Consider the following 46195-nt stretch of genomic DNA (forward strand, 5'->3'; position numbering starts at 1 on the left):
GGGGCGCTCACCACCGGGCGGCTCGCCGGGCCCATGGGGGCGGCTGGACCAGGGCGCTGGGCCACCGGAGCGGGGCCCAGGGGCTTCCCGGCAGGCGGTGCCGAGGGGCGTCCGGGCGCAGGTGCCCCAGGCTTGCCAACAACGGGTGCGACGGGTTTGCCAGGTACGGGAGCCACAGGCTTGCCCGGAACGGGTGCCCCAGGCCTGGCGATGACCGGAGCGCCACCCACTGGCGCGCCACCTGGGCGGGGGGCGACCGGAGCGGCCGGCACACCGGGACGACTGGGGCCTGCGACCGGACCCGCACCGGGGGGCAAGGGGCGCGGACCCGCGCCTTGGCCCGGGATCGGTGCCCGGGGCATGTTCGGAGCGGGAGGAAGGTTGGGTCTCGGGGCCAGATTCGGCGCAGGCGGTGTGCTGGCGGCAGGGGCGGATGATGGAGCCGGTGCCGGAGTTGCGGCTGAGGGAGTGGGGACGCCCGAGGGGACTGGAACTGCTACAGGTGCAGGTGCAGCCTCGGCCAATGCAACTGGCTTGACCTCAGCGTCCGTCGCCGGAGATTTTTCAGCCGCAGGCGTCGGCACTGGCAGCGCGCCTGTGGGGGCGGAGCTTGGCAGCGGGATGAGCTGGGTGGAGCGGTGCCCGCCCTCCAGCTTCTCCGCATCGCGGCGTTTGTCCTCGGCAGAGGAGGTCCCTCCACGGGCCTCGCGCTCCCCACCGGGCAGTCTGGTATCGCGGAAGCGGGCTTCCAGGTGGCCGAAGTTCACCTTGTCCCCGGGCTTCAGGTGAGCCCGTTCCACCCGTTCGTCGTTGACGAACGTGCCGTTGGAGGAATTCAGGTCCACCACTTCATAGAAACCGTCAGGCTGCCTGAGCAGTTCCGCGTGGAAGCTGGAGATCCCGTCGTTTTCGATCAGGATTTCGTTTCGGGCATTGCGCCCAAGGCTGAGCCGATCTTCGACCAGGTCGAAAATGAACTCGTTTCCGTTGTTGAGATTAAACGCCAGATAGGGCATGGGACACTGGGCTGTGCGAAGAAGCCCATTTTAGGTTGCGAGCTTGCGTAACGAAGGAAAACCAGCGGTGAGTCACCGGGTGACTCATTGAAAATGATCGTCACTCCGACTGCCAGAAAAATGAAATTTGGCTTTAATAAAATCTCCATTTCAGGCCGGGTTTCGGGCCTGCTCCTGCTAATCGTCACCACCGTGCTCGCCCTTCCGGCGGAGGCGCAGAATCTCTCCGGGCCTCAACTGGAGCGCATCGGGCGCCGGATCTGGCAGAATGAATGCGCCGGGACAGTCGAAGGCCTCACGAGCTGGAACAAGGGCGAATACTTCGCCTCCCTCGGCATCGGTCACTTCATCTGGTACCCCGCCGGTGTGCAGGGCCCGTTTGAGGAGAGCTTCCCGCCGCTGGTCCGCTGGCTCCAGCAGACCGGGGCTCCCGTGCCGCCGTGGCTGCTAAAGACCCCCGACTGCCCGTGGACCTCCCGCGAATCCTTTGAGGCGGATCGCAACTCCCCCCGGCAGAAGGAGTTGCGCACCCTGCTGGCCCGCACCGTGGCCCAGCAGACGCAGTTCATCATCCACCGGCTGGCTGCGGCCACACCCAAGTTCAAGGCCGCTGCCGGGAAGGCGGCATCCCACGTGGAGCGGAACCTGGCGCTGCTCCAGCAGTCCGCCGCGGGCAATTTCGCCCTCATTGATTACGTCAATTTCAAAGGGGAAGGCCTCAATCCCAAGGAGCGCTACAACGGCCAGGGCTGGGGCCTCCTCCAGGTGCTGATCGAGATGCGGCCGACGGATGCTGCCGGGGCGCCGGCCGCGTTCTCAGAGGCGTCCAAGCGTGTCCTCACCCGCCGCGTCCAGAACGCCCCGGCTGATCGCAAAGAGCAGCGCTGGCTGGAAGGTTGGAAGAACCGCTGCGAGGGCTACAAGTCCGCTTGAGGCGAAATCGTCTCCGAATCCCCCATGGCATCGTGCTTGACTCCCCGAATGCTCTGACCTAAACACTCCGCCCCATGGCCGAACAAACGACCCTCATCCTTCTCAAGCCCGACTGTGTCTCCAAAAATCTCTGTGGCGAAGTGCTCAAGCGCTTTGAAGGAGCCGGTTTCCAGATCCGCGGCCTGAAAATGCTCCAGCTGGACGACGCTGTCCTCGCTGAGCACTACTCCCACATCGCATCCAAGCCCTTCTTCCCGGATGTGGCCGCCTTCATGAAGCAGACGCCCGTGGTGGCAGTCGCGCTCAAGGGCGAAAACGTGATCGACACCGTGCGCACCCTGCTGGGGCCTACGGATTCCAGCAAGGCTGACAAAGGCACCATCCGCGGCGACTTCGGTGGCGACATGATGGTGAACGTGGCTCACGCCTCCGATTCCCCTGAAGCCGCAGCCGCTGAGCTGAAGCGTTTCTTCAAGGACGGCGAAGTGTTCAGCTTCTAAGCCTCCCAGATCGCAAAGCGATTTCCTTTACGGGCGGATGGCGTGAGCCATCCGCCCGTTGTTTTTTTAGTTAAAGGGTGGACTGGCTGAGCCTCGCGCAGCCGGCTGAGGTCAAGCGACTTCGTTCAGGCTGAGGTATTCCCGATTCCGCTCATCCACCTGCTGGTTCAGGGTGCAGTAGTCCCAGGCGTACCCGATGCCCACCAGGCCGCCGGTCAGCGCCCAGATGATGCCGGTGACCCACTTGCCCATGTAGAAGCGGTGGATGCCAAAGATGCCCAGAAAGGTCTGGAGCACCCACGCCACCGAGTAGTCGATGGGGCCGGAGGTGAATTTCAGGTCGGCCTCCCGGTCCATCTTGGGGATCAGGAACAGGTCAACGATCCAGCCGACGAGGAAGAGGCCGAAGGTCAGCATCCAGATGATGCCGCTCACCCGTCGCCCATAATAGAAGCGGTGTGCGCCAAAGAAGCCAAAGATCCATAGGAGGTAGCCGATGGTTTTGCTGTGTGTACTGGAGGTATTGTTCATTGAGGGGTTTGCAGCGGTTGCTGCACGGCAAGTTTAGTGCACCAGGGGGATGAACCCAACCGAAACTGGACAAGATCGAACACGACAGAAAATTCACCTTGCAATCTTGAGAGGAGAGCGTATCCCTACCTGTCTGGCACATAAGGGCGTATTTGACTCGGCCCGCCAGGGATTTTTTCTTCAGCATGTCGTCCAACATTTCGTTTCGCCGCAGCCTCATCCGTTTTGTACAGGATGTGAAAGAGTTGTCGGCTCGCGTATGTTAAGTGTGTCCCGTATGGTACCCACTGCGTTCATGCCCGTATGCTTTGGCATCCATGTTGGATGTCTTTTTGCCATTAACTCACCGGAGGTGCGTCATCAACCCTAGCTTCAATAACAGACCACGACCAGGCTTCAACCGTGGAGGCCGGTTCCAGGATCAAACCCGCGTCAACGACCGTATTCGGTCTCCGAAAGTCCGTGTCATCGATGGTGCCACGAACCAGCAGCTCGGCGTTCTGCCGACAGGTCAAGCAGTCCGCATGGCCAAGGAGCGCGGGATGGATCTCGTGGAAATCTCCGCTTCCGCCGATCCCCCGGTCTGCAAGATCGTGGACTACGGCAAGTACAAGTACGAGCAGGAGAAGAAGAAGAAGGAGTCCGCCAAGGCCCAGAAGGGTGGCAAGCTGAAGGAACTCAAGTTCCGCGTCGGCATCGATCCGCACGACTACCTCATCAAGATCGCCCACGGGGAGGAATTCCTGTCCGAAGGCAACAAGGTCCGTGTCCAGCTCCAGTTCAAAGGTCGCCAGATGGCGCACCAGGAAATCGGTTTCAAGCTCGCCAAGCGCATCCGTGAGGATCTCCTGACGATGGGCCACGTGGACCAGGACCCGAAGATGGCCGGTCGTAACATCAACATGCAGATCTCCCCGTTGCCCGAAAAGCAGCGCCAGCGGAAGTTCGCCAACTTCAAGCACGGGAAGTTCCTTGACCCTGAGGAAGAGGACAACACCCATGAGGAGCACCATGAAGATGACCACCATGATGAGGTGGAGGGCTCCAATGGCGACGCTCCTACGGGCGAAGCTCCTGCTCCCGCTCCCGCGCCTGCACCCAAGCAGAACGGTACCAAGGCGAAGCCTCGTCTGGTGATCGATCCGTCCAACGTGGATTCGGCCTAGTCTTGAACAGAACCCAGTGGAGCCAGCCAGCATGAGCGGAAGCCCAAAGCATCGGCTGCTCCTTTTTGATATCGACGGCACCCTGCTCGACACCGGTGGGGCAGGTGCCGGAGCCCTGCTGGACGCTGCCGAGGAAGTCCTCGGCGTCCTGCGGGAAGATCTCCCGCCTCTGGATCTGGCGGGCGCGACTGATGGCGGCGTGATCCGCAAGCTCTTCGCAGATGCGGGCCAGCCCTTGCAGCCTGATCGCGCGGAGGCCTATTACGCCTCCTACCTCGGGCACCTGCAGCGCCGGGTGCGGCATGACGAATTTGCTGGGCGACTGCTCGGCGGGGTGGTGGACCTGCTCGCCCAGGTGGGCCAGGAAGATCGCTTCTCCGTCGGACTGCTCACGGGCAACATCCGCCGCGGCGCCGTCATCAAGCTGGAGCGCTTCGGTATTCACGGACATTTCCTGGACGGCGGCTTCGGCGATGATGGTGAGGATCGCAACCACCTCGGTCCCGTGGCGGTGCGCCGCATGGCCCAGGCCACGCAGCGGCACTTTACCCCGGAGCAGGTCATCGTGATCGGGGACACACCCCGTGATGTGGCCTGTGCCCATGCCATGGGGGCCAGATGCCTGGCCGTGGCCACGGGCAAGTTTGATCATCCCTCCCTGCAGTCCCTCGGGGCCTGGCGGGTCGAGGAAAATCTGCACGATGCGGCCCGCTTGATTGAGGCGTTCGCCGCCTGATCCTCTGCCTCCGGCCGGGTGATTCGAGGGCATGAAAAATCCCGGGCCCTTTCGCGCCCGGGATTCTAGGTAATAGCTCGGCAGTCTGGCTTGCAGCTGCCGCGTCAGGCTGATCAGGGCAGCGGGCGCACCCAGTAGTTGCGCACGCGCACCGGGGGATCGTTCTTGTGATCCTGGAGACGCACGGGAGCTTTCTCGGGGAAGTCGCCGTCGTAGTTGGTGATGTTCTTGTGCTTGGTCGGGCCCATGATCTTCGTGTGCACCTGCACGCACACGCCGTTCACGAAGGTCGTCACATAGGCGGGCTCCACCACTTTGCCATCCTTCAGCTTCGGTGCGGTGAAGATGATGTCATAGGTCTGCCATTCGCCAGCAGGGCGCACGGCGTTCACCAGCGGCGGCGTCTGACCGTAGATGCAGCCCGTTACGCCATCGGCATAGGTGGGGTTGTTGTAGCAATCCAGCATCTGGCTCTCATAGCGATCCATGAAGAACACGCCGGCGTTGCCCTTCTTCTGGGAGTTGCCCTTGGTCTCCGGAGCGCTCATCCACTCGATGTGGAGCTGGCAGCTCGCAAACTGTTCCTTGGTCCAGCAGTCGCCGCCGGCAATCAGGAGTTCACCATTCTCGACCTTCCATGGGCAGGGTTTGCCATCCTTGCTCACCAGGGCGTCTGTGCTGCCGCCATCAAAGATCACCACGGCATCGGCCGGGGCGCTGGCATTCGTCTTCCCAGGAGCCACCACGGGCGGGGCGGGGCGCTTGATGTCATGCACGCGCCATTCGGTGCCAGGAATGATTGGCGTGTCTTCGTAGCCGATCGGGGAGGGCTTGTCTTCGCCATGGCAGGCTGCGGCAAAGACCGCGAGAAGGGTGAGAGCTGGTAGTTTCTTCATGTGTCAGTGAGGGATGGATCAACAAGGAGGTCTTCGTAGATAGAGAGTCACGCAATGGTGACGCGGGATCTTAAAGATAATCGTAAAATGTTGCAGTTTCCCCTTGCAACAAGCGGATAATGAACGACTCTATAAATCCAATCGCGGGGTGGAGCAGCCCGGTAGCTCGTCAGGCTCATAACCTGAAGGTCACAGGTTCAAATCCTGTCCCCGCAACCAATTTCAGAGAGGCCTTACAGTGAAAGCTGTAAGGCCTTTTTGATGGAGTGATGGAGTGATGGAGTGATCCTCGCCGGCGACTGATGTCGTTTGCCCATCGGCCGCACAGCAGATTTAACAATCTGGGTAAACTCATCGAACCGAATGATGAAGAAGTCCCCTGGCCCATCGTGTTCTCCATCCTCACCGTGGTGCGCTTCTGCACCCAGCCATCGGAGCTGAGCATTGAGACGGTGAGAGGTGGGATGCGGCTCAAGGGGCGTGATTTCGCTTAAAAGCAATACACCAATCCCTGTGCGAACCTCTTCCAAAAAAACGGAGTCCGTATCGCCCTGTTCCTGCTTTGCCAATCCTTCGTGCCTTTGTGCCTTCGTGTGAGAAAATACCTTCTCCACTACGCTGAGCTTCCCCACCGGCAGGATGCCGGTAACACGCACAGGCGGGACGCCCGTGTCACTCCGCCCCAGACCGCCATCCACTCGAGCGCAGCGCCTCAACCAGGCGAAGCCGTCTCAACCAGCAGCCGCCCCGGCGGCAGCGTCTCAACTCCCCAGCCCTACGGGCCTCACTTGTTCCGCGCTCGTGAGCGTCATCACACTGCCGTCCTCGCGCTGCACCACCAGATGCCCTTCCGCATTCAGCGTGGCGGCGACGCCGCGGACTTCGGTGCCGTCCACCATGGCCGTCAGCTTCTTCCCCAGCAGCCAGCTGCGTTGGCGGACTTCATCCACCACCTGCGGATAATGCTCGTCATAGCGGGAGAGCAGGTGGTCCAGGTGCTTCAGCAAGGAGATGGCGATGGTGTTCCGATCCAGCGGCGTGCTGCTGCCTGTGGCCAGGCGGATCGACGTGGCTTGCTGGCTGAGCTCGGGTGGGTACGTGGTGGTGTTCACGTTCAGACCGATGCCCAGCACCATGTAGGCGCTGCCACCACCGGTGAAGGTCTCGGCCAGGATGCCGGCCACCTTGCGGTCGTTCAGATACACATCATTCGGCCACTTGATGGCCGGCTGCAGGTTGAGCTGGGGATTGAACGACTCGATCGCCCGGCAGATGGCCAGTGCGGCGAAGGTGGTGGTGCGAGGCCAGAGGTCCATCTTCACCTCCGGACGGAGCAACACGGAGAGCAGCAGATCCTGCCCGGGCGGGGAGCTCCAGCGGTTTTCCCGTCTGCCGCGGCCGGCCGTTTGTTCCTCGGCCAGCACCACCAGCCCGTGGGGATACCCGGCGCTGCCCAGGTCCCGCACATGGTCACTGGTGGAAGGCAGGGTTTCATGAACCTGTACTTCCGTGCCGAGCGCATGACCGGCCAGAGCGGTGGTCAGGCGGCGGGGCTGGAGGGCGGTGTACTCGGGGGCGAGGGACACGGGACGGGAAGGCTGAATTGGATGATGAAATAGGAACCAAGAACCAAAACGGGCGGGCGGCATCAACGCCACCCGCCCGATCATGATTCAACCCGCTGTGCGCGGCACCTGTTTTTTACTTTTTGGCGAAATGCTTTTCAATCGCCTTCACCAGGCCGGGGATGCTGTGCTCCTTGGCCTCGATGTCGATCCGCACGCCGTGCTTGCGCAGGGTGTCGGAGGTGATGGGGCCGATGCTGGCCACCTTGATGCCCTCTGGCAGCGGCACCTTGAGTTCAAGGAAATGCTCCACGGTGGAGCTGCTGGTGAAGGTGATGACATCCGCGCCTTCCTCCTTGAACTGGGTGATGGACTCGTGATCGGCGTCCTCCGGCACGGTGCGGTAGGCGATGGCCTCGTCCAGGATCGCGCCCAGGCCCACGAGCTCGTTGCCCAGGACCTCGCGGGTGCTCTCCGCTTTCACCCAGAGCACCGTCTGGTTCTCCACGCTCTGTTCCTTGAAGGCCTTGATCAGCCCCTCAGCCACGAACTTCTCCGGCATGAGGTCCACCGCCAGGTGGTAGGCCTTCACGCGCTCGGCCGTGCCGGGCCCGATGGCCGCGATCTTGGCTGCGCCGATGCTGCGGGCGTCATCATAGAGCTTGTAGAACATTTCAAAGAACCGGTCCACCCCGTTCGGGCTGGTGAAGACGATCCACTCATACGTGTGAGAGTCCATCACGAGCTGGCCGAAGGCCTTCAGGTCCTCCGGCGGCTCGATCTTGATGGTGGGGATCTCCAGCACGCTCGCGCCCAGCAGGCTGAGTTGCTTGGTCAGGCCGCCGGCCTGCTGACGCGTGCGGGTGACCACGATGCGCTTGCCAAAGAGCGGCCGTTTCTCGAACCAGTTCAGCTTGTCGCGCTCCAGCACCACGGTGCCGATCACGCACACAGCGGGGGCCTTGAACCCGGTCTCCTGCACAATGCCGGCGATGGTCTCCAGCGTGCCCTCGATGGTGCGCTGGCGGCCCGTGGTGGCCCAGCGGGTGAGCGCAATCGGCGTGTTCGGCTTGGCACCGTTCTCGATGAGTTTCTTGGTGATCTCCTCGATCCGCTCCACGCCCATGAGCATGACCTTCGTGCCATCGGCCTGCGCGATCTTCGCGTAGTCCAGCGAGCTCTCCGGCTTGGTGGGATCCTCATGTCCCGTGAAAATGGTGAGCTGGGAGCAATGAGAGCGATGCGTGACCGGGATGCCCGCATAGGCCGGACCGGCGATGGCGGAGGTGATGCCAGGCACGATCTCAAACGCGATGCCCGCGTCCACTAGCTCGCCTGCCTCTTCCGCCCCGCGACCGAAGAGCACGGGATCGCCGCCCTTCAGACGGGTGACGATCTTGCCCGCACGGGCCTTCTCCACGATGAGCTTGTTGATGCCTTCCTGCGTGAGGGTGTGGTCCTTGGCCTTCTTCCCCACGTAGATCTTCTCCGCATCCGGCCGGGCGTAGCGGAGGAACTCCACGTTGCTCAGGTAGTCATACACCACCACGTCTGCCATCTCGATGCATTCCTTCCCGCGGATCGTGAGCAGGCCCGGATCACCGGGGCCGGCGCCCACGAGGTAACAGATGCCGGTGGAGGAGGACTTGGAGGCAGCAGGCATGATCGATGAAAAAGGGAGGCAGCAGGAAATAACGGAATCGAAATCGGACTCGAAAAGGGAAAACGAACAGGCAGACAGGTCAGAGCGCGGTGACCAGCGCGGCCACTTCAGCGGCCAGTCCCTTGGGCGAGTGATAGGGCTCGGTGGAGGTCACCTCCTTGGGCGGGCGGCTCGGATCGGTCTCGTCAAAGACGCGCACCTTCATCTGCAGCACTCCGTTTTCGAGGAAGGTGTGCGCGCCGATCGGTGTCTGGCAGCCGGCCTTGAGGATGTGGAGGAACTCCCGCTCTGCGGTGACACGGGCGTAGGTCTCCTCGTGATTGATCGCCTTCAGGAACTCCAGGGTGTGGGCGTCATCCACGCGGGCCTCGATGCCGATGGCCCCCTGGCCAGCGGCGGGGAGGAACTCCTCACAGTTAAGGATCACCGCATGCAGCGGCTGGCCGTCCACCACCACGTGCTCGCCATCCAGCAGGGACAGGCGCTCCAGCCCGGCGCGGGCCAGCAGGATGGCATCCAGATCAGAGGGGACAAAGAGCTTGCGGATGCGCGTGGGCACATTCCCGCGGATCTCCACACACTCCACACCCGGGTTCAGCCACTGGAGCTGGCGGATGCGGCGCACGCTGCTGGTGCCCACCTTGGCCCCAGCCGGCAGAGTCGCCAGGGTGTAACCCTCGCGGGAGATGAGCACGTCCTCGATGGGGGCACGCGGCAGCACGCCCGCGATGAAGAATTTCGCGTCCAGCACCGTTGGCACGTCCTTCAGGCTGTGCACGGCGATGTCGATCTCGCCACTGGCCAGGGCGATTTCGAGCTCCTTCGTGAAGATGCCTTTGTCCAGGCGGTCGCCATCGGTGAACTCGGAGAAGCGCAGGTCAGGGCGCTTGTCACCCGTGGTGGCGATGACCTTGCGCTCCACACGCAGGTAGGGGTGGGCGGCGTGCAGCGCGGCCTCGACCATCTCCGCCTGGCGGAGGGCGAGTTCACTGCCGCGGGTGCCCAGTCGGATGGTGTCGGTGAATTGGGAGATCAAGGCGGGCGAAAGGGGAAACGGGTTACGAATTGCGGGGCGTGAGCGGGAGGACGGGATTGTCATCCTCTTCGCGCTGGAGGGCTGCCCCGGAGGCGGAATCTTCTTGATAGCCGAACTTGCGCAACTGCTCTTCGATGATTTCCTCGCACAGCGCGAGGGCGCGTTCCCGCTCGCGACGGCCTTCGTCAGCGATGGCCTGGAGCGCATCCACATCGTAGAGGTACACTTCAGAGATCTCGTTCACGCGCGGATCCACGTCGCGCGGCACGGCGATGTCGATGATGAGCAGGGAGTGGCCGTGGCGCTTGCGCATCACGGGCTCGATGAGCTCCGGCTTCACCACAAAGTGGGGCGCGCTGGTGCTGCTGATGATGATGTCGGCATCGTGAAGCGCGCCTTCCCATTCATCGAACCGCAGGGCCTGACCGCCCATCTCCTTGGCCAGCTCCACCGCGCGGTCGTAGGACCGGTTGGAGATGAAGATGCTCTTCGCCCCGCGGGAGAGCAGGCTCTGGGCGCAGGTGCGGCTCATCTCCCCGGCGCCGATCAGGAGCACGCGGCACTGGCGCAGGTCAAAGATCTTCTCCGCCAGGTCCACCGCCACGCTGCCCACGGAGGTGGAGCCGCGCTGGATGTTGGTGCCATTGCGTACCTGCTTGCCCACGCTGAAGGCGCGCTGGAAGAGCTTGTTGAGCGTGCGTCCCGTGGCCCCGGCCTTGAGCGCCACATTGTAGGCAGCCTTCACCTGGCCAAAGATTTCCGTCTCCCCCAGCACCATGGAGTCCAGCCCGCTCACCACGCGGAAGAGATGCCGCGCGGCATCGGCGTGGCTCAGCTTGTAGGTCGTGAGCGCCTCCCGCTGGGCGGGGTTGAGCTGGAAGTGGTTCACCAGATAATCATGCAGCACCGCCAGCCCCTGCTCGGGGTTGTTGTGATCGCACGAGGTGAATATCTCCACGCGGTTGCAGGTGGAGATGACCGTGCTCTCCTCGAAGCCCGGCAGGCCCTTGATCTGCTGCGCCGCCTCCGGCTGCTTGCTTTCGGCAAAGGCCAGCCGCTCACGCAACTCGATGGGAGTCGTGCGATGGTTCAGGCCGAGGCAGAGAAGCATGGAGGGCGGGGAAGGGGAAAGGGATGCTGGGGTGGCGGGAGAAGCGGGGCGTAAAAGAACGGGCGGAATGGGGCGGGCTATCGGCCGATCACCACCCAGAGCGAGAGAAAGGGGACAAAGAAGCCCAGCACGGAGAGCCAGGCCGTGTGGCGGGCGGAGAGCGTGTGCCGCCACATCAGCAGCAGGATCACGGTGTACAGGCCCAGGATGCTCCAGGAGATGGTCATCTTCACCGTGCTGATGGGCAGGTGGATCTTGAAGGTGGACATCATGGCCACGGCCAGCAGCAGCACCCCCAGCGCGACCATGCGCATGATGGCGCGTGAGAGGTGGTGAATGGGCGGGAGCTGGCGGAACAGGGCGTGAATGCGGTGCTTCTTCAGCAGATGATCCTGCAGGAGGAACATCACGCCCGTGATGCAGGCCAGAGCGAAGGCGGCGTAGGCGATCATCGCCAGCGGGGCGTGCAGATGCTCCCATACAGACATCTTAACGTGCTTCACGGAGCCCGGGTTGTCCGGCATGAAGAGCGCCAGCGTCTGCAGGATGGCGATGAGAGGGGCGGTGAAGAGCCCCAGGAGGGAGAGCCGGTACGTGGCCCCCACCAGGAAGTAGAGGAGCACAATGCACCAGCCGATGAAGATGAAGACCTCAAACTGGCTCGTGAGCGGGCACCGGGCGTGCATCTCCCCCCGCAGGTAGAGGAAGGCGCACTGGAAGGCGAAGCCCACCGCCATGGGGAGGAACTGCCACTTGTTCTCCTGCCAGCGTCCGGCCCGCAGGGCGGCGATCGCATGCACCACGCCCGCCATGAAGGCGACGGTGGAGAGGATCAGGAGCAGGCGGGTGAGTTCCATGGGATTGGAAATGTGGACCAAACAGCGGGGAATGTCGAGCGCGGGACGGGCTTTCCGGAGAGGAAGTGGCCCTTCCGGGGTGGGGTGGGCCCACTGTCTGCTCTCCTTATTCTACGTGCTTGCCCTTGGCCCTCGCGCATGCACTTTGGCCCGCCCCTTCTGCCCCACCATGAACGAAGACTCCCTCCTCCGCCTCCAGACTGCCATTCGCGATGTGCCGGACTTCCCCAGGCCGGGGTGCTTTTTAAGGACATCACCCCTGTCCTGGCCGACGCCGAGCTCCTGAAACTGGCGGTGGACGCCATGGAAGACGTCACCTCCGGGTGGGGCACGGTGGACAAGGTGGTGGGCATCGATGCCCGCGGCTTCATCTTCGGTGCCATGCTCGCCGCCCGCCTGGGCTGCGGCTTCGTCCCCGCGCGGAAAAAGGGCAAGCTCCCCTGGAAGACCCGCACCGTGGACTACGCCCTGGAGTACGGCACCTCCTCCCTGGAGATGCATGAGGATGCCCTCCTGCCCGGAGAGCGCGTCGTGTTGGCAGATGACCTGCTGGCCACCGGTGGCACGGCCGGTGCGGCGCTGGAACTGGTGGAGGCCATGGGCGCCAGCGTGCTGGGCTCTGTGTTTTTCATTGAACTGGCCTTCCTCAGCGGGCGGGAAAAGATCGACCGCTTCGGCCCCGTGAAGTCTGTGCTCGCCTTCTGACCCTCTTACCCTTCAGACTCCGCCAGCGTAAAATTCCTCAGCCGACACATGCCCCAGCTCATCAAGAAGCTCTCCACCCGCGCCCGCGAAGCCCTCGCCAACACGACCGGCAAGTCCCGGTCCAACAGCGAGGTGCTGCGGGCCTTCAAGCGGTTCCGCAAGGTGGAGGAGGCCCGGCTGCGCATGCTGCATCGCGCCGGCGGCAGCGGCATGGAGATCTGCAGCATGCGCTCAGACCTCATCGATGCCGTGCTGAAGCACCTCTGGCAGGAGATGCTGCTGGGCGCGGACGCGGCCCTGCAGGCGAAGACGAAAATCAGCCTCGTGGCCACCGGCGGCTACGGCCGCCGCCAGATGAACCCGGGCAGCGATGTGGACCTGCTCTTCCTCCTCTCGGGCAACAGCACGCAGACCCCTCCCGGTCTGGCCCAGCTTGTTTCCTCCTTCCTCACCATGCTCTGGGACTCCGGCTTCAAGGTCGGGGACTCCTCCACCCGCAGCGTGGGGGAGAACATCAAGCAGGCGAACGCAGACAACCAGGTGAAGACCGCCCTCATCGAGGCGCGGCTCGTCTCCGGTGATCCGGAGCCCTTTGCCGAGCTGGAGCTGCGTTTCGACAAGGAGTGCATGGACGGGCGCGACATCGAGTTCCTCCAGATGCGCCAGAAGGACCTGGCCGAACGCCACGCCAAGCACGAGGACACCGCCTTCGTGCAGGAGCCCAACGTGAAAAACGGCTGCGGCGGTCTGCGCGACTACCACAACGCCCTGTGGATGTCCTACGCCAAGTACCGCACCATCGACCTGAAGGAGATCGTGAAGAAGGTGGAGTTCCCCGCCACCTCGCTCAAGGACATGGAGCGCGCCTATGACTTCATCCTCCGCGTCCGCACGGAGATGCACTACATCGAGAAGCGGGAGAGCGATGTGCTCACGCTGCGCCTCCAGGGCATCGTGGCCACGAACCTCGGCTACCGTCAGAAGAAGATCCTCAACCGCATCGAGGTCTTCATGCGGGACTACTACATGCACAGCAGCAACATGCTGCACCGCTGCAGTGAGCTGATGGACCGTTACCACCTCCAGGCGGTGGAGAACGGGAAGCCAAGCCTGGTGGCCCGCCTGCTGCGCAAGACCGTGCCCAAGGTGGAGAAGTTCGACGGCTTCGTCGCCAAGAACGACCGTCTCTACGCGGAGAGTGCGGAGATCTTCCTGGAGGATCCGCCGCGGCTCATGCGCCTCTTTGTTCACACCCAGCAGCGGCACCTGCGTCTCAGTCCGGAGTTGTTTCATCTGGTCCAGCAGAGCTGGGCGCTCATCAACATCACCTTCCGCTACAACAAGGCGGTGCGGGAGAGCTTTGAGGCCATCCTGAGCCAGCGTGGGGATGTGGCCCGCGTGCTCCGCCAGATGCACCGAGTGGGTTTCCTCGGCCGGTACATGCCGGAGTTCGGCGCGCTCACGTGTCTGGTGCAGCATGAGTTCTTCCACCGCTACACGGCGGATGAGCACACCCTGCGCACCATCGAGAAGATGGATGAGCTGGCGGATGCCACCCCGCAGAAGGGCATGGAGCTCTACAAGCACCTCTTCCGCGAGATGCAGGACCCCTCCATCATGTACATGGCCCTGCTCCTGCATGATTCCGGCCGCGCGCTGAACACCAGCACCCACACGGACGCCAGCGCTGAGCTGGCCAACCGCGTGTGCCGGCGCCTCCAGATCAAGGGCGCCCGCCGCCGGCTCCTCATGTTCCTGGTGGACCACCACCTCACGCTCTACCGCACCGCCACCACAAAGAACCTGGACGATCCCAAGGTGGTCTCCGACTTCGCGGAGGTCATGCGCAACAAGCAGAACCTGGACGCCCTGCTCGTCATGACCCTGGCCGACTCCCGCGGCACCAGTGACAAGAGCTGGAACTCCTGGAAGGAGAGTCTCATCCTCCACCTGTACCACAACACGGTTCGCTATCTCAACGATCCCTCCGATTTCATCAGCAGCATCTCCGCACCCCTGGAGGAGCTCCAGGGAGAGGTGCGCAAGAAGCTGGACTCGTACTACGAGCGCGAGATCGCCGCGCACTTCCAGCACATGCCGCGGAGTTATTTCAACTTCCGCAGCCCGGACATTATCGCGTTTCACATCGAGGCCTTCCGGGGCTTCTTCCGCACTGTGGCCAAGGGGACCTCGCAGGAGGACCTCCTCCCCGGCCTCACCTGGGTGGAGCACCCTGAACAGGGCTGCAGCGAGCTCATTGTCGTCTGCTGGGACCGCCACCTCCTCCTCGCCCGTATCGCCGGCGCCCTCGCCGCCCAGAACATCAACATTCTGAGCGCCGATCTCTATCAACGCAGTGATGATGTCGTGCTCGACGTCTTCCGCGTCTGCCGCACCGACTTCAGCCCGGTGACCAACGAGCGCACCAAGGCCCGGGTGGAATCCAGCGTGAAGACCTCCTTCGAGACCGGTGAGTTCGACTTTAGTCAGGCCATCCAGGAAAACCGCCGCTCGCTCAAAGGGCTGGAAGACGTCGCCGCCGAGGTGCCCCAGCGTGTGTACATCAACAACGATCTCACCACCGACTACAACGTCATCGAGATCCAGGCCCTGGACCGCATCGGTCTTCTGTATGACATCTTCATGGCCATCGGCCAGCTCGGCCTGAACATCTGCCACGCCCGAATCAATACCGAAAAAGGCGTCGCTCTGGATGCCATCTACGTGCAGGACAAGGCCGAACAGAAAGTCGCGGACAAAGACGTGCTGAAAGAGCTGCAATCCCAGCTGGAAGAAGCCGTGTTTTCGTTTGGAAGACAAAGCAGCAGCGGCGCGCTCGCGCTGAGACGGTAGCTCGGTAATTCGGTAAAACAGTAATTCAGTAAACCGGTAATCCAGTAAGCTGGGAGACCAGCAGAGCGCGGGAGGGGGCGCGAAACCGCCCTCCCTCCGGTGGCGCTGGCCAGTAGCGCGAGCTTCACACGCCGCGCTCCCTACACCTGGATGCGAAGCATCTTTGGAGTGCGCGCGGGAACCGCCGCTTTCGCGCCCCTGGTGATACCCTATAACCCAGGCACCCCACCTGCGCCCCTGACCTCCACTTTGCTGTCTTCCTCCCCCGCATCTCCATCCGCACTCGCCCCCGGCTGCCCTTTACCTTCCACCCCTTGACCAACAAGGTAACATCTAACGGAGAAACCTCTTTGCTCAGAACATGAAACTCCAGGCACCCATCCCTCTGTTCCGCATTTTTGACCATCAGCTCGCCCGGGCCTTCTATCTGGGCTGGCTGGGATTCAAGCTCGACTGGGAGCACCAGTTCAGCCCCAACTCTCCACGCTACCTTCAGGTCTCCCGCGACGAGCTGGTATTGCATCTCTCGGAGCACTACGGCGACTGCACCCCCGGCTCCAAGATCCTGGTCCATCTTGACGACGTGACGGCCCTTCACGCAGAACTCGCCACCCGCCCCAACCCCAACATGAACCCAGGAATCGAAATCGCCCCCTGGGGGGCCAAGGTCCTGGAAGTCATCGACCCGTTCGGGAATCGTATCTGCTTCAATCAGGCGGTGAAGGAGTGAGCGGAGAGAGTGAGCAGAGAGAGGGGGCTGGAGACTCCACCCACCTTCCCTCCTGCCTCAACTTCCCCAAAGCCGACCGTAGTTGTCGACGTGAGGAGGCACTAATTTCCTCGTCTATCACGCTGCGGCAAGAATGACGACCAAGGAGCCAACGCTCTCGCCAGAACGCTCGGGAGCGGAGCGCTTCGTAGTCGCACACCGATCGCGCTATCCCCGTCGCAGACGCTTCAGCTAGTGCCTCCTCACGTCGACAACTACAACCGCCTCTGCCTCAGCTCCGGCAGAGGGAATAACTCAATCGGCCATTGTCACCGCCGTCAGCCTGTGTGCTCGCGCGAAGCTGGACGACTCTGTTTGTAGTACAATCTAAAGATTGAACTGCGAACAGCTTCCCGCAGCCTTGGGCATCTCTTCATTATGGCCCTCTCTCCCGCCAGCAACCCGATGCCGGAGGCATCACAGCCATTAGCCGGATGGTTGAAGGAGCGTAGCGACTGATACCTCCGGAAATCTCCCCAAACGTATCCCATCCCGGAGGGATGGCAGCAAGGCCCATTCTCCCACTCCAACCCTCCAACCCTCCATCACTCCATCACTCCATCACTCCGATCCCGCTCCCCCTTCAACCAAGCACCACAAACGTCACCCCATGCCCCTCCGCCACATCCGGCACCTCCACCTTCCCCGCCAGTTTCTCAATCACACTCGCGGGCACCGGATCCTTCCTTCCAGCATTCCGCTTCAGCACATCTCTCAAATCAGCCTCCAGGTAAACGATCTCAATCCACGCGCCATACCCGGCAAACAGATCCACCCAGCGTTTCCTCAAACTCACGGTCAGGTTCGTGGCATTGAACGCAAAGTCCTCCCCGGCGCGCAGATGCTGGCGGCAACGCTCCCGCGCCTCCTGAATCACGCGTCCTTGGTTTTCGGTGGCATCCACATCCAGATCATCCCGCACCGCGTCCAGGGACACCACCGGCAGCTCCCGCCGGTTCCGCGCCAGCCAGGTGTCCTTGCCCACGCCGGGCAGGCCGCTCATCATGATCACGCGACATTTGTAATCCTCATGCGGCACATGGTGCAGATCGCCCACGGCCTCCCGAAAATACAGAAACCGCGCCTGGCATTGGCAAAAGGATAGGGCCCGTCATAGCACCCGTGCTCCACCGCCACATCGCGCCAGAGGTTCAGCATCTCCTCGGTCCGTACGGTCCCATCAGCATCGCGACCGCGGGTGTCTGCCAGGGCAAAGAGATGCAGCAGCCGGTTCTTCACCAGACACGACAAACGGATCACCTCCTGCTCGGGGTGCGCCTTCTCCAGGAGATACGGAGGCCGACCGTGATAGCGCACCAGGCGCACGATCTCCTCGCGCAGCTCCAGCGGACATCCCAGCTCCGCCAGGACGCCCCGCGCCAGGCTGGCCCCGACAATGGAATGCCTTAGCGACCGCAACCGCCCGGTTTCCGGATCCAGCGCGGTGGTGGCCGGTTTGCCTGAATCATGCAAGAGCGCGGTGAACAGCAGCTTGAGTTGGTCCTCTCGACCCAGTTCCTCGTACCCCTCCAGCTTCTCCACCTCCGCACACACCATCAGGGTATGCGTCCACACATCCCCCTCCGCATGCCAGATCGCATCCTGCTGGCACGCCCGCATGGCATCTGCCCACTCACTCCCCGCCGCCCAGCGGATGATCTCCTCATTCGAGCCCTTCGAAATGTCCTGCCAGTTTCTCATGCCCAATTTCAACTCATAACCCTTAACTCATAACATCTAACCCTGCCCCACATCACGCCCAAATATCCGCCCCGTCCGCCAACTCATTCGCCACCATCACCTGCTGCTGCCAGTGCGTGCTTTCCTTGATCTTCTCCACGAACTCCGGTCGCACGATCTTGGCCCGACCTGTGACCACGCCATCGGCCTCGGTCCGCAGATACAGACCCTCCATGCGATGATCCACACCACCCGCGCCGGGATGCACAAACTCCGAGACCCCGATCAACTCCTGCAACATTTCCTGCGTGGCAGCTCCCTCGTGCAGCACCGGCACCGTGGGGATGCCTGTGCCCTCCAGCAACTCCAGCCGCCGCTCCAGAGAGAGGAAGTGCCCGGCTTCTTTGTCATAGATGTCGAACTCAAAGAGGTAATGGGGCAGACCGCGATAGTGCACGCTGTGCCGCGCATAGAGCCACTCGCCAAAGAGGATGTACTGGTCCTCCAGCATCGTCTCCAGCACGGAGCGCTTCACGGCGGTCCATTGCTTGAAGAGATCATACTGCGGATGCATGCCCTCTGTGATCTCATGCCCGCGACATTGCAGAAACAGCTTTCCGTTGGTGAGGAAGTGGATGCCCACATTGGTGCCGTCCAGCTTCTCCTCCACAATGAGCGAGGGGTCTTTGACAAACGCCGCCGAGGCCTTGGGCCCCAGGTGCTTGTCATCGTCCGTGCCCTTTGAGCCAAAGAGATGCGGCGTGCGCGGGTACTTGATGAAGTTGTCTCGTGAAGCTCCCATGGGGCGGGGGAGTGAAGGTGGAACTATTCCTGAAGGGAAAAAGACGTGGGTTTTTTCCCGCCCGGTGAATCTGCAGAATCGCTTCCGAGCCGCACCGGGCGGGGGCGGAGAATCCTCGCGAACTCTCTCAGACTCAACTGCGCCTTTTTGCAGGGGACCTGTTAAAAAACGCAGGTGTGTCATGAAGGTGATGCTGGCATTTAGCTGACCATTTGTGTTGGATGCAGAGCATGTCAGAGATGGACACCGCTTTTTACCTTGTCACCCGGACGCTTGAGCTGAGCCCGGAGGGCGATGATCAGGTGTTGGTGGAGTTGTTGCTGGTGCCGGAGGCGGCCACCTTTGGCAACCGGGTGCGTCGTGCCCGCAGCGAGCTGCTGGATCTGGCAGGGGAAATCCTCAGCAAACATCCGCTGGATGAGCTCAACCGCCGTCTCGTGCGCAGCGAGCCCGCCCTGGCCAGGGTGGAGCTCACCGTGGAGCCTGCGCGACGCAGTGAGGCCTGGCGGGAGGGCGTTGCCATCACGCTGGAAGCCATTGTCTGGGATCAAGGCGCACATGCGGTCGCCACCGTGCCCGCCTTGAACATCGCTGTCATCGCGCCGGATCGTGAACGTCTGCCGGAGATGCTGGCAGATCACGTGCTGCTGGCCATCAAGCGGGAAGGGTTCAACCGGGATCTGCTCCAGCTCGCCCGTCTGGAACGAGGCACGCTGGAGCTCACCCGCCTGCACTGGACACCCAACCTGGGCACGGCCAAGGATCGCTGGAAACAACGCAACAAAGAGCCAGGGAAGCAAGACGCGCTCGCGCAGCTCTGCACCCGCATGGAGGGCATCTTCCAGCCCAGGGTGTTCGAGGTGCAGTCCCAGGTGGCCCAGTTGGCGCGGCTCTTGAATCTGGAGAACAAGCCCAGCATCCTGCTGGTGGGCCCCTCCGGCGTGGGCAAGACCGCGCTGGTGCAGAAGCTGGCTGCGGACCGTGGAGATCACGGGCTGGGGCAGCGTGAGTTTCATCGTACCAGCGGGGCACGTCTCATCGCCGGGGCCTGCGGCTTTGGCCAGTGGCAGTTGCGTTGTCGCGAGCTGCTCCTGCGGGCCCGGGAGCAGGGGGTGGTGCTGCACCTCGGCAGTCTCTTTGAGCTGCTCAATGTGGGCCAGAGCAGCGCGGGCAACGAGAGCATCGCCTCCTTCATCCGGCCGTACCTGGTGCGGCGGGAGGTGCAGGTCATCGCAGAGTGCACGCCGGAGCAGCTCAGCGTGGTGGAGCGCATCGACCCCCGCCTGGGCGATGCCTTCCGCATCATGAAGGTGGAGGAGCCCACGCCAGAGCGGGCCGATGCCATCCTGCTTGCGGCCTCCGTGGCCATGGCGGGTGATCGCGCGCGCTTCACCCGACCCGCCCTGCACCGCGTGGCGGCGCTGCACCGCCGGTTCATGGGCTACGCGGCCTTTCCCGGAGCACCGCTGCGCTTCATGCGGCGTCTGCATGAGAAGACGGTGGCCGACATTCTGGTGGAGGAGGCGGAGGTGTATGACGCCTTCACCAAGGAGACCGGCATGCCCCGGCGTCTGCTGGATCCCGCCCTGCCGCTGGACCTGGAGGCCGCCCGGCAGTGGTTCGAGGAAAGGGTGCAGGGTCAGCCGGACGCGGTCGCTGCCGTGGTGGCCATGATCGCCCGGCTCAAGGCGGGGCTCTCCCGGCCCGGACGTCCGCTCATGTCCCTGCTCTTCACCGGGCCTACGGGCACGGGCAAGACGGAGATGGCCAAGGCCCTGGCGGAGTTCCTCTTCCAGGCGGCGGACCGCATGATCCGGCTGGACATGAGCGAGTACAACCACCCCTGGAGCGCCCAGCGTCTGGTCAGCGGCAGTCAGGATGGGCGCGAGGGTCTGCTCACTGCGGCCGTGCGGGATCAACCCTTCAACGTGCTGCTGCTGGATGAGTTCGAGAAGGCCGACCCTGCGGTGTTTGACCTTCTGCTCCAGGTGCTGGGCGAGGCCCGCCTCACGGATGCGGCCGGTCGCACCGCGGACTTCAGCAACTGCGTGGTCATTATGACCTCGAACCTCGGTGCCCGGGAGTTCTCCCGCGGGCGGCTCGGCTTTCAGCAGGACGGGGAGACGTGGCGGAACGCGGTGGAGCACTTCACCGCGGCGGTGCAGGCTGTGCTGCGCCCGGAGATGTTCAACCGCATCGATTCCATCGTGCCCTACCGCCCGCTCTCCGAGGAGGTGGTGGAGGCGCTCACTCGCCGGGAGTTGACGGCGATCACCCAGCGTCCCGGCTTCGCGGGGCGCAAGCTGCGTCTGGAGGTCGCGGAGCCGCTCATCCAGCATCTGGCCCGGGAGGGGTATGATCCCCGCTACGGGGCGCGTCCGCTCAAGCGACGTATCGCCCAGGAGCTGTTGGCTCCACTGTCGGCGGAGCTGCCCTTCAATCTGGCACCGAAGAGTCTGGTGAAGGCGGAGCTGGGAGCGGATGGGAAGGTGAAGTTTCAGTTCACCAAGCCGCTCCAGCAGGCGGAGCATCTCTCCGGCATCCAGATGCTGCAAGAGAGGCTGGAGCACATGACGCGCATCCGGGAGTCCCTGGCCCAGCTGCGCATCTGCACCATGATGAATGCCTTGAGCGGGAACCTCCGTGTGCTGGAGGCCCGTCGTCGTCGTCTGAAGCTGAAGAGCCGCCGTCGGGGTGGGGAGGCCTGGGTGGCGCATGATCCGCGCTATGAGGCGCTCAAGGAATGTGTCACCACCGTGGACGGTGCGCACAAGACCCAGACCGAGCATGAGGAGACGCTCATCCTGGCGCTGCATCACGGCCGCCCTGCCGATGCGCCGGCGGTTGATCCCATCAAACAACACGACGTGGAGGAGCTGGCGCTGACCGCGTTGGAAATGTTCCAACCGCCCCCTGAAACACTGGTGCTGGAGTTCCGCGGGCAGCCGGGTGTGTGTCTGGTGGACTTCGTCCGCGTGTACCGCGCGCTCGCCCTGGCTGCAGGGGGCAAGGTGCAGGTGGGTTACTTTGCCAGGGAGGTGCCGGTCCGCCAGCGCGACGCCAGCGGCCTCCGTGCCTTTGTGGATGTGGATGAGAAGGACGTGCTCTGTGAATCCCTCGCCAAGGCCGATGGCGACAAGCTGAGCGCCATCGTGCTCTGGGTGACCGGGGGCCGCGCTCCCATCTACCTGAAAGGGGAGGGCGGCCTGCATCTCTCCCGCCGGAGCCGCCTGCCGGGCGACAGTGAGAACGCGAAGGGTAACTCCACGAACCAGGGGCAGCCGCCGGACTGGACCTGCCGGATCACCGTGTATGTGCCGGAACCGCCGGTGAAACAACTCAAGGACTTCCACCTCGCGCTGGATGGCCTGGTCGGCCAGCCGGATCTGGAGAGCGGCTTGATCCGCCGCCAGTATGATCCCGTGAAACAGATCGTGAAGGACGGCCCCAGTGGCGAGCGCGAGAGTGGCAAGTTTGATCCCGACTGGCTGCTGAGGGCGGCGCGTCAGCAGCTGCTGAAGGAGGCACTTTCATGAACCGCAAGCTTTCCATCCCCGTGTATGTGGACCACCACCGCGAGCCGGGCGGGCAGGCGCGCTTCCGCGTGCGGCCGCTGCTGCCGCCCCTGTGTGGCCAATGGGAGGAGACGGATCCCCAGGAGGACCGTGCGCTGAAGCGGCTGGAAGAGCGCCTGCAACGGCATCTGGCGGAGCTCGTGACCAAGCCGGATCATCGCTCCCTGCTCACCTGGAGCTTCAGTCCGGAGATAACGGGGCACTCCGTGCGCCTGCGCCTTGAACTCCGCCGTCACTCGTATGAGGCGCAGTTCTTTGTGGCTGTGTTTGATTCCGGCGATCGCCGTCTGGCCGTCCTGCCACGAGGGGAGGGGCTCACCTTCCTTTGGCCGGCGGGCACCCGGCTTGAGGATGCGTTGCAGCGGGTGCTCACCGAGAACTTCCGGAAGCTGGAGAAGGAGTCTGACGAGGTGGTGGACCTGGAGCCCTGGAGTTCCGGGAGCCAACCGCATGTCTCGCATGTGAATGTGGTGGTGCCGGGCAATCAGCGCCTGGCGGCGGAGAAGACTGGGCTCGTATCCCTGGGCCAGGAGGATCCCATGGACGGGCAGCAGGAGCTCTACCGCGTGGGGCGCAGCCTGGACCGCCAGTACCCACAGGAACTGCAGCGGGCCCTGCTGCGGGAGACGGAGGTCACCGAGCTGACCGGCTGGTTTAGCCGCAAGAGCAGCCACCTGCCCATGGTGGTGCTGGTGGGCCCTCCCAAGGTGGGCAAGACGGCTCTCATTCACGAGTGCGTGCGTCGTATCATCGAGTCGCCGCGAGTCTCCCGTCGGGGCCAGTTCTGGCACGTCTCGCCGCAACGCGTCATCAGCGGCATGTCTTACCTCGGGCAGTGGGAGGAGCGCTGGACGGTCATGCTCGCGGAGCTGCGGAAGCGCCGGCATGTGCTGGTGCTGGATGATCTGCCCGGCCTCTTTGAGGCGGGGAAGAGCTCCGGCAGCGAGCTCACTCTGGGCCATGTGCTGAAGGCCCGCCAGGAGCATGAGCCCGTCGCGATCCTCGCTGAGGCCACGCCGGAGGTCTGGGCGCGTCTGCGCGAGATGGACCGCGCGTTTGCCAGCATGTTCCATGTCATGCACGTGCGGGAGACGGATGATGAAACAACGCTCCGCATCCTGGTGCGCACCCTGCAGGCCATGCCGCCGGGGGCGAGAACGCGGTTTACCCTGGATGTGGTGCCGATGGTCATGCAGCTCCAGCAGCGCTTCGCGAGGGCGCGGGCCTTCCCCGGCAAGGCGGTGGAGATGGTGCAGGCCCTCGCCCAAGGGTTGAAATCTGCCGGTGAGAGTGTGGTGAACGGCCCGGTGGTGCTGGAGTGGTTCGCCAGCCGTCATGGCATCCGGCGGAACATGCTGGATGCCAGAGAGACGCTTGCCCCCGGCAGGCTCAGCAAGGCGTTCGCTCAGCGGATTGTCGGCCAGGAGCCGGCCATCGCCGCCATGGTGGACACGGTCCTCATGGCCAAGGCGGAGCTGCAAGACACCCGCCGGCCCATGGGGACACTGTTATTCCTGGGTCCCACCGGCACGGGCAAGACGGAGTGCGCCCGCGCGCTGGCAGACTTTGTCTTCGGCAGTGAGGAGAAGATGCTCCGCTTTGACCTGAACGAGTACTCGTCCGCAGACGCCGCCCTGCGGCTCATCGGTGGTCCGGGGCGCGGCGGCCTGCTCACCTCCCGTGTGCGTCGCCAACCCTTCAGCCTCCTCTTGTTTGATGAGGTGGAAAAGGCGCATCCTGATGTGCTGGACCTGCTCCTCCAGGTGCTGGGGGAGGGGCGTCTCACGGATGCCCAGGGGCAGACGGCGGACTTCTGCAACTGCCTCATCATCCTTACCTCGAACCTCGGTGCCGGCGTGGGCAGCCGCAGCATGGGATTCGGCGCGGCGTCGGCTGTTGCCGGCGGGGAGCACTACATTGAGGCGGCCCGCAAACACTTCCGCCCGGAGTTCTTCAACCGGCTGGATCGTATCGTGCCCTTCCACGAGCTGCGGAAGGAAGACATCCTGCATCTGGCCCGGGCCATGGCGGAAAAGGCGCTCAAGCGGCAGGGCCTGCAGGATCGTCACGTGGACGTGATGCTGCAGGAGGAGGTGCTGGCCGCACTGGCGGATCGTGGATTCGACCTGGCCTTCGGCGCGCGGGCCCTGCGTCGCGCGGTGGAAACCCATCTGGTGGAGCCGCTGGCGGTGAAGCTGCTGGACATGCCGGGGGATGGTGCGGCGCTGGTCAATGTGAAGGCCGGAGCGGATGGAACCTTGCAGTTCGACCTGAATGCCATTCGTCAGGCGGGCCAGCGGATGATCTTTCCTCTGGAAGTATCGGACGAGGTGCTGTGGTCGCTCATGGAAGAGGCCCATGAGGAACTGGATGCTGCCGATGATCGACTGGACGATTGGGAGTTCGAGGAATCGGATGGTGCAGTGAGCCCGCTGAAGAGCTGGTATTACCATCTGCGCGGGGAGATCAGTCACTTGCGTGAGCAGTTGCGCCGGGCGGAGGATTATCTGGTGGGGGAGGAGAAGGCCAGGAAACGGGCGGCCGCCGCACGGTCCAGCCATCCCGAGCCTCCGCGGAAGCGGGATGTCCTGCACATCCTGCCGGAGGAGGTGCTGGCCACGCTGCTGGATGATTTGCTGGCGAACCGCTTTGCAAGCCATGCGGTGGACGAGGTGCTGGCACAGGCCCGCCCCATGGATGAGATCCGCGGCCGTATCCTGCGTCTGCTCTGGCGGGCCCGGTATGTCAACAGCGTGTGTGATGAGAGCCAGGTGGAGCCGCAGATATGGAGATTGCGGCACCAGTCTCCGTCAGACATGTCGTGGATCTGGCTGCGCATGCCGTCGTGGCAGGAACAGGCCTTTGGCGAAAGCCTGTGGACCCAGGTAGAGGGTGATATCGAGAACGGCATTGTCAGTCTCTTCGCCCACGGAGCGGAGGCTCTCGTGAAAACGGCGCAAGGGGCGTTCGCGTCGGTCAATCACGGTCACCTGCGTGTGTTCGAGACCACAGTCACGGCTTGGCAGGGGCCAACGCCGCCGATGGACCCGGCAGTCATCCAGTGGATCGAGCTCCATGACCACATTCTCGATTTGCGGACCGGACTGCTGGTTAGGATGGATCTCCGCAACAACGCTGCGCTGGAGTTCGCCCTGGCCTACGGTGAGCCATCTGCTGCCGCCATTCCCCAAGAGAATCTCTGACATCTTCCCCCATGGCAAAATCCCAACGTCATCCTGTGGTCCTCTGGCAGACCGGCGAGCGCGCCTGGAGCGGCCGTCTTCTCAATGACACGGCCACCGACGGCACGGCCAGCGGCGTCTCGACGTCGGATGTGCTGCGCCAGCTCAAGGAGTACCTCATCGCGGTGGACCGGGACGATCTGCTTTGGCTGATCGCGCCAGATTTCCTTGAACCCGCCCTCCGCACGGTCAAGGTCGCGGCCGTGCCGGAGTACGAGTACCTCGTGGCCGGGAATGAGCAGCGGAAGCGCACGCTCCCCTGCCAGGAGCCGGTGCAACTGCGCCTGCCCTGTGTGGTGGGCCGGCGGGAGAGCGGTCTGGTCTGCGCCCTGCTGCCCACGCTGGATGTGCAGTTCGAGCTGCCCGGAGGAGACCGGATCGAGGAAATGGCGCTGCACTACGCCAGGCAGGCGCTGAAGGGACAGAACCCCGCCGATCTGCTGCGCTACCTGCCGCCCATGGACTGTCGGCTGGAGGAGATCGTGTACTCTCCGTGGCAGAAGAAGGACAGCGTCCGCGTGGAGCCTCCGGAGCACCTCGGCAAGGTGGCCGAGCACGTGGGCTCGCCCGCGATCCGGCGTCACGTGCGCACCTGGGAGCGGGAGACGGATGTCGCCCGTGTCCAGGCAAGGCTGGACCTGAGCAAGGGCAGCACCCTGCTGGTAGGTGGCCCCGGCAGCGGCAAGACGGCGGTGCTGGTGGATGCCGCGCGGAAGGTGGAGCGTGAACTCGGCCTGGGCCCGGGCGAAGCCCGCTCCCAACGTTTTTGGATCTCCAGCGGGTCGCGCCTCATCGCCGGGCAGCGCTGGCTGGGCCAGTGGCAGGAGCAGTTGGAGAAGGTGATCGCGGAGCTGCGTGCTCTGGACGGCGTGCTCTGTCTGGAGAGCCTCCAGGAGCTGTTGCGCCTGGGCGGCTCCAGCCCGGGCAGCAGCCTGGCGGCTTTCCTCGTACCGTATTTGCAAACCGGCGAGCTGCGCGTGGTGGTGGAGGCCACCCCGGAGGAGGTGGAATCCTGCGAGCGCGAGCTGCCCGCCTTTCTGGATGCCCTGGGCGTCGTGCGTCTGGAGCCGCTCGACGAGGCGCAGCAGGCCCGCATTCTCGACCAGGCCGCCCGCTCGTTCTCCGACCAGACGCAGCTCGACTTCACCGCCGATGCCGCGCGCGAGGCCGGACGGCTCTGTCGACGGTTCCAGCCCTATGCCGGATTTCCCGGAACCCCGCTCGGCTTCATGCACGAGGCGCTGAACCGGGCCCGCGAGGCCGGGGCACCCGCCGTGGATCTCACCCACATGCGCGGGCTCTTCGCCACCACCACCGGTCTGCCGGACTGGCTGTTGGATGAGAAAGCGTCTCTGGATGCCGCAGCTCTGGCGCAGTGGTTCCACGAGCGCGTCGTGGCCCAGCCCCGTGCCGTGCAGTCGGTCTGCCGCCCCCTGACCAAGTTCAAGGCTGGTCTCAACGATCCCCAGCGACCACTGGCCGTGCTGCTGTTCACCGGACCCACCGGCACCGGCAAGACCCAGCTCGCCAAGACGCTGGGGGATTACCTCTATCCCAACCGCAAGGCCGCCGACCGCATGGTGCGCCTGGACATGAGCGAGTACGCGGGCTACGACGCCGCGCGCCGCCTGCTGGGTGAAGCCGGAGGGGAGCCGTCTGATTTCATCAAACGCATGCGGCAGAATCCCTTCACCGTGCTGCTGCTGGATGAGGTGGAAAAGGCCTCCCCTGAGGTCTTCGACACCCTCATGAACGTCTTCGACGAAGGCCGTCTCACCGACACCCTCGGCCGCACCACCTGGTTCCGCAGCACCGTCATCATTATGACATCGAACCTCGGTGCCCGGAAAGGCGGCTCTCTCGGCTTCACCCCGGGCGATGCCGGAGCCTCCGCCCGCGTCGATCCCGCTGCTGCCGCCCAGTTCTTCCGCCCCGAGTTTTTCAACCGCCTGGATGAGGTGGTGGTGTTTGATCCCCTCGATCGCGACGCCGTCAAAGCCATCGCCCTGCGCGAGGTCGCCAGTCTGGAAGAGCGCGAAGGCCTTCGCGATCGCGGCATCAAGCTGCAAGTGAGCCCCACCCTCCTGGACAAAGTCTGCGAACAAGGCTTCGACCCCATCTACGGCGCCCGTCCCCTTCAACGCCGCCTGGAAGAACTCATCGTCACCCCCATCGCCCGCTGGCTCGTCGCCCACCCTGGTGCGAAAGAGGTTGTGCTCTCGGCCGATTGTGACTTGGAGGGCGGGGCCACCCGTGCGTCAGTGCGTCAAGGTGTTGACTCCTGAATCGGCATGCGAGCCCGCAGCCGGGTTGGAGTACCGGCTTCAGTCGGCTCAGTAGAAGCTGTTCGTAGTGAGACTCCCCAACCCTCCGACATCGCAAGCCCCCAGACGCGCCCTACACCCAATCGCCCCCACCACCTGGATGCGAAGCATCTTTGGAGTGCGCGCGGGAACCGCCGCTTTCGCGCTCCTTGTGATACCCTATAACCCAGCCCTTCACAAGAGTCCCTGACTTCCAACTCAGCAGCTCGGGGAGCGCACGCATCCTGCGTGCTGTTTGCGGCATCTTGCCGCGAACGTCAACCAGCGCATGACATCAGGTCCAATCGACGTGGAGGTGTTGATATAAATGGGCCGATAGAGGATGCTGTCGGCCTTCCCACCTGATCATCCTCATTGGAGGTACCCAGGGTCTCCGTCCACTTCGTGGCCTTTGCCCCTGGGCTGGGCTCTGTGGGCCTTTCTGGCCCAAACCCTCTGAGGGCACTTACTGAGGGCTGAGCCAGAGTCGGTTCCTTGGCGTCTATCCCAAACGCGCGCGATTGGTCCGTTCTCCTCACGTCGACAACCACAACCGCCTCTGCCCCCGTTCCGGCAGAGGGACTCGCTCATCCAGCCGTTGTCATCGCCATAGCCTGTGCGCTGTCGCGAACCTTGATCGCAACCCGCAACTTGCGCCCAGCAGCTCGCAACTCGATGCCGGAGGCATCACAGCCATTAGCCGGATGGTTGAAGGAGCGTAGCGATTGATACCTCCGGAAATCTCCCCAAGCGCATCCCATCCCGGAGGGATGGCAGCAAGGCCCTCTCCTCCATCACGCCACCATCCACCCACACGCCTCAGGTCTTCTGTCTACTATCTGGAAGTCTGGCGTCTTCATCCCTATACGCTCCCCACCCAACTTCAGATTCATCCCATCAGTGTTCCGTTAGTGTTCATAAGTGGTTCCTCCTTATGAATCTCCACCATCATTGACAACTTCGCATTTCATGTTATCCATTCCCATCCACGTATGAAACCCCGTGTCCTGAAAATAATTCAGTCAGCCCTGCTTCGGCAAGGGCTCGGGATGACGTGGTCATTCTCCTGAGAGAGAATTCGGACACTGTCAGATTTGGTTGCTTACCCCCGGGAGCCCTGCCGCAAGACGCGCCAGGGCCTTTTTGTCTTCAAGACACATCCACACCGTGCTTTCAGGATCCCGTGAGATGGATCCTGCCGGGGGAGCAGCGCCAACTGTCAGTGAACTCTCCTCAGTTATGAGTGCCCGTTTCAACGATCAACTTAGTGCCCAAGGCCAAAACCAAACCCGAAGCACCAACGCCACCGCCAACCAGGCCCAGGCGCTGGAGAAGCTGCGCAACATCGGCATTGCCGCGCACATCGATGCCGGCAAGACCACGCTGACTGAGCGCATCCTCCTTCACTCCGGCGCGATCCATTCGGCCGGCGAGGTGCATGATGGCAACACGACGACCGACTTCTCCGACATCGAACGCGACAAGGGTATCACCATTTCCTCTGCGGCAGTGCCCGTTCACTGGACGCCGCTCGCGGAGGGTGGAGTGACCCCGCTTCATGCGGGTGAGCGTCATCGTCTCAATGTCATCGACACCCCGGGCCATGTGGACTTCACCGCGGAGGTGGAGCGCTCCCTGCGTGTGCTGGACGGCATGATCGCCGTCTTCTGCAGCGTGGGTGGCGTGCAACCCCAGAGTGAAACCGTGTGGCGACAGGCCGACCGCTACGGCGTGCCCCGTCTCGCGTTCATCAACAAGATGGACCGCGCCGGAGCCAGCTTCGAGCGCGTGGTGCAGGAGCTTCGCGAGAAGCTCGGAGCCAACGCCTGGCCCATCGTCCTGCCCGACGGCAGCGAGTCCGAACTTCGAGGTCAGCTCGATGTGATCCATCAACGTGCCCTTGTCTCGCAACCCGGATCGCCTCCATCTCAATCGGTGGAAGCGCTCACGGAAGCCCAACAAGAACGCGTGCGGATCGCTCGTGCGAATCTCGTCGAGGCTCTCGCGAGTCTGGATGATGAGGTGGCGGCCTTGTGGCTGGAAGGTCACGAGGTGCCCTCTCTCGTCCTGCAGCAGGCGGTGCGTCGGCAGACCCTTGCCGGTCGCTTCCTGCCCGTGCTCGGTGGCAGTGCCTATCGTCATGTGGGGGTCACTTCCTTGCTGAACGCAGTGGTGGACTATCTGCCCTCCCCGGTGGACATGGCCGCGTTGCGTCCGGTGCCTGCAGAGGTGCCGGTGGCGGCGCTGGCTTTCAAGGTCGTCCGTCATCCCCAGGCAGGCCGCCTCGTGTACGTTCGCGTGTACTCCGGCAGTCTGCACAAGGGCATGGAGCTCTACAATCCCCGTACCCGCAAGACAGAACGTCTCGGCCGGTTGCTGCGTTTGTTCGCCGACCGTCGTGATGAACTGGATGCCGTGGGCGCGGGAGACATCTGTGCGGTGGTAGGCCTGCAGAGCGTGGGCACGGGGGACACCCTTTGCCTGCCCGGTGCCGGTCGCGAGATCCTTCTCGAGCCCCCGCAATTTCCTGAACCGGTGGTCAGCATGGCCATCGAGGCAGCCCATTCCAACGATCAAACCCGGCTGGCCACCGCGCTGGCCCGACTTAGCGATGAAGATCCTACTTTCCAGGTTCGCACTCATGAAGAAACCGGCCAATGTCTCATTGCCGGCATGGGTGAGCTGCACCTTGAGATCATCCGGGAGAAACTGTCCCGTGAGCACCACGTGGAAACCCGCGCGGGCGCTCCCGAGATTGCGTGTCGCGAGACGATCCAGCAGACCGCTGTGGCCGATCATGAGCTCAAAAAGCAAAATGGCGGCTCCGGCATGTATGCCCGCGTCAAACTGGCTGTCCAGCCGGTGGAGCGCGGTGCTGGGTTGTCGGTGGAAGACGCGGTCTCCGGCGGTACCATCCCGAGCAAGTTCCTCACGGCCGTCCATCGTGGTATCGCCGAGGCCGCCCGCAACGGCGTCCTCAACGGCAGCCCCGTGGTGGATGTGCAGGTGCGGATCCTGGACGGTGCCGCGCATGTGAAGGACTCCAACGAGCAGGCGTTCCGCCTCGCTGCCGGGGAGGCCTTCCGCGAAGCCCTGCGTGCCGCCCGGCCCGTGCTCCTCGAACCCGTCATGCGGGTGCAGGTGACCGTGCCGGAACAGCATCAAGGCGACATCCTGGGTGACCTCAACCGCCGCCGTGCCCGCATCACGGGCATGGAAGCCGGGACCGATGCCCAGGCCCTGGCCATCGTCACTGCCGAGGTCCCCCTCGCAGAGATGTTCGGCTACGCCGGTGCCATCCGCAGCCTGTCAAAAGGCCGCGCCTCGTACTCCATGACCCCATCAGGATACGAACCCGCCCCGGAAGGTGCGGTGAGGTGAGGTAAGCAGGTAAGTAAATAGGAAATACGAGGAACCGCTGACTGACGCTAACGAACGCTCATGGTGAAAACCTGAGGGTTCGAGGTGTTGGTCAGCGGTTCTTTTTTTGTAGCGCAGATTGGCAATCTGCTGTGCCGCCGATTGGCAATCGTCCCGGTTCGCCGAAGCAAAAGCGCTTATTCTCACACGAAGGCACAAAGGCACGAAGGACTGAATTGCTCGGATGCTCCTAAAGGAGGCGGGGGGTCCCAGCCCCGCTCAGTCACCGCACCCCTGCGCATGCAGAGTCCCTTCCATCCGCACGCGGTTCGAAACTGTTCGTAGTTCAAACTGCAGTTTGCTCATGGCGCACCACCCCTGATCGACTGAGGCAATCTGAAGTTCGAACTGCAAACAGCCCCCTCCGCACCCTGTCCCGGAGGGACACCGGACTGTAGCCGGTGGTGCCAACCACCGGATATCGAACGCAGAAGCATTTGCGTCCCGGAGGGACGCCGGACCCCGGCATCGAACACGTCACTGGGACTTCTCCCACCAGCTCTGGACCGCATGGCGGACGCGATCATATTCACCGGGCGGCAGTTCCTCAAGATGATCCGGATGATGAAATCGAAAGTTCTGGCCAGCAATCTTTGAGAGGATGATTGCGGCACAGTCCCCCACAGTAAGCATGCGATGGGAAAACCAGGAGGTGCGGCTGAAGTTGACGGAACGGGTCGGTCGTTTGTCTGCGAGCGCCTCGATGAGCATGGGAACCGCAGGTCTGCCAATCTTTACGAGACGATCCGCAGGTGAATCGTTCGGCTTGAGACTTGGCCAATTTTTCCCGATGAAGATGTCACAGGTACCCGGTTGGACGATCTGGTAGCCATTCTGATTCCTCAACCGGAAGATGTATTCCTGAACCTGGTCTTCTACTGACTTTGTTGCGAGGACATCGTCTTTCACGAAGTCATGGGTTGCATCCTCTGCTATCATTTCTTTCAAGAGGGTCGCAAGTTTGGCCGCTCTCGGGGCGTGAGGGCTGTTGGGGAACTGGCTTGCCCGCTGAAAGGCGGCGAGTACTTCCTGTCTTGATGGCAGCGCTGTTCTGCTCGGAACGTATTCGTCAATTCCTCCAGCCAGAAGGAATGCCTGCCACATCGCCAACTCCACAAACTCACGCTCCAGATACTCTCGCATGCTTTTGGCTGGCTGGGCGCGGTTGTCACGGATGAGGCCGGCCGCCGCATAGAGGCTCTGAGCCATCACGGCATCGCCTCGACGCCAACAAGCGTGGGCAAGATAAAAGGCTTCAGACTTCGGAGTTAACTCCGTCCCAAAACGAATTTTAGGCGGCGATTGGGGCGCTGAGGCCAGACTTGAAAGGTAGGAGCGGCAGAATTGGTCGAAGGGGCACGCGACGAAATTCAGCTCGTCATAGCGAGGTGAAGTGGCCGTTTCCCTCCTTGGCCTCTCTACGGGGCACAGGTAGGCGTCCAGGATCGTGAGGGTTTCGTCTCTCTGTTGCAGGACAAATGTCAGTCTCGAAGGGGTGGTAACTGCGCCTTCCGCATTGGCTCGGCGGATCTCCGCCCATACCGCATTTTTGAGGTCAGGAAATCCCAGGGTGTCAAACCACTCGAAGGACGTTCTGGCCTCTGATGAAAGTGGTGCCGGAGCAGCCATCGCGCAGATGCTTGCGCCCAGCAGGGACAGCAGAAAGACAAATGGGGATTTCATTTTTTCATGAAAGGTAACCAGGAAAATTGATGCTACGCAATCGCACCGTGGAGATCAGAGGCAGAGTATGGCGGCAACCGAGGTGATCGGTTCCCCCAGTCCCGTTCATCTCTTCCCCGTCCGCCTCTCAGCCCACTTCTTCAACCCCGCCGCCTTCTCCTCATCCCACTGCGTTGCCCCGGCCTTGGGCGTAAATGGGAAAACCTCCGGCTCGATCTTGTGCAGGGCCGAGAGGGCCACATCGCAGACGCGGGGTGATTTTGGCCATCCGGTAGAAACCATGCCGTTGATCGGCGATGGGTCATTCAAGGCGGTGATCAAAAGCTGCAACGCCGCCTCCCTGCTGCCATCATCCCGATGCACAAGAGAAGGTTCACCAGAACCAAACGCTTTATGATTCTCTGCCGCCAGCATCTTGGGCAGAGCGTCCACCACAGCAATACGCGTGCGAGCCGGCAGATCATCCCATCGCCCCTGCAACGCACGCAGCGCTCGGGAATCTCCGCAATCGGCAAGGAAGCTCGCGTAGGAACTCATCTCGGGATGCGAACGCGCACCGGCGTGAGACCCAGGTAGTTTCTCAAACTCCACGAGCGCCGTGGGCAGGGCCTCGGGATGCTGCCGGTCCCAGAGTTTCTGAATGGCCAGGAGCCTCGCCTCGGGATTGGGCGGTGTGTGCAGCATGGCTAGCAGTGTCGCATCCAATGAGGTGCTGTTCACGGCGCGAAACTCGCTCACCATGTCGTCAAGAATGCTTCGATCACGGGCGTTGCGGAGCCCGGCAATCAAGGCGGGTTCCAGCGCCTTCGGGTACTTGGCTTCCAGCACCCGCGCCAAGCCGAAAGGTGGGACGGTGCCGGACGAGAGCGCTTCCACCAGCGTTTGTTCCTCGCCTTTCGCCTGGACCTCCTGCCACCAGGCGTCGAGCAGCTTGTGGTCAATTTTGGCAGGGCTCTCTTCAAAGGTGCCCCACACAAATGGGCGAAAACTCCTCCCAGCAATTCGTTCCAGGATGAGCGTCGCGCAATCGCCGATCGTGAGTGTATGTTTGGTGAGGATGAGCTCGCGGTTCGAGTAACTTGCGCGTGTGAAGCGCGTGTCACTCAGTGCCGCGATGAGTTGTGGCACGGCCGGGACACCTGTCGCAGCAAGCCGGTTCGCCGGTGATTCGTCCCTGCTTGAAAGAGAATCAAATATGTCCGGGGCAAACGGATAGGCGGATTGATACGCCCTCTGATCCCGCAACCGGAACACCAACTCGCGCACCTGTTCCTCCATGGGCAGCTTGGCCATTTCCTCCTCAGATATCACGGGATGGCTCTTGTCCTCGGCGATCATCTGTTCCAGGAACTTTGCGGTTCTTTCTGCCTGAGGCGCTTCGTGGCAGTAAGGAAAGCGGCGGACTACTTCCATGAACGCGGCAAGGACTTCCGTCCTCGTGGGCAGGACGCGATTCTCTGGCCAGGGCTTTCCATTGCTGGTGAAAAGTCGGGCTGCCTGCCACATCGCGGCGCGCCCCATCTCCTGCTCCAGCAGATCTTGAAACTTCAGTCCTTCCGGCGGAGCCTTCCCGCCCTGACGTGTCGGTAGGTGAGATGCCTGGTCATAGAGCCCCTGGGCCAACTCCGTGTGCCCCCGCTGCCACGCCGCGTACGCCATGAAGAAGATCTGGGATCGATGCCCCAGCTTGGAGTCCTTGATGCTCCACATCGCCGGCGTGAGAGCAAACTTTTTGAGGAGGTCGAGATACTGCCGGGCGGCCCTTTCAAATTCACGGGGCTCGAAAGTGACCCGGCCTATCGGATTTGCCGGATGGAGCTGCGCCGTCATTTCTCGCAGAATCAGGTCAGCGGTCAGTACGTGAAATTGTTCCCCTTCTTGGCGGGTCACGAAACCCTGCACGGTACGATATTCGACCGGGCGGTTGCCTGTCTTCGATCCTTCACCCACCCACACCTCTGCCCATTTCGCCTCCTTGAGCTCCGGATAACCCAACGAGCTGAACCACGCAAAATCCGCCCTGGCCTCCGGAGAGAGAGGGGCCGCCGCACGCGCGGCAAGGGCCAGCGCGAACAAGAACGAGGCGATGAGGAGGGGTTTCATAGCAGCGTGGAGAATACCCCGTGCGCGGCGGAGGAGGCAAGGGGAGAGAATGGGGCAGTTCCCGATCCGGCATCCCTTCGGGACGAGACCCAAACGCCGCCAGCCTCGCATCAACGTGGCGGCGCAGATTCTTAATTTGCTGTGCCGCGATTGGCAATCGTCTCTATTTGCCCCGGAGATGGAAACGGATCAGGAAATCTCTTTCAGCGGGCAGCGTGGGTACAACTTGCAGTTCCTTTTCCAGCCGGGTCCACTTCGCGGGTTCGATGGCATCGGCAGGCATGCAGCTATCCCGTGAGAGCCCTCGCACCTGGTCGCCCGACTGCAGGGATGCTCCAAAGGTCACCTGGTCCGTCTGGGAGAGATCCCCGGGGGCGAGCACCACGTGCAGAACCACCCCGGTGAGGTCGCGGTTCCGGATGACCTCCACCACCATGCCGCCGATGCCCTGGGTATCATGAGTCAACAGATGCCTGGAAAGGGCAGTCAGGGTTTCAGGGGCGAATGAGGTTCCCTTGAGATTCTGCAGGTGCTGTGTGAAGCGGGCGGTTGCCCTTTCCTGGGCCCCGCCCGCCGAGGCTTGAGCGCCCAGTTCCACATTCACCTGGGAGATTTGCAGGGACTTCGCCGCGGGCAACACAGGCAGTCTTGCATCAGGCCCGGGGAGCACAGGCTGGCCCTGCTGGGTGCGCCAGCGGTTGATGGAGGCAAGTCGCTCTTGTTCGCGTTGTTTCCTATCTGCGCTGGCGGTGAAGGGGTGAGTTCCGGGATCAATTTGATGGAGTGCCCAGGATGCCAGATCACAAATGCGCGGATCGATGAATGCAAAGTCCCGGTAGGATCCTGAGAGGCCTTCGTCCACCGCTCTGTCGCTCAGGGCTAGAATCAGCAGTTCGGTCGCCTTCGCGCTGGCCTCTGGCGATGGTCGCACTGGTTTGGCGACGAACGAGGAATACCTGGGGTTTGCGGGAAGAAGATGGGCCATTTCGCGAACAAGATGTGATTTCTCCCGTGCATTCCGGAGGTTCCAGTTGCTGGAGAGAAGCTCAAAGGCGCGCTGCTCTCCGGTGGCAATGAGGAGTGAACCGAGTGTGCAGAGACGATTGGATTTTTCCGAATAGGGCGGATAGCCCTCCACGGCCTGCCACATTTCCATCATGGCGCGCAGCGCCTCCGGGTGCTTCCTCTCCCAGAGCACCCGCGCTGCGACGATGCGCAGGTCCATTTCTTCTCCGCTCCCCAGGAACTTGAGCAGCAGTTGCGTGGCTTCTGCGGAGGGATTCGTCTTCAAGTGTTCGGCATAGCTCTCGGTGATCCCCCTCTGTTCCGCCACCTTGGCCCCGGCCAGGACGGCGGCATCCACTGCGTCGGGGTACTTCTCCTTGAGCTTCCGGACCAGTTCCCCCGGCCAGTTCTTTCCTGAAGCGATTTCATCCGCCAGCGCTTGTTTTTCGCCTTTCTTTTGGATGACCTGCCACCAGTCCTCGGCTTCCTTGCGGACTGTGGCAATGTCCTCCGGTGTGGAGGATCGTTCTGGACTGGATCGGCGCAGGATGATGGAGTTTCCAGAGATGCGGCGCAAGATGATCGCGGCACAGTCTGCATTGGTCAGGATGTAGTGGGAGAATCGAAAATCCCGACCGTACTGCACGGAACGCGTCAGGCGCTGGTCGGCGAGGGCGGCGATGAGTTGCGGTACGGCTTCATGCCCGAGTTTCACCAGTCGGTGAGCAGTTGTTTCATGAGTGCGTTCCCCGCGGGTGGCGAAGATGTCGCAACTTCCCGGCTGGCCCATCTGAAATCCGTTTAGGTCCCGCAAGCGGAAGAGGTATTCCTCCACCTGCTTTTCAACAGGGAGCTTTGAGAGTTCGACATCGTTCACGCTGACATGGGTGGCGTCTTCGGCGATCATACCCTGCAGGACAGTCGCCAGTTCCGTTGCCCGTCCGGCGTGGCGACTGTTGGGAAACTTTGCCGCAATCTCCTGGAACGAGGAGAGCAAGGTCGTCCGCGGAACCAGCGGAACTTCTTCTCTGACAATTTGCTCAATGCCTCCCGCCTGCAGGATGGTGCGCCACATGGCCAGCTCGCCCAACTCCCGCTCCAGGTCATGGCGCAGCCCTGGCAGATCGGTCTTCTCATGTCCCTGCCGGTCCGGAAGGGAGTCTGCCGCCTCAAACAGCGCCTGCGCTCTGGCGTAGTCGCCCTTTCGCCAGCAGGCGTAGGCAAGCAGGGCCGTCTGGGCACGGCGGGAGGGCTGTGGGAAAAGGTAGGCGGTGTGGAAGGGCGGATTTGCCCCCTGCTGGATGCTGGTCAGCAGCTCATCCATGTCCTTCTCCAGAGAGCGTGGAGTGAATCCGACCCGGGCATACGAACGATCCGGCGGGGATGACGTCTGGAGGCGGGCCGTCGTTTGCGGGAGATGCAATGCGACAAAGGAAGTGTCATCATGCTCTGTGACAAAGAGCCGGTTGGTGACTGGGGTCTGGCCCGTGTACCCATCGTCCGTATAAGATCCCGTCCAGACCTCCGCCCAAATCGCCTCTTTGGGGTCGGGGTACTTGAGGGACTGATACCACTCGAAGCACTCCTTTGCCTTCGGCGAGAGGGCTGGGGTTTGGGCTTCCAGCGGGGAGAGGGCCAGGCCAGCCAGGAGAGGCAAAATCAACGACAGGTAAAGAACAGGGGATTTCATACCTGTTTGGAGAATACTCCGGGTCCTGTCGGCGATGCAAGTGCGTTGTGTCGGGGTGGGGAGGTCCCGCGATCCCGTTTTCCCTTTCGGGAAGGGATGCATGGTATGTATTGACCTCATTCAGAGACTGCAGGATCAAGCTGTCTGCCGATAGTGCTCTCTACCTAGAACCCGGAGGGTTCGGTGCAATGGTGGACCCGCATTCCGCAGCTCAAAATCCCCTTGCGTTTGTTGTGGTGTGGTGAATCTAGGAAACAAACAGATTGCGAAGCTTTTGGAAGCTGTTCGTAGTTCAAACTTTAGTTTGCCTCAGTCGATCAGGAGTGGCGCGTCCTGAGCAAACTAAAGTTTGAACTACAAACAGTTTCCCGCTGCCTGCCCCCTCACTTCGGCCGCGACTCGATCCACTTCGTCCACGCGTCTCCATCGGTGCCAAAAGACTCGCCCGTCAGGTCGATCAGCTCCGCAGCGATGAGGCGATGCAATCCGTCGTTGTTCATGTAGTCGTCCTCCACGCGGCCGAAATCCATGCGCAACATGCCGGCGAGAGCCCGCAGGGCCTCATCATTGCCGACGGAGGCAATGGCCGCGAAGCTGTGCTTGAGCGCGGAGCATGTCGCCAGATCATCTTCTTGGGGCAGCGCCCCGTCCTTCACGGTGGCCAGGAAATTGAGCAGCGGTTTGATGATCCGCGGATCCTTCGTGTCCCGGAGCGCGAAGAGGATGCTGGACTTATCCTCCCAATCGGGGTCGTCCAGCAGGCGGAGCAGCTTCGGAGCTGGCTCAGGGCCACGCCGGATGAGCTGCAGCTGCAACTTCCGCTCAGCTTCTGGCAAAAGATCGGGCAGCAGCTTCTTGAGGCCTTCCACCTGGGTCGCCGTCAGATCATCTTCCCTCCAGCCAATGCTAGACAGAGCTTCAATGCCGGGCTTCCCCAGATCCAAAATACTCTCGGTGTCACCTTCTTGAAGGAGTCGGGAAACCAACGGTATCAAGATGTAGTATCTCTCCCGTCTGAGGAGATTGGCCCAATCTTGAAGCACCTCGGGGGCGAGAGGGGCTGGGTCAGCGCACAGAGCACCGATCACTTCGAATTGCGGCTTCGGTCCATCGAATTCCGAATCCTCTGCTTTCGAGGGGGCCATCGAAAACTTTACCAGGGCCTGGCGAACCCGTGCCGAGGGCATGATGGGCAGCCACTGCAGCGCGGGGGAATAGAACAGCACCGCCGATGCAGGAGTGAATGCGCGATCGTGAGCGGGATCGGTAGATAGCGCCCAGCCCGAGACCAGCTTCTTCTTATCCTGACTCAACAGGTTCAGGAAAATATCCTCCGCCCAGGCCACCTCGGGTTTCGCGGGTTTGTCGGCCACGGGCAGGAACGGGAAGGTGAAGAGACAGTGCACTGCATCAGGGAAAAGGGGCGAGGCGGGATCGGCAACGGCCTGTCTGAGCACTTCTCGTCCTCGTTCGTCGTTGCGGGCGGCCAGCATTCCCGCATACACCAGCTTGAGCGTGGGATCGATCCCCTCTGCCTCCATCTGCACAGCCAGGAAGTCTGACCTCTTTGCGGATTCATCCCGCTGCAGAAACTCGATCACCTGAGCGTTGTGAGAACACATCAGCAGGGCCCTGGTCTCGCCTCCCAGGTAGCCGTTGAAGACCGCCTCTCTGGCCTCCAGCACGGGCAGTCCGTCCCGCATGGGCACAGGCCTGCCGGAGATCCAGTGGTAGTTCCAGCCTTTTGGTCTGGTATCGAGAGGCTGCACCTTCGCGGCCCGCACCGTGTATTGAAGCACCAAGTCGCGATCCACCTTGGAGGTGATTTGGTCCAGCGCTGGCCGCAACTCGCGGACGAGCCGACCTGTGACCCGCGCACTCCCGCCATGGTGGTCCGAGTTGAACGTGAGCACGCGGCCCCCTGCCGAGGTGAGGCAGATCCGTTCTTCATCTCCTTTGCGCTCAAACCACCAGACGCCGTTCATGCTTCGCAGGCGCCCGGTGAGCACCACCTCCTGGCCGATCCTTTCAGCGAGCGAGGCGGCATGCCACTGGGCACCTTGCCACTGCCATCCGGTGCCAGCGGGGTGCAACCGTCCCCGGACGACGACCTCCCTGTTGAGCAAGTGGGGTGGCCATTCGGTGAGCCCGTCGATCGCTGCCTGTTCCTCCTGGCACCTGAGCCGGCCCCCGGCCACCGCGGTGCCGGTCATCTCGCAGTCCCGGTCCGCAAAGTCCTTGAACCGATGCGGGGCCGCGGGAATGCGTTGAAACTCCGTGACGTTGAAGCCGATGTTCAGTGATGGCCCCGCCTTCAGGCATTGCCCCCAGCGCCCCTTGACCGAAAGCCAGTCCCCCTTCTTGAGTTTCTTGCTCTCGCTTTCAGTAGGGCTGCCAATGAGGTGAAAACAAAGCTCATCGGTATTGCCCCTGCCATTGATACGTGCGGCAGTGATCGCCACCTCAGCGGAACTTCTGTAGGGGTTGGTTTTGACGATGAACCCTTCGATCACCATTTCGTCCTTGGTTGAAAATGCTGCGCCATCGATGCGCAGCGTGTCAAAGGTGTTGAACGTCTCCGCAGGGCTGCGGGTGGGCACGCCCAGCCCGCATGACATCGCCACGATGGCGACTACCCAGCAGCGCACGGCAGGACGAATTGCAGCGATCATGGCATGGAATCATGCGGAACGGGCCGGATTCTGGCAAGCGGCAAATGGGGGAGGGCGCGGCAGCGATCCGGCGTCCCTCCGGGACGCGAGAGGGGAGGGCGTGGTAGTCCGGTGGTTGGCACCACCGGCTACTGTCCAACGTCCCTCCGGGACGAGAGCCAAGTGCCAGCAAACGCACCACAGCATGGTAGCGCAGATTGTTATTCTGCTGTGCCGCCGATTGGCAATCGGCCCTGCCCGCCGAAGCGGGAAACGTTTATCCTCACATGAAGGTACAAAGGCACAAAGGATTGAGCTGCTCGGATGCTCTTTCAGGAAGCAGTGTGCTGTTGGAAGCTGTAGGGAGTACAGGCTTCATTCAGGAATTGAAGAACCAATCCGGCTGTCAAAGATGAAGAGTTCTTTCTAGAACCCGGAGGGTTCACTATGAGTAGCCATGGGTGGAACGAGCGTAGCGAGTACAACCCATGGAAATCGAACGGGCAATTTCTACCGCGGAGCGGTAGGCCTGATGGTCCAAACTCGGATGGAGGTGAATTCGAGGGAAGCAACCAGCAGTGGGCGACGCGATGGGCTTACCACTCCGTGGTAGCAGGTCTGGACGTCAATCCACGGGTAGCCCTCGCTACACTCGGTCGACCCGTGGCTATGCATGGTGAACCCTCCGGGTTCGATGGAATGGTAAACCCGCATTCCGCAGCTCGAAATCCCTTGCGTTTGCTTGCAGGCCCTATGGTCTTGAATGGACGCCGGAAAACGGTGGTACCCGCACGCAATCTACAAGTCGGACTCCATCGGCCCCAAGCAGATTCGCAAAACAAAATCGGCTTCTGGTGCAGCGGTGACGACCTTCTGAAAGTGCTCTTCAAATCGGGTCCAATACTCCCGGTCCACGGCGTTCCCCAATGCGACGGAGTTGTCGTCCATCAACGTCCCCCTGCCATCAACCTCAATGCTAAACACCCGCTGAAGCTCTGTGCCGATCAGAGGCATGCTGGGTCGCAACTGCAGGTTCAGCGCCACGCCGCTCAGATCACGACTTCGAACGGCTTCAACGGACAAGTTCGATGTCTTAACCGCTGATGAACCGGCGTAGTCGAGCGCGATTTCGACCAGCAGGTCGGGTGTGAAGTTCCTGCCCTTCCACGACAGGACGTGCTTTTGCAGGCTCTTCAGATCCGGATGATCGCCGAAGTGACAGTTCACCTGGGAAATCTGCATCGCCTTTTCAGTGGGTAGTGGCGGAGAAGCTTCGGGTGTGGCGGGCTCGGGCTGTCCCTGGGATCTTCGCCAGTGGTTCTTCGCCTGAAGGATCGCCCTGTCACGATGGCTTCGATCACTGCGATTGGCATAGGCATACTCTTCCGGAGCTATTTCATGCAATGCCATGAGCGCGAAGTCGCAGACTCGGGGATTTGTGTGGGTGTATTGCATGGTGCTCCCGCGGTATCCGGCGCTTCCGTCGGTGTCATCAAGCGCATCCACCAGGAATCTGATCACTGTTTGGTGCACCTCTCGAGGGGCTTGTTTGATGATCATGCCGTCGTCTGCCTTGCCGCTCAGAGACGCCCGGTACTTGTCTCTCAGCACATCGATGATGCGAAGCCTGCGATTCGCAGGACGCTGGTCCCACTGGTCCAGAATCAGCGCCAGTGCCTGCTGATCCTTGGTCGCGGCGAGGATGCGGAGCAGGGCATCAAACTCGTCGTTGTGCGATGGTTTCAGTCGCAAGGGCAGAGCCTGCCACAGCTTGATCGCGGTTGGCAGGGCGGCGGGATGCCCGCGGTTCCACAGGGTGCGGATGGCATCGACTCGGAGGTAGCGGTTGGTATCTTGCTCCATCTGGCGCAGCAAAAAGCGTGTGGCGTCGTCAGAGGAGATCTGCCCGACCTCGCCGAGGTAGTCGCTGGCACGGCCGGCGGCCTCTGCCTTCAATGCGCCCACGAGGATGGCGCGGTCAACCGCGAGCGGGTTAATTTTGGTCAGTCGTGCGATCTGTGCTCCGGATGGCCGCGTGCCGGAGGAGATTGCCTCAACGAGCATCGCTTCTTCGCCCTTTTTTTGAAACTCCACCCACCACGACAGGGCGTTCCTCCGCACCATCTCGATCCGGGCGGGCTCTTCGATAAACAGCATCCTTTTATCAGCGTCAGTAAAGTCGGTTAGACTGAGGTTCCTGATAACGGATTCGCACAGGTCACCGACGGTCATGATCGTGTAGGTGAAAGGGTGGCGTTGCCCGAAGTAGAGGGTCCGGGTCGGAGTGGGATCCCCCAATGACTCGATGAGCAGCGGCACCGCGTGGATGCCCAGTGCAATCAGGGATTTCTCTGGCGGGAGCCCATCGTCCGGGCCGGTAGGGGGAAGATTCTCCGGCTGATAGGAATCCTTGTTTTGAAATCGCAGCCGGAAGATGTGCTCCCGCACCTGGTCATCGATGGGAAGCTTGCGCATCTCAGCAGTGGTGGGCCAGGGGCGCCCGGCCTCTTCAGCATTCATCCTTTCCAGACGGGTGCACAGACTGCGGGCTTCATCCACATGGTCGGATGCCGGGTAGTCCCTTGCCATCTGCTTCAGGGCCGAGATGAGCTCGTTGCGGGGTTGCAACGGATTGTTCCCAGAGAGGACCTCATCATCGCCGCCAGCCAAATCCAAGATGACCCGGAACAGGGCCGCTTTCCCGAGTTCCCGTTCAAGATCCCTTCGCATGCTGGAAGCGTTGGGTGAGTCGGAGGTGGCGTCTGGACTGGGGAGCCTGGCCGCCTCATCAAACAGCGCTTGAGCCATTTCCGTCTGCCCCCGCTTGAAGGCCACGTGAGCCAGAAAGAAAACCCGTGCCTTCTTTTCAAGCATCCAGCGACGACGCATGGAGATGGCCACTCTGTCCCAATAAGGCTCATGGCGCTCCGTCAGATAGCGACGGGCGTATTCGTGAAACGGCCGCACTTGATAGATGCATTCTTTGGTTGCCGTCTGCTTGGATGCCAGGGTTGCAGTGAGCAGGTCAGGAAACAGGACCTTGCATTGAACGCCGTCGTCCTGCAGCACAAAACCCAGCACCGTATTGGGCCTCATGTCCTCACCGGCGTACTGAATCATGCCTCCCGTCCGAATCTCCGCCCATCTGGCATGAGTGGTGTCTGGATACCCAAGCGTCTCAAACCATTCGAAGCACTCCTTCGCCTCCCTGGACACGGGTGGCGAAACGGCCTGTGATGCACCGGGCAGAGCGGTCAGGATGAACAACGCGATGAGCAGGGGTTTCATGGCAGCGTGGAGAATACCTCAGGCGCGACCCTGGTGGCAAGGTCAGAGGTGCGACCCCGTCCGGCGAGGGCAATAAGGAAACAACCCGATCATGAAGCGGTTCGTAGTTCAAACTTCAGTTTGCCTCAGTCGATTTGGGGTGTGCGTCCTGAGCAAATTAAAGTTTGCACTACAAACAGCTTCCAAACTCCGGCCCAGAGCATCTAACCCATAACTCCTAACCTCTAACGCCTCCCCCCCAACAAAAAAGCGGGAGACGGCCAACGCCATCTCCCGCTCTCAATTAACAATCAATCAGTCAGGCATTGCCTGCCACCCAAATCACCCAATCACCTCAGGCCACTCGGTGTGGAAGAACTCGCCTTCGGGCTTGTCCAGGCGCTCATAGGTGTGAGCACCGAAGAAGTCGCGCTGGGCCTGCAGCAGGTTCGCCGGCAGGCGCTCGGCGCGGTAGCTGTCGTAGTAGCCCAGGGAGGCGGAGAAGGCCGGAGCGGGGATGCCGTTCAGGGTGGCGAGGGCCACCACTTCACGCCAGTTCTGCTGGGTCTGGCTGAGCACGCCCTTGAAGAAGGGGTCGAGCATCAGGTTCACCAGGCTGGAGTTGGTGCGGTAGGCGTCCGTGATGCGGTTGAGGAAGCGCGCACGGATGATGCAACCGCCACGCCAGATGGCGGCGATGCGGCCGAGGTCGAGACCCCAGCTCTTCTTCTCGCCCATGGTCTTGATGAGGTCCAGACCCTGTGCGTAGGAGATGATCTTGGAGGCGTAGAGGGCGTCGTGCACCTTCTTCACCAGCTCAGCCTTGTCGGTCGTGATGTTGGCGGTCGGGCCGGTCAGCTCCTTGCTGGCTGCCACACGCTGCTTCTTCTGGCTGGAGAGGATGCGGGCCTCCACAGCGGCGTTGATGGTGCTGATCACCACCGCGTTCTCCGCGGCGTTGAGGAGCGTCCACTGGCCGGTGCCTTTCTGGCCGGCCTTGTCCACGATGAGCTCGACGACGGACTTGCCGGTCTCGGCGTCCACCTGCTCGAGGGCCTTGCCGGTGATCTGGATGAGGTAGCTCTGGAGGTCGCCTTCGTTCCACTCGTTGAAGATCGCAGCGATCTCAGCGGTCGTGAAGCCAGCGTGCTTGAAGATGTTGTAGGCTTCGCAGATGAGCTGCATGTCGCCGTACTCGATGCCGTTGTGGATCATCTTCACATAGTGGCCGGCGCCGCCGGGGCCGATGTGGATGACGCAGGGCTCACCGTCCACCTTGGCGGAGATGCTTTCAAAGATGGGCTTCATCACCTCCCAGGTGCTGGCAGGGCCGCCGGGCATGATGGAGGGGCCTTTGCGGGCGCCTTCTTCACCGCCGGAAACGCCAGCGCCGATGAAGCGGAGGCCTTTTTCGCTGAGGTAGGCGTCACGGCGCTCGGTGGTCTGGTAGAAGCTGTTGCCGCCGTCGATGACGATGTCGCCCTTGTCCAGGAGGGGGATGAGTTGCTCGATCACCGCGTCCACGGCGTCACGGTCGCTGTCCTTCACTGCGGTGGACTTCACCATGATCTGGATCTTCCGGGGAGTGGCCAGGCTCTGCACGAACTCTTCCAGAGTCTTCGCGCCCACCAGTTTCTTACCCGGATGCTTCGCGATGAACTCGTCCGTCGTGGCGGTCGTGCGGTTGAAAACGGAAACCTGGAAGCCGCGGCTTTCCACGTTAAGGACAAGGTTCTGGCCCATCACGGCCAAGCCGATGAGTCCGAAGTCGCTTTTTGACATGGTAGGGTGTAGGTGGTTGGCGGTGTGTTGAGACGCCCGACGCCCGGAATTGGGCGGGGAGGGAGTTAACCTCCCTGAGGCAAATCGCAAACGGGAAATTATTCATGGGGACCATGAGCCAGCCCGGGTGGAACACGGGATTTGCCCCCGGTTGCCGCGACCGGTCGGGGCGGGGGACTCCAGCCACTTGCGCTTGATGTTTCCCCGGCGGTGTCGCATTGGTCACCCCTGCCCATGCCCGACTCGCCGCCCGCCAGCGCCTCCGCTTACACCTTCCAGTTGACCGCCGACCCCATCGCGCCGGAGGCGGCGGTCTTTGCCGCAGAAGAGGGGGCGGAGGTCCAGTTCCTCGGCACCGTGCGGGGCCAGGAGGAGGGGCGGGTCATCACGGGCATCGACTACAGCGTGTACCGCACCATGGCGGAAAAGGAGCTGGAACGCCTCTGCCAGCGTGGCCAGACCGAGCAGCCGCCCCACCGCGTCTTCATCCAGCACCGGCTCGGCTTTGTCGCCGACCGTGAGCCCAGCATCCTCATCCGCGTGCAGACCAAGCACAGCGCGGAGGCCTTCGAGATCTGCCGCTGGTACCTCAAGGAGATCAAGACCACGGTGCCGATCTGGAAAAACGCCGGTGTGGGCGGAGGCGGAATAAACT

29 protein-coding genes, 1 tRNA gene and 1 pseudogene are annotated in these 46195 nt (G+C 62.4%); 13 read left to right on the forward strand and 18 right to left on the reverse strand.

Annotated features, from left to right (window positions below):
• A partial coding sequence (locus BV106_RS35525) for an FHA domain-containing protein (protein ID WP_265595656.1) occupies positions 1 to 1016 on the reverse strand: 1016 nt, incomplete at its 3' end.
• A 120-nt stretch (positions 1017 to 1136) separates the two neighbouring features.
• Here BV106_RS35525 and BV106_RS13595 point away from each other — a divergent pair.
• Positions 1137 to 1949 carry a hypothetical protein gene (locus tag BV106_RS13595; RefSeq protein WP_265595657.1) on the forward strand — a complete coding sequence of 271 codons (813 nt, stop codon included), beginning with the start codon at positions 1137 to 1139 and terminating at the stop codon, positions 1947 to 1949.
• 74 nt (positions 1950 to 2023) lie between these two features.
• Complete coding sequence (gene ndk / locus BV106_RS13600) at positions 2024 to 2449, forward strand: nucleoside-diphosphate kinase (RefSeq protein ID WP_038165491.1); 426 nt, start codon at positions 2024 to 2026, stop codon at positions 2447 to 2449.
• A gap of 111 nt (positions 2450 to 2560) precedes the next feature.
• Here the strand turns inward: ndk and BV106_RS13605 are convergent, their stop codons facing one another.
• Positions 2561 to 2980, reverse strand: coding sequence for a TM2 domain-containing protein (locus BV106_RS13605; RefSeq protein WP_038165493.1), 420 nt, complete (start codon positions 2978 to 2980; stop codon positions 2561 to 2563).
• Between the two features lie 317 nt (positions 2981 to 3297).
• On the opposite strand from BV106_RS13605, the gene infC reads away from it, so the two are divergent.
• Positions 3298 to 4146 carry a translation initiation factor IF-3 gene (infC, locus tag BV106_RS13610; protein WP_081891708.1) on the forward strand — a complete coding sequence of 283 codons (849 nt, stop codon included), beginning with the start codon at positions 3298 to 3300 and terminating at the stop codon, positions 4144 to 4146.
• Positions 4147 to 4177: 31 nt separating this feature from the next.
• On the forward strand, positions 4178 to 4882 hold the full coding sequence (locus BV106_RS13615) for a haloacid dehalogenase-like hydrolase (protein ID WP_051945765.1): 705 nt from the start codon (positions 4178 to 4180) through the stop codon (positions 4880 to 4882).
• Positions 4883 to 4995: 113 nt separating this feature from the next.
• Here BV106_RS13615 and BV106_RS13620 read toward each other — a convergent pair whose 3' ends face one another.
• On the reverse strand, positions 4996 to 5778 hold the full coding sequence (locus BV106_RS13620; protein WP_038165497.1) for a DUF1080 domain-containing protein: 783 nt from the start codon (positions 5776 to 5778) through the stop codon (positions 4996 to 4998).
• 142 nt (positions 5779 to 5920) lie between these two features.
• On the opposite strand from BV106_RS13620, the gene BV106_RS13625 reads away from it, so the two are divergent.
• Positions 5921 to 5997: transfer RNA gene (locus tag BV106_RS13625), tRNA-Met, on the forward strand.
• Between the two features lie 14 nt (positions 5998 to 6011).
• Here BV106_RS13625 and BV106_RS38475 read toward each other — a convergent pair.
• From BV106_RS38475 to ccsA, 6 genes are all read right to left on the reverse strand, one after another.
• Positions 6012 to 6434 (reverse strand): hypothetical protein, encoded by a 423-nt coding sequence (locus BV106_RS38475; RefSeq protein ID WP_265595658.1) that lies wholly within the window; start codon positions 6432 to 6434, stop codon positions 6012 to 6014.
• A 105-nt stretch (positions 6435 to 6539) separates the two neighbouring features.
• The gene (locus BV106_RS13635) at positions 6540 to 7364 is read right to left on the reverse strand and encodes a biotin--[acetyl-CoA-carboxylase] ligase (protein ID WP_038165499.1); all 825 of its coding nucleotides are present in this window, start codon (positions 7362 to 7364) and stop codon (positions 6540 to 6542) included.
• A 115-nt stretch (positions 7365 to 7479) separates the two neighbouring features.
• Positions 7480 to 9006: a uroporphyrinogen-III C-methyltransferase gene (gene cobA, locus BV106_RS13640; RefSeq protein ID WP_038165500.1), complete on the reverse strand. Its 1527-nt coding sequence runs from the start codon at positions 9004 to 9006 to the stop codon at positions 7480 to 7482.
• Positions 9007 to 9085: 79 nt separating this feature from the next.
• Positions 9086 to 10042, reverse strand: a complete 957-nt coding sequence (hemC, locus tag BV106_RS13645) for a hydroxymethylbilane synthase (RefSeq protein ID WP_051945767.1) — start codon at positions 10040 to 10042, stop codon at positions 9086 to 9088.
• A gap of 22 nt (positions 10043 to 10064) precedes the next feature.
• Positions 10065 to 11153 (reverse strand): glutamyl-tRNA reductase, encoded by a 1089-nt coding sequence (hemA, locus tag BV106_RS13650; RefSeq protein WP_038165501.1) that lies wholly within the window; start codon positions 11151 to 11153, stop codon positions 10065 to 10067.
• 77 nt (positions 11154 to 11230) lie between these two features.
• Positions 11231 to 12010: a cytochrome c biogenesis protein CcsA gene (gene ccsA / locus BV106_RS13655; RefSeq protein ID WP_038165502.1), complete on the reverse strand. Its 780-nt coding sequence runs from the start codon at positions 12008 to 12010 to the stop codon at positions 11231 to 11233.
• 169 nt (positions 12011 to 12179) lie between these two features.
• Here ccsA and BV106_RS13660 point away from each other — a divergent pair.
• The 3 genes and pseudogenes from BV106_RS13660 to BV106_RS13670 all read left to right on the forward strand — a co-directional run bounded on the left by BV106_RS13660 (position 12180) and on the right by BV106_RS13670 (position 16298).
• Positions 12180 to 12715, forward strand: a pseudogene (locus BV106_RS13660) (adenine phosphoribosyltransferase).
• Positions 12716 to 12763: 48 nt separating this feature from the next.
• A complete protein-coding gene (gene glnD, locus BV106_RS13665) occupies positions 12764 to 15568 on the forward strand; it encodes a [protein-PII] uridylyltransferase (protein WP_038165503.1) in 2805 nt (934 codons plus the stop codon).
• 361 nt (positions 15569 to 15929) lie between these two features.
• Positions 15930 to 16298 (forward strand): glyoxalase superfamily protein, encoded by a 369-nt coding sequence (locus BV106_RS13670; RefSeq protein WP_038165504.1) that lies wholly within the window; start codon positions 15930 to 15932, stop codon positions 16296 to 16298.
• A 622-nt stretch (positions 16299 to 16920) separates the two neighbouring features.
• On the opposite strand, the gene BV106_RS38480 is transcribed toward BV106_RS13670, so the two are convergent.
• Genes BV106_RS38480 through BV106_RS13680 form a run of 3 tightly spaced genes read right to left on the reverse strand, consistent with a single transcriptional unit; the run spans position 16921 to position 18819 of the window.
• Positions 16921 to 17394: an ATP-binding protein gene (locus BV106_RS38480; RefSeq protein ID WP_265595660.1), complete on the reverse strand. Its 474-nt coding sequence runs from the start codon at positions 17392 to 17394 to the stop codon at positions 16921 to 16923.
• Complete coding sequence (locus tag BV106_RS38485) at positions 17346 to 18038, reverse strand: HD domain-containing protein (protein ID WP_265595661.1); 693 nt, start codon at positions 18036 to 18038, stop codon at positions 17346 to 17348. Before BV106_RS38485 ends, BV106_RS38480 begins: the two co-directional genes overlap by 49 nt.
• A 52-nt stretch (positions 18039 to 18090) precedes the next feature.
• Positions 18091 to 18819: an RNA ligase family protein gene (locus BV106_RS13680; protein ID WP_038165506.1), complete on the reverse strand. Its 729-nt coding sequence runs from the start codon at positions 18817 to 18819 to the stop codon at positions 18091 to 18093.
• 239 nt (positions 18820 to 19058) lie between these two features.
• Here BV106_RS13680 and BV106_RS35530 point away from each other — a divergent pair, with 239 nt between their 5' ends.
• The 4 genes from BV106_RS35530 (at position 19059) to fusA (ending at position 31320) form a co-directional block, all read left to right on the forward strand.
• The gene (locus BV106_RS35530; RefSeq protein ID WP_265595662.1) at positions 19059 to 22355 is read left to right on the forward strand and encodes an AAA family ATPase; all 3297 of its coding nucleotides are present in this window, start codon (positions 19059 to 19061) and stop codon (positions 22353 to 22355) included.
• A complete protein-coding gene (locus tag BV106_RS35535; RefSeq protein WP_051945771.1) occupies positions 22352 to 25597 on the forward strand; it encodes an AAA family ATPase in 3246 nt (1081 codons plus the stop codon). Before BV106_RS35530 ends, BV106_RS35535 begins: the two co-directional genes overlap by 4 nt.
• Before the next feature lie 11 nt (positions 25598 to 25608).
• A complete protein-coding gene (locus tag BV106_RS13695) occupies positions 25609 to 27921 on the forward strand; it encodes an AAA family ATPase (RefSeq protein ID WP_051945773.1) in 2313 nt (770 codons plus the stop codon).
• A gap of 1257 nt (positions 27922 to 29178) precedes the next feature.
• Positions 29179 to 31320, forward strand: a complete 2142-nt coding sequence (gene fusA / locus BV106_RS13700; RefSeq protein ID WP_038165507.1) for an elongation factor G — start codon at positions 29179 to 29181, stop codon at positions 31318 to 31320.
• 516 nt (positions 31321 to 31836) lie between these two features.
• Here fusA and BV106_RS38490 read toward each other — a convergent pair.
• The 6 genes from BV106_RS38490 to gnd form a co-directional block, all read right to left on the reverse strand.
• The gene (locus BV106_RS38490) at positions 31837 to 33042 is read right to left on the reverse strand and encodes a hypothetical protein (RefSeq protein ID WP_265595663.1); all 1206 of its coding nucleotides are present in this window, start codon (positions 33040 to 33042) and stop codon (positions 31837 to 31839) included.
• A 105-nt stretch (positions 33043 to 33147) separates the two neighbouring features.
• A complete protein-coding gene (locus BV106_RS13710) occupies positions 33148 to 35145 on the reverse strand; it encodes a HEAT repeat domain-containing protein (protein ID WP_038165509.1) in 1998 nt (665 codons plus the stop codon).
• 163 nt (positions 35146 to 35308) lie between these two features.
• A complete protein-coding gene (locus BV106_RS13715; protein WP_038165510.1) occupies positions 35309 to 37840 on the reverse strand; it encodes a hypothetical protein in 2532 nt (843 codons plus the stop codon).
• A 383-nt stretch (positions 37841 to 38223) separates the two neighbouring features.
• Positions 38224 to 40512, reverse strand: coding sequence for a HEAT repeat domain-containing protein (locus BV106_RS13720; RefSeq protein WP_038165511.1), 2289 nt, complete (start codon positions 40510 to 40512; stop codon positions 38224 to 38226).
• 777 nt (positions 40513 to 41289) lie between these two features.
• Positions 41290 to 43779, reverse strand: coding sequence for a hypothetical protein (locus BV106_RS13725; protein WP_038165513.1), 2490 nt, complete (start codon positions 43777 to 43779; stop codon positions 41290 to 41292).
• 321 nt (positions 43780 to 44100) lie between these two features.
• Positions 44101 to 45540, reverse strand: a complete 1440-nt coding sequence (gene gnd, locus BV106_RS13730) for a decarboxylating NADP(+)-dependent phosphogluconate dehydrogenase (protein ID WP_038165514.1) — start codon at positions 45538 to 45540, stop codon at positions 44101 to 44103.
• Between the two features lie 234 nt (positions 45541 to 45774).
• On the opposite strand from gnd, the gene BV106_RS13735 reads away from it, so the two are divergent.
• Positions 45775 to 46195 (forward strand): molybdenum cofactor biosynthesis protein MoaE (locus BV106_RS13735; protein WP_265595664.1); only part of this gene is annotated, 421 nt, incomplete at its 3' end.

Source organism: Verrucomicrobium sp. BvORR106, assembly GCF_000739655.1.
Taxonomy (GTDB): Bacteria; Verrucomicrobiota; Verrucomicrobiia; order Verrucomicrobiales; family Verrucomicrobiaceae; genus Verrucomicrobium.

Coding starts and splice junctions, on each gene's coding strand:
- BV106_RS13595 (WP_265595657.1), top strand. CDS start 1,137: ATGAAATTTGGCTTTAATAAAATCTCCATTTCAGGCCGGGTTTCGGGC.
- ndk (WP_038165491.1), top strand. CDS start 2,024: ATGGCCGAACAAACGACCCTCATCCTTCTCAAGCCCGACTGTGTCTCC.
- BV106_RS13605 (WP_038165493.1), bottom strand. CDS start 2,980: ATGAACAATACCTCCAGTACACACAGCAAAACCATCGGCTACCTCCTA.
- infC (WP_081891708.1), top strand. CDS start 3,298: ATGTTGGATGTCTTTTTGCCATTAACTCACCGGAGGTGCGTCATCAAC.
- BV106_RS13615 (WP_051945765.1), top strand. CDS start 4,178: ATGAGCGGAAGCCCAAAGCATCGGCTGCTCCTTTTTGATATCGACGGC.
- BV106_RS13620 (WP_038165497.1), bottom strand. CDS start 5,778: ATGAAGAAACTACCAGCTCTCACCCTTCTCGCGGTCTTTGCCGCAGCC.
- cobA (WP_038165500.1), bottom strand. CDS start 9,006: ATGCCTGCTGCCTCCAAGTCCTCCTCCACCGGCATCTGTTACCTCGTG.
- hemA (WP_038165501.1), bottom strand. CDS start 11,153: ATGCTTCTCTGCCTCGGCCTGAACCATCGCACGACTCCCATCGAGTTG.
- ccsA (WP_038165502.1), bottom strand. CDS start 12,010: ATGGAACTCACCCGCCTGCTCCTGATCCTCTCCACCGTCGCCTTCATG.
- glnD (WP_038165503.1), top strand. CDS start 12,764: ATGCCCCAGCTCATCAAGAAGCTCTCCACCCGCGCCCGCGAAGCCCTC.
- BV106_RS13670 (WP_038165504.1), top strand. CDS start 15,930: ATGAAACTCCAGGCACCCATCCCTCTGTTCCGCATTTTTGACCATCAG.
- BV106_RS38485 (WP_265595661.1), bottom strand. CDS start 18,038: ATGAGAAACTGGCAGGACATTTCGAAGGGCTCGAATGAGGAGATCATC.
- BV106_RS13680 (WP_038165506.1), bottom strand. CDS start 18,819: ATGGGAGCTTCACGAGACAACTTCATCAAGTACCCGCGCACGCCGCAT.
- BV106_RS35530 (WP_265595662.1), top strand. CDS start 19,059: ATGGACACCGCTTTTTACCTTGTCACCCGGACGCTTGAGCTGAGCCCG.
- BV106_RS35535 (WP_051945771.1), top strand. CDS start 22,352: ATGAACCGCAAGCTTTCCATCCCCGTGTATGTGGACCACCACCGCGAG.
- BV106_RS13695 (WP_051945773.1), top strand. CDS start 25,609: ATGGCAAAATCCCAACGTCATCCTGTGGTCCTCTGGCAGACCGGCGAG.
- fusA (WP_038165507.1), top strand. CDS start 29,179: ATGAGTGCCCGTTTCAACGATCAACTTAGTGCCCAAGGCCAAAACCAA.
- BV106_RS38490 (WP_265595663.1), bottom strand. CDS start 33,042: ATGAAATCCCCATTTGTCTTTCTGCTGTCCCTGCTGGGCGCAAGCATC.
- BV106_RS13710 (WP_038165509.1), bottom strand. CDS start 35,145: ATGAAACCCCTCCTCATCGCCTCGTTCTTGTTCGCGCTGGCCCTTGCC.
- BV106_RS13715 (WP_038165510.1), bottom strand. CDS start 37,840: ATGAAATCCCCTGTTCTTTACCTGTCGTTGATTTTGCCTCTCCTGGCT.
- BV106_RS13720 (WP_038165511.1), bottom strand. CDS start 40,512: ATGATCGCTGCAATTCGTCCTGCCGTGCGCTGCTGGGTAGTCGCCATC.
- BV106_RS13725 (WP_038165513.1), bottom strand. CDS start 43,779: ATGAAACCCCTGCTCATCGCGTTGTTCATCCTGACCGCTCTGCCCGGT.
- gnd (WP_038165514.1), bottom strand. CDS start 45,540: ATGTCAAAAAGCGACTTCGGACTCATCGGCTTGGCCGTGATGGGCCAG.